We start from the raw sequence: 55,230 nt of genomic DNA on the forward strand, positions 1-55,230 counted from the left end.
CGCCAGCCTCGGATACCTGCCCCCGATCAGCAGAGCGCCGCTTCCACTGAACAACGTGCTGGGTTTACACAGCTAGCGCGATGCAACGAACCCCGGCCATGTGCCGGGGTTCGTCGTTTCAGGCCTGTTAATTTCAGCACTCAAACAAAAGCCCCGGCTTGCGGGGCTCTTGTAGAAGGCAGCGGCACTCAGATATCGAAGTCGTATTCGGCTAACTGCTTATGCAGGCGGCGTTCTTCGAGGAAGTTGTCGATGATGCGGCGTTTGGTCAGATTGGTCTTGGCGACTTCCACCGCAGGCTCGGCATCGTCCGCATCCTCTGCGACAAAGTCTTCGTCCAGTTCGAGGTCTTCTTTGTCAGTGCTCATCTATTCCACTCCAGGCCAGTGACTGGGGCCGTTTGCGCACCTTATAGCGGCAAAAATTGAGCGGGTAAAAAAGATTTTTTCAATCAGAGGATCGCCAGATTCTATGCCTGATCAATCGTCGGAGGTCTTGGCCTTGTACTCGCATAAATCTTCGATGCGACAGGCACCACAGCGCGGTTTGCGCGCGGTGCACACGTAGCGCCCGTGCAGGATCAGCCAGTGGTGCGCATCGAGCAGGTAATCCTTGGGCACGAACTTGAGCAGCTTCTTTTCCACCTCGACCACGTTCTTGCCCGGCGCAATGCCGGTGCGGTTGCTGACGCGGAAGATATGCGTATCCACGGCCATGGCCAACTGGCGAAACGCCGTGTTGAGCACCACGTTGGCGGTCTTGCGGCCGACACCGGGCAGGGCTTCGAGGTCTTCGCGGTTGTCCGGCACCACACTGCCGTGCTTCTCGATCAGGAGGCGGCAGGCCTCGATGACGTTCTTCGCCTTGCTGTTGTAAAGGCCGATGGTCTTGATGTATTCGGACAAACCCTCGACGCCAAGGGCATAGATGGCCTCCGGCGTGTTGGCCACGGGAAACAGCTTGGCCGTTGCCTTGTTGACGCTGACGTCGGTGGCCTGGGCCGAAAGCGTTACCGCCACCAGCAGCTCGAAGGGCGTGCTGTAGGCCAGCTCGGTCTTCGGCTCGGGGTTGTCCTCGTGCAGGCGACGAAAGATTTCCAGGCGTTTGGCAGCGTTCATTCGATGACTCCGGTAACGCGAACGCGGCGGCTTTGGGCGGGCAGCTCGGGCGCGGCGGCCTTGGCTCGCTCGGCGGCGATCTGGTCGATACGGTTCTTGCCGGCGATCAGCAGGCCGAGAACGATGAAGGCGCCCGGCGGCAGGATGGCCAGCAGAAAGCCACGGTAGTCGTGCACCAGGGTGAGTTTCCAGTCGGCGGCCATCGGGCCGAACAGCAGGTGCATGTTGGCGAACAATGCGCCGGTACCGAGCAGCTCGCGGATGGCGCCGATCAACACCAACACCGAGCCGAAGCCCAGGCCCATCATCAAGCCGTCATAGGCGGCGCGGGCCGGGTCGTGCTTGGCGGCGAAGCCGTCGGCGCGGCCGAGGATCACGCAGTTGGTGGTGATCAGCGGGATGAAGATGCCGAGGATTTGATACAGCTCGTAGGTGTAGGCCTGCATCAGCAGCTCGATGCAGGTGGTCAGTGCAGCGATGATCATGACGAAGGCCGGCAGGCGCACGGCAGTGTTGACTACACCGCGTACCAGCGATACGGCGGCGTTGGAGCAGATCAGCACCAGCGTGGTGGCCAGCGCCAGACCGAGGGCGTTGACCGTGGAGTTGCTTACCCCCAGCAGCGGGCAGAGGCCGAGCAGTTGCACCAGCGCCGGGTTGTTCTTCCACAGGCCGTTGAGGCTGATTTCGCGGTAACTGGTCATTGCTCGTCCTCCGCCAGGCCCAGCAACTGGGCGCGGTGCGTGTCGAAATAGCGCAGGGCGCCGTGCACGGCCTTGACCACAGCGCGTGGGGTGATGGTGGCGCCGGCGAACTGGTCGAAGTCGCCGCGATCCTTCTTCACCGCCCAGCCATCTTCGCCGGGGTCTGTCAGGGATTTACCCTCGAAGCTGCGTACCCAGTCGCTCTTGGCCAGTTCGATCTTGTCACCCAGCCCAGGGGTTTCCTTGTGGCTGAGCACGCGCACGCCGGCCAGGCGGCCATCGGCGAAGATGCCGACCAGCAGGTGGATGGCGCCGCTGTAGCCGTCCGGTGCGGTCACCGGCAGAATCAGTGCGCTGGGCTCGCCGCCCTTGAGTGCCAGATAGGCTGACTGTGGGCTGCGGTGGCCCAGCTCGGGGGCGTTGAGCTCGATGCGGTTATCCAGCAGGTGATTGTCGTAGCTGCCGGCCGGTAGGATTTCCGCCAGGGCACGCACCTGCGCTTCGCGCTCGGCGTTGGCGATGCGCTCGGCGGTTCCCTGTTGCAGCAAGGCGACGGCGCCGACGGTGCCGATGGCGAACAGGCCAAGCACCAGGGCGTTCTTCAGCATCGAGCGGCTGATTTCCGGCAGCATGCTCATTCTCCCAGCTTGAAGCCGCTGTTGGGCTTGCGATGGCCGTAGCTGCGCGGCCGGGTGTAGTAGTCGATGGTCGGCGCTGCCAGGTTCATCAGCAGCACGGCGAAAGCCACTGCATCCGGGTAACCGCCCCAGGTGCGGATCACGTAGACCAGCACGCCGACGCCGATGCCGAATACCAGGCGTCCGCGATTGCTGGTGGCGCCGGACACCGGGTCGGTGACGATGAAGAAGGCGCCGAGCATGGTGGCGCCGGTCAGCAGGTGGAACAGCGGTGAGCCGTTGGAGTCCGAGCCGCTGCCGTTCCAGAACAGCAGGCTCATGACGAACAGCGCGGCGAGCATGCCCACTGGCGCATGCCAGGTGATCAGGCGTTTGTGCAGCAGATACAGGCCGCCGGCGAGAAATGCCAGGTTGACCGCCTCGCTACCGGCGCCGCCGAAGCGACCGAAGGCCGGGTTGCTGGCGTGCAGCTCGTCGATGGTCAGGCTCTTGTTCACCTTCAGCGCGTCCAGCGCGGTGGCCTGGGCCCAGCCATCCGGGAGATTGGCGGTGCCGAGGATATGCTTGATGCCATCCAGTGCGGCGACGCCGTGTGGCGTGGGCCAACTGGTCATGTCGACGGGGAAGGAGATCAGCACCACCACGTAGCCGACCATGGCCGGGTTGAACGGGTTTTGCCCGAGACCGCCATAGAGTTGCTTGCCGAAGCCGATAGCGAAACCGCAGGCGACCAGCGTCAGCCACCAGGGCGAGTAGGGCGGCAGGGCGACGGCCAGCAGTACGGCGGTGACCAGGGCACTGTAGTCCTTGAGGAAGAACACCACCGGGCGCTTGCGCGCGGCCAGCAGCGCAGCCTCGAAGCCCAGGGCGCAGAGGCTGGCCCAGACCAGATTGAACAGGGTGCCGACGCCGAACAGCCAGGTCAGGGCGAGGATGCCCGGCACGCAGGCCAGCAGCACCTGCAGCATGACCTGCTGGGTACGGTTGCTGCCCGTGGCGTGGGGCGATGTGATACGGGGCAGGGCCATCGGCGCTCCGGTGGTTCTGGTGTTCATTCCCCGGATTGCATCCGGGCTACGGTGTCTTTGCCGCCCGGATGATCCGGCGCGACGGGTTATCTTTTGTAGCCCGGATGCAATCCGGGAAGGTTGTCAGGCCTGGTATTCCGCCAGCTTGCGTTCGGCTTCGCTCAAGCGTGTGCGCGCCTGCTCCAGCGCCTCGCCAGCGGCGTTGTCGTCACGCTCCAGCTTGCGCAGGTCGGCGCGGGCGAAGGCTACTTCGGTTTTCAGCGATTTCAGTTCGGCATCCACGCCAGGACGTTCGGTGCGCACCAGCTCCGGGGCTGGCTTGCCCGAGGCCGCCTCGGCGGCGTGCAGGGCTTGTTCCGCGGCAGCCAGGGCATCGCGCAGCGGTTGCAGTGAGGCTTCGTCGCTGCCGGCCTTTTCCGCCTTCTTCAGCTCGGCGCGTTTCATTGCCAGCTCGATCTTGGCCTTTTTCAGTCCATCGTCACCGGCGGGTTTGGCGGCCGGTGCCGGCGCTTGGCTCTGCAACTCGGCCAGGGCTTTCTCGGCGGCTTCGAGCTGCTGGCGTACACGGGCGATCTCAGCTTGTTGCTCGTCGTTCGGTGTTTCGATCTTCTCCAGCTTGCGCAGTTGCGCCTTGAGCATGGCCGCTTCGATCTTGGCCTTCTTCAGCGCTTCATCGCCTGCTGGCTTGGGCGCTGTGGCAGAAGTTGTCGCCTGGGCGTCGGCCAGGGCCTTCTGTACCGCTTCGGCAGCAGCACGCAGCTCTGTGACCTGTGCCTGCAGTTCGGGTGTGTCGTGGGCGGCCAGCTGTTTCTCGGCCTTCTTCAGCGCGACCTGGGCCATGCTGGCTTCGATCTTGAGCTTCTTCAGCGCTTCATCGGCCGGCGCCGCCGCCGCTGCAACAGGCGCTTCGGCTTGCGCGGCCTTGGCGCGGGCGGCTTTCTCAGCGCGGGCCTTGCGCTCGGCTTCCTTCTGCTCCTCGGCGCGGCGCAGGCGTTCCTGGCGTTGCTCGAAGCGCTGTTTGGAGTGTTCGGCCTTGAGCTGCTTCTGTTCCAGCTCGCGAATTTCCGCTTTGGCCACACGGTAGTACTGCACCAGCGGGATGCTCGACGGGCAGACGTAGGCGCAGGCGCCGCACTCGATGCAGTCGAACAGGTTGTGCACCTTGAGCTGCTCGTGCTCCTGACCGAGGGCGAAGAAGTGCAGTTGCTGTGGCAGCAGGCTGGCTGGGCACGCCTGCGCACATTCGCTGCAGCGGATGCAGGGCATGGCCGGTGGCGGTGGTGGCAGTTCGGCAGCTGTGCTGGCCAGCAGGCAGTTACTGGTCTTGATCACCGGCACGTCCAGCGATGGCAGGGTAAAGCCCATCATCGGGCCGCCCATGATCAAGCGGTTGATCTTGCTCGGGTTGAGCCCGGCGAAGGTCAGCAATTCGCCCACGGGCGTGCCGATCAACGCCTCGACATTGCCGGGGCGCGCCAGCGCTTCGCCGGTGAGCGTGGTGATGCGCGAGATCAGCGGTTTGCCCAGCAGCACGGCGTCGTGGATGGCCACACAGGTGCCGACGTTCTGGCAGAGGATGCCGATATCGGCCGGCAGGCCGCCGCTGGGCACCTCGACGCCGGTGAGAATCTGGATCAGCTGTTTCTCGCCGCCGGACGGGTACTTGGTGGGAAACACCCGCACCTGGTAGTCATGCCCGGCGCAGGCAGCACGTACGGCAGCGATGGCTTCGGGCTTGTTGTCTTCGATCCCGATCAATACCTGCTGCGGCTGGATCAGATGGGCGAGCACCTCGATACCGGCCACCAGCTCGGTGGCGCGCTCGCGCATCAGCACATCGTCGGCGGTGATATAGGGTTCGCACTCGGTGCCGTTGATGACCAGCGTGTGAATCTTCTGCGTTGGCCGTGCGGTGAGCTTGACCGCCGTGGGGAAGCCGGCGCCGCCGAGGCCGTTGATGCCGGCCTCGCGGATCAATGCCAGCAGTTCGGCTGGCTCCAGGCTGCGATAGTCGGCTGGCGGCGTCAGTTCGACCCACTCGTCCAGACCATCGCTGTCGATAACGATGGCCGGCGCCAGCATGCCGGAAGCATGCGGATAAGGCTGCTCACCGATAAAGGCGATGGTGCCGGAAGTCGGCGCATGCAGCGGCACACTGACGAAGCCGTTGGCGCTGGCGATCTTCTCGCCCTTGCGCACGCGTTGGCCGACGACCACGCAGGGCTCGGCGGCAGCGCCGATATGCTGGCCGAGCGGTAACAGCAGGTGCTTGGGTAGCGGCGCCTGCTGGATTGGCGTGCGGTTGGACAGCTCCTTGCGCTCGGCAGGATGGATGCCGCCAGGGATATCCCAGATACGTTCCTGTGCACTCATGCAGCCTGCTCCCGGTCACTGGCGATCAACTGGCCGGGTGCCAGCGGCTTTTCCCACTTCCAGCTCTGTACCGTGCTGCCGACTTCGATCATGTCGATGCAGTCCACCGGGCAGGGTTCGACGCACAGGTCGCAGCCGGTGCACTCGCTGACGATCACCGTATGCATCTGCCGCGCCGCGCCGACGATGGCATCCACCGGGCAGGCCTGGATGCATTTGGTGCAGCCAATGCATTCGGCTTCGCGGATGAAGGCGACCATCTGCGGCTTCTCGCCTTCCACCGCATCCAGTGGTTCGGGCTCCACATCCAGCAGGTCGGCCAGTGCGGCGATGGTCGCCTCGCCGCCGGGCGGGCACTTGTTGATCTTGTCGCCGCCGGCAATGGCCTCGGCGTAGGGTTTGCAGCCGGGGTAGCCGCACTGGCCGCATTGGGTCTGCGGCAGCAGGGCGTTGATCTGCTCGGCGATGGGGTCACCCTCGACCTTGAAGCGCACGGCAGCGAACCCGAGGATGGCGCCGGCGATCAGGCACAGCGCGAGCAGGGCAAGGACGGCGACCAAAACCAGGCTCATAGCTTGATCAGCCCGGAGAAGCCCATGAAGGCCAGCGACATCAGCCCGGCGGTGATCATGCCGATGGCCGCGCCCTGGAAGGACTTGGGCACGTCAGCGATGGCAATGCGTTCACGCATGGCGGCGAACAGCACCAATACCAGGGAAAAACCCAGCCCCGCAGCGAAGCCGTTGACGGTAGCGGTGACGAAGGTGAACTCGGCCTTGTTGGCGTTGAGCAGGGCCACGCCGAGGACGATGCAGTTGGTAGTGATCAGCGGCAGGAAGATACCCAGTACGCGATACAGCAGTGGGCTGGTCTTGTTCACCACCATTTCGGTGAACTGCACCACCACAGCGATCACCAGGATGAAGCTGATGGTGCGCAGGAATTCCAGATCCAGCGGTTTGAGCACGTACTGCTGCACCAGGTAGCTGCACATGGCGGCCAAGGTCAGCACGAAGGTGGTCGCCAGGGACAGGCCGATGGCGGTTTCGATCTTCTTCGACACGCCCATGAACGGGCACAGGCCGAGGAACTGCACCAGCACGAAGTTATTGACCAGGATGGCGCTGACCATGATCAGGACGAGTTCGGTCATCGGGTTGCCGTCGAGTGCGCAAAGGCCATAGGAAAAGGGCGCCTATTATCGGGAAGCGGCCCGGGCCATACAAGCCGAGTGCGGCGATTTGCCTGCGCTCGGCTGTGTTTCACGCTCAGCAGTCTGGCAGATTTCAGCGCTGGGTGAGGCGTCTCCACAACTTGCGCAGGCCGAGCGCCACCGGGAACAGCACGATCAGGAAGGGCAGGCTGTAGCCGACGAATTCGATGACGTTGGCGGTGCCTTCGATCAGGTTGTCCTGCAGGCGCGAGAAGGCGTCGCCGATGCGGTTGTGTTCGTAGCTGCTAGTGAAGGTCAGGGTCAGCAGGTTGGTTTCGAGGCGCCGCTGCTGCTGGGCGGCTTCCTGGGCGATGGTCTGCAACTGTACTTCCAGTGCGGCCTGCTCGCGGGCCAGGGCCAGCAGGTCGGCCACCGCCAGATCATTGCGTTGCTCGAACTGCTGCAGGGTGCGTTGCTGGTGCAGCAGTCGTTCGTGCTGGCGCTGGTTGTCGCTGACGGCCTGGGCCAGGTCTTCGGCATGGGTACTGCGGCTGACCAGCTCGCCGCCCGCGCTGGCTAGTTGGGTGAGCGGTTCGACGCCTTCCGGCACGATGCGCAAGGTCAGCTCGCCGCGAGGTGCGCGGCCACTGCTTTGTTGCGCACCCAGTAGGCTGCAGTTGCCGAAGCGGGCGGTCAGGCAGGCCTCACGGGTGCTGACGAGGTGCTCGCCAATCTGCTCGGCGGGCAGCTCGATTACCACCTGATGTTCGTAGGCCAGGTAGTTCCCGGCCTGGTTGCGCTCGCCCTGCAGCGCACCACCGCCCGGCGTATCGGGCGATGGCGAGCAGCCGGCGAGGGCAAGAAGGGGTAACACCATCCATGGTTTCATCGAGGCCTCCTGGCTCGTTCGTTACTTGACGCGCTGGCCAGGCTTTGCGCCGCTGTCCGGGCTGAGCAGGTAGATTTCCTCGCCACCTGGGCCGGCGGCCAGCACCATGCCTTCGCTGATACCGAACTTCATCTTGCGCGGCGCCAGGTTGGCGACGTACAGGGTCAGGCGGCCTTCCAGCTTGCTCGGATCCGGGTAGGCGGACTTGATGCCGGAGAACACGTTGCGTTTCTCGTCGCCGATATCCAGCGACAGGCGCAGCAGCTTGTCAGCACCTTCGACGAACTCGCATTTTTCGATCAGGGCGATGCGCAGGTCGACGGCGGCAAAGGCGTCGAAGTTGATCTCGGCGGCCAGCGGGTCTTTGGCCAGTTCGCCGTTACCAGCAGGTTTGCTGGCTTCGGCGGCCAGGTCTTCCTTGGAGGCTTCGGTCATGGCTTCGATCTTCGCCGGCTCGATGCGGGTCAGCAACGGGGTGAACGGATTGAGCTGGTGGTCGGCCAGCGGCGTGGTCAGGTCAGCCCAGGTCAGTGCCGGCACGTTGAGGAAGGCTTCGGCGTCGGCAGCCAGTTTCGGCAGCACTGGCTTGAGCATGATCACCAACTGGCGGAACAGGTTGATGCCCAAGGCGCAGATTTCCTGCACCTCGGCCTGCTTGCCTTCAACCTTGTTCAGCGCCCAGGGCGCCTTGTCGGCGATCCAGGCGTTGGCGCGGTCGGCCAGCGCCATGATCTCGCGCATGGCGCGGGAGAAGTCACGCGCCTCGTAGGCATCGGCGATGCTCGGTGCGGCGGCCTGGAAGGCATCCCACAGGGCGGGCTCGGGATTGGCCGTGACCAGCACGCCGGCATTGCCCTTGTGGATGAAGCCGGCACAGCGGCTGGCGATGTTGACCACCTTGCCGACCAGATCCGAGTTGACCTTCTGCACGAAGTCTTCGAGGTTCAGGTCGAGGTCATCGACGCCACGGCCCAGCTTGCTGGCGTAGTAGTAACGCAGGTATTCCGGGTTCAGGTGGTCGAGGTAGGTGCGTGCCTTGACGAAGGTGCCGCGCGACTTGGACATCTTCTGCCCGTTCACCGTCAGGTAGCCATGCACGTTGACTGCGGTCGGCTTGCGGTAGCCGGCGCCTTCGAGCATGGCCGGCCAGAACAGGGCGTGAAAGTTGACGATGTCCTTGCCGATGAAGTGGTACAGCTCGGCCGTGGAGTCCTTGCCCCAGAAGGCGTCGAAGTCCAGATCCGGGCGGCGTGTGCAGAGGTTCTTGAAGCTGGCCATGTAGCCGATCGGTGCGTCCAGCCAGACGTAGAAGTACTTGCCCGGCTCACCCGGAATCTCGAAGCCGAAGTAGGGCGCATCGCGGCTGATGTCCCACTCCTGCAGACCGCTATCGAGCCATTCAGCCAGCTTGTTGGCCACCGCCTCCTGCAGCGTGCCGGAGCGCGTCCACTGCTTGAGCATGGCCTCGAAGTCCGGCAGCTTGAAGAAGAAGTGCTGCGACTCCTTGAGCACCGGTACGGCGCCGGAGATGGCCGAGCGAGGGTTCTTCAGTTCGGTCGGCGCGTAGGTGGCGCCGCATTTCTCGCAGTTGTCGCCGTACTGGTCGTCAGTGCCACATTTCGGGCAAGTACCCTTGATGAAACGATCGGCGAGGAACATACCCTTCTCAGGGTCGAAATACTGGGTCACCGCACGGGTGGCAATATGGCCTTTGTCACGCAGCGCCAGGTAGATGGACGCCGACAGCTCGCGGTTCTCCTCCGAGTGGGTGGAGTGGTAGTTGTCGAAATCCACCAGAAAGTCGGCGAAGTCGGCCATGTGCTCGGCACGCACGCCGTCGATCAGTTGCTCGGGGGTGATGCCTTCCTTCTCGGCGCGCAACATGATCGCCGAGCCGTGGGCATCGTCGGCGCAAACGTAGACGGCCTGGTTGCCGCGCAGCTTCTGGTAGCGCACCCACATGTCGGTCTGGATGTACTCGAGCATGTGGCCGAGGTGGATCGAACCGTTGGCGTAGGGGAGAGCGCTGGTAACGAGAATCTTGCGGGCTTCGGTCATGGTGATCGGCTGCACTGGTAAAACGAGGGAAGTCGGCAACTATAAAGCAGCGGCAGGCTGCAAGCCACAAGCTGCAAGCAAGAGCGGATATATGCAGGGTCATGGTCGTGGTCAGACGTGTGCGGTGGGTCGCTGCTGTTAAGATGCGCATCTGATTTTTTGCCTGCCTTCTGGAGTTCTTGCATGAGTGCCGTCACCCGCGAAGCGGTCGAAGCCTGTCTGCGTCAGTTCACCGACCCCCATCTCGAGCTGGATCCGATCAGCGCCGGTTGCCTGCGCGAAGTCGACATCCAGGGCGCGCGCGTGGCCGTGCGCCTGGAGCTCGGCTACGCCGCCGGGCTGTTCAAGAACGGCTGGGCGCAGATGCTGCAGATGGCCCTGGAGAACCTCGAGGGTGTGGACAGTGCTCGCGTGCACGTCGACTGCGTGATCGATTCCCACCAGGGCCAGGCCCAGGTGCCGGCGTTGGTCGGGGTGAAGAATGTGATCGCCGTGGCCTCGGGCAAGGGCGGCGTGGGCAAGTCCACCACCGCCGCCAACCTGGCGCTGGCGCTGGCTCGCGAAGGTGCGCGGGTGGGCATGCTCGATGCCGATATCTACGGCCCCAGCCAGGGCATCATGTTCGGCATCGCCGAGGGTACGCGGCCGCAGGTCAAGGAGCAGAAGTGGTTCGTGCCGCTCGAAGCTCATGGCGTACAGGTGATGTCCATGGCCTTTCTCACCGACGACAACACGCCCATGGTCTGGCGCGGGCCGATGGTCAGTGGCGCCTTGTTGCAACTGATCACCCAGACCGCCTGGAGCGACCTCGACTACCTGGTGATCGACATGCCGCCAGGCACCGGCGACATCCAGCTGACCCTGGCGCAGAAGGTGCCGGTGGCCGGCAGTGTGATCGTCACCACCCCGCAGGATCTGGCTCTGCTGGACGCCAAGAAAGGCGTGGAAATGTTCCGCAAGGTGCATATCCCGGTGCTGGGTGTGGTGGAGAACATGGCGGTGCACATCTGCTCAAACTGTGGCCACACCGAACATCTGTTCGGCGAAGGTGGCGGCGAGAAGCTGGCCGCGCAGTATGGTGTCGAGCTGCTGGCATCGCTGCCGCTGTCGATGGCCATCCGCATGCAGGCCGATGAGGGCAAACCGACCGTGATTGCCGATCCGGAGAGCCAACTGGCGATGATCTATCAGGATCTGGCGCGAAAGGTGGGCGCGCGTATTGCCCAGGCGGGCAAGCCGGCCATGCCAAGCATCGAGATCAGCGAGGATTAAAAGCAGCCGCGTAGCGGCATCTGACTGCCCCTCTCCCATGAATGGGAGAGGGGAGACAGGCACCATCCAGGCCCCCATAAAAAAGCCCCGCACTGGGCGGGGCTCTTTATTGCAGCTTAAAAGCGCAGATCAACCAACGATCTGAACTTCTTCAGCTTGCATGCCTTTCTGGCCACGGGTAGCCACGAAGGAGACCTGCTGGCCTTCCTTCAGGGTCTTGAAGCCGTCAGCCTGGATGGCTTTGAAGTGTACGAAGAGGTCGTCACCGGATTGCGGGGTGATGAAGCCGTAGCCTTTCTCATCATTGAACCACTTGACGGTGCCGTTCTGACGATTGGACATGTGATGTCTCCTAAACAGAATTGATAACAGCCTCGGAAAAGCCCAGGCCGGGACTGAGTGCAACGAGTACTAGGAGTCGGACGATGTTTGGATCGAAATCTAGGCATCAAGTAGCGATTCGCGGTGACACATGCAGCACAGTGAACACACCATACGTGTTTTTATCGCCGAGTGCGAATGCTGGATGCAGCTTTTTTCGCAAATTATCCGCGAAGGTTCTGGCAGCGCTCTTTGAAGCCCGGCGCCAGCCTCGGTAAGATGCGTGCACTTTTTCGCAACGAACCATTCAGGACCTTCGCCATGAGCATCAAATCGGACAAGTGGATTCGCCGCATGGCCCAGGAACACGGGATGATCGAACCGTTCGTCGAGCGCCAGGTACGCGGTGCCGACGCCAGTCGCGTGATCTCCTACGGCGTGTCCAGTTACGGCTATGACGTGCGCTGCGCCGACGAATTCAAGGTGTTCACCAATATTCACTCTGCCATCGTCGACCCGAAGAACTTCGACGAGAAGAGCTTCGTCGACATCAAGAGCGACGTTTGCATCATTCCGCCGAACTCCTTCGCCTTGGCCCGTACCGTCGAGTACTTCCGTATTCCGCGTGACGTGCTGACCATCTGCCTGGGCAAAAGCACCTACGCGCGCTGCGGCATCATCGTCAACGTCACGCCGCTGGAGCCGGAGTGGGAAGGCCACGTGACCCTGGAGTTCTCCAACACCACCAACCTGCCGGCGAAGATCTACGCCAACGAGGGCGTGGCGCAGATGCTGTTCCTGCAGTCCGACGAGGCCTGCGAGGTGTCGTATCGTGATCGTGGTGGCAAGTACCAGGGGCAGAGAGGCGTCACCCTGCCGAAAGCTTGATCGACCAGGTCAGCAGCAGAAGCCGGGCAATGCCCGGCTTTTTCATGAGCAGCGTCATTGATCGAAAAGGCTGAATTTCCCGCGCGGGCAGCACTCAACTTGCCATAGCCCACGTTCAGGAGAACCTTCCATGTCCCTTGTCGATTTCAGCGCCGCTGCCATTCCCGGCCAGCCGGAACCCGATATTCCCGATCAGCCTGGTAAGCCCGTGCCCCCGCAGGAGCCGGGTGAGCCGACGGTGCCGGATCAGCCGCCACCGGTGCCGGTCGCCCTGTGCCGGCCTCGCGAGATTGTCGAGCGTTGTGTCGCACCGGCGGAGCGTGTCGCGGGCGAGTGGCATTAGCGCAGGTTTGCAAACGAAGAAGCCGGGCAATGCCCGGCTTCTTTTTCGGTCGGCGAGGATCAAGGAACCAGCGGTAGCTCGCGTTTGTGACGGCTGTTGTCGTACGTGCGCACGATGGTGGCATAGGCCTCGTCGCTGACCTTCTCGCCATGCAGGAAGGCGTCGATCTCGGCGTAGGTCACGCCGTGCGCTTCTTCGTCCGGTTTGCCTGGGCGCAGTTCTTCCAGGTCGGCGGTCGGGGTCTTCATCACCAGGTGCTGCGGTGCGCCCAGATGCGCGGCAATGGCGCGCACCTGTTTTTTCACCAGGCCGGACAGCGGGGCGAGGTCGCAGGCGCCGTCGCCGAACTTGGTGAAGAAGCCCATCACCGCTTCGGCGGCGTGGTCGGTGCCGATCACCAGGCCGTTGTTGGCGTTGGCGATGGCGAACTGGGCGACCATGCGGATGCGTGCCTTGATGTTGCCGACCACGAAGTCGCGACGGGCATCAGTGAGTTTCTGCAGGTGAGTGACCTGCTCGCCCAGACCCAGCACGCTGGCCGCGATATTGACGGTATCTTCCTCGTCGGCGCGGATGAATTTCAGCGAATCCTGGGCGTCGTGCTCGTCATGCTGGGCGTTGTGCGGCAGGCGCACGGCGATGAAACGGTAGGCGTTATCGCCGGTTTCCGTGCGCAGCTCTTCGACCGACAGCTGGGCCAGGCGCCCGGCGGTCAGCGAGTCGACGCCGCCGCTGATGCCGAGCACCAGTACCTTGAGGCCGGACTGCTTGAGGGTGTGCTTGATGAAGCGCTTGCGCCGCTCGATCTCCGCGATCAGCGCGGCGTCGTCGGCAAACGGCGGCACGACGTCGAGGGCGGCGGCAATTTCGGCTTGGCGGTTGCTCATGTCTGTGTCCTCACTGGGCGTCAGGGACGCGAAAGACGTGTTTCAGGTAGTGGACGAAGTTCTCGTCGCGGCATTGGGTCTTGCCGGGCGTATCGGAAATCTTGGCCACCGGCTGACCGTTGCAGGCGATCATCTTGATCACGATGTTCATCGGCTCGACGCCGGGGATGTCACAGGTCAGGTTGGTGCCGACCCCGAAGCTTACGTGGATTCGCCCGGAAAGTGCACGGTAGAGACGTAGCGACTTCTTCAGATCGAGCCCGTCGGAGAACACCAGAGTCTTGGTCATCGGGTCGATGCCGAGGCTCTCGTAGTGGGCAATGGCTTTTTCCGCCCACACCAATGGGTCGCCGGAGTCGTGGCGCAGACCATCGAAGAGCTTGGCGAAGTACAGGTCGAAGTCGGCTAGGAAGGCGTCCATGGTGATGCAGTCGGTCAGCGCGATACCCAACTGGCCACGGTACTCGCGTACCCAGCAGTCCAGTGCGGCGATCTGGCTGTCGATCAGGCGCGGGCCGAGTTGCTGGTGCGCCATCAGCCATTCGTGGGCCATGGTACCGATGGGTTTGACATCGAACTCGCGTGCCAGGTGCAGGTTGCTGGTGCCAACGAAACGGCCGGGAAAATCGCGTTTGAGGATGCGTACGGCCTGTTCCTGCACGCGATAGGAGAAACGCCGACGGGTGCCGAAGTCGGCCAGTTGGAAACCGGCCAGCTCGTCGTCGCTGGCCTCGCTGCGCAGCCAGTCGATCTTCTCGTAGAGACGCTCGGCCGCCTGCTCCAGCAGCACTTCGCGGTAGCGGTAGCGATTGCGCACCTCGCTGATGATCGCCAGCAGCGGCACTTCGAAGAGGATCACATGCAGCCAGGGGCCACGCAGACGAATGCTCAACTGGCCGTCTTCGATGCTGGTGTGGACGTAACGCAGGTTGAAGCGAAACAGGCTGAGGAAGCGGATGAAGTCCGGCTTGATGAACGGAATACGTTCGAGGAAAGCGAGCTGATCGACGGTCAGGCTCAGTTCGCTGAGGCGCTCGAACTGGTAGCGAATCTCGGCCAGGTAGGGCGTCAGATCCTCGCTGTTGCGGCAGCGGAACTCCCATTCCACTTCGGCGTTGGGGTAGTTGTGCAGCACCGCCTGCATCATGGTCAGTTTGTACAGGTCGGTATCGAGCAGGTTCTGCACGATGCGGTCGGCGAAGATGCTGTCGCTCATCCTTGTGTCTCCAGGGTCAGGGTCGCTTCCAGCTCTTCCTGGCTGGCGGCGAGAATGATGCCGGCGTCCACCATCGCTCGGCTGGCGATCGAGGCCGTATCTTCGGCGATGGCGCGGCAGGCGGGCAGATAGACGATTACCTCGAAACCTGTACGACGCAGTTGCAGGGCCGTGGTCTTGACGCAGTAATCCAGTGCCAGGCCGCCGACCACTACATGGTCGACGCCATTGTGCCGGAGAAATTCGATCACGCCCGTGCTGCGCTTCTCGGCCAGGTCGTGGTAGCAGGCGCCGTAGGGGTGCAGATCCGGCTCCACGCCTTTCCAGACGAAGTAGTCGTAGTCCAGCGGTGCGGGGAGGCCGTCGAGCAACTCGAAGCCTTGGGTGCCCGGTACGCAGTGGCTGACCCAGGTCAGATCGGCGTTGGCCAGGGGCAGGGCGCGGAGCATCTCGGCGTGGCTGTCGACCACCCAGGCGGCTTGCGGGCTGTGGGCATCCTTGCTGCCGACGCGCACCTGCGCGTAAGCGGCCATCTGATTCAGCGCCGGGACGATGGCATCGCCACCGGGCACGGGCAGCTCGCTCGGGCATAGCGGGGTGAAGCCTTTCTGGGCGTCTACATCGAAGCTGGCGATCTTCATGGTGCGCCTCCTTCCTGAGCATGGGGTGACTACATATTTCATCTGATGAAATATGTAGTCAAGCGTTTTTTATCATCCAGAGGTGAAAAGCGCGGGCTTATTGGTCAAGATGAAATAAGTGCGAGGAGACGTGAGGGGCGCGATGAGTGCAGTGGAGGTTTTGGCAGGCGTCGACATCGTGGCGTTGCGCCTGGGAGAGGCAGGTTTGCAGGTGCTGTTGCTGCGCCGTCAGCGTGAGCCCTATGCCGGGCAATGGGCGTTGCCGGGTGTGCTGGTCAACGGCCGTTGCGCCGATGCCAGCCTGGACGCCGCCGCCGTGCGGGCGCTGGCGGAAAAGGCGCGTTTGCAACCGCAGCATCTGGAGCAGGTGGCCACGGTGGGCAATGGTGTACGTGATCCGCGTGGCTGGTCGCTGAGTACCTGCTACCTGGCGCTGCTCGCGCCGGACGTCGAGCCTCAGGATGAAAATCTGCGTTTCGCCGACTTGCAGGCGGTGATAGGGGGGCAGCAGGCGCTGCCGTTCGATCATGCCCACCTGGTGCGCCTGGCTGCCGAGCGTCTGCAGGGCAAATCGGTTTACAGCTCGCTGCCGCTTTATCTGCTGGCGCCACGCTTCAGCGTCACCGAGGCGCTCGCGGCCTTCCAGGCCAGCCTGGGTGAGCCGGTGCAGCACACCACGTTGCGTGGACGCCTGGAGCGCATGAAGGCGCAAGGCTGGATCATCGATACCGGCGAGAAGAACTACCCGAAGATGGGGCGCCCGCAGATGCTGCTCGAGCACCGCCCGCAGGCCGGGGCAGCCTTCATTTTCGACCGCAGCCTGTTGGCCTGAGGTCGAGTGTAGAAAACGCAGGCAAAAAAATAGGCGCCAGAGGCGCCAGGGGAGCATTGCAATCGATGCATAGGTTCTGAGCCTGCGATCTCTGCGAAGTTCAATTCCGGCTGATTTTTCTGCAGGCAAAAGAAAAGGCGCCAAGGGCGCCTTAAAGATGATCTATGGAGTAAGTCGATTATTCAGAGCGTGGCGCTTAGCAAAAGGTTCAGCGCCTGCCGACGAACGGTCGCTACTTGCCCGGCATCAGCAACAGACGTTGGCTGCCGTAGACCTTGTCCAGATTCTGCGCCTTGAACGGGAAGCTCATGTAGCCGCCCTTGAGCCAGGACTCGATGCCATCGGCATAGTGCGGGCTGGCCGGGTTGCTGGACTGCCCCGAACTGTTGACGCCGATCAGCGGCTCGTCGGCAGAGAAGTCGACGACAATGCGCATCGCTGGAATCAGGAAGGTGTTGAAGTCCTGTCCCCAGGGGTAAGCCGAGACGTTCAGCGTGCTGTGGTCGCCACCGGCCGGGTAGGGGCCGCGATCCAGGTAGCCTTTGAACGCATTGATGCTGCTGCGCTGGCTGGCGCTCATGTAGGGCGCCATGCGGGTGGTGTCGGTGACCCACTCGTAGGTGTGCAGCTTGCCCCACTGCCAATTGCGCCGTTCGCTGCCCAGGCGGCTTTCCAGCAGGTCGATGCTGGCGGCCAGGCTGCGCGCCAGGATGGCCGGCTTGTCTTCTTTCTGCGCGGTGCGGACGTCATCCCAGAACGGGCTGTCAGGACGGCCGAGCAGGTGATCGGCCTGCGCCGAGTAGGAGGTATTGGCGGTTTCCAGCAGAGCCTTCCAGGCCGGGCTGCCTTCGGGGCCGAGTTCGTCGAGGAAGATCTGCCGCGCGCTTTCCTGCAGGAAGGCGCCGTAGACGGCCGCATCGGCAGAGGTGGCGGCAAGCTTGCCATCGAAGGCCAGCAGGCGCTTCAGTGCCTCCTCGGCGCGTTCGCGCTGGCCAGCTGGCAGGGCGGCGATGGCTTGGCGCAGCGAATCATGCATGGCCGGATCATTGAACATGGCCTGCAGTTTGGCGACGAAGGGTGAGGTCTGGTCGTACTGCATGGCGATCATGCTGCGCGCATCGTGGCGACCGTTGCCGGCCAGTTCGGCGATGCGCTCGGCGCGCTCCGGGTAATACCAGGAGCTGGACAACTGCATGCCGTAGCCCGGCGGCACGCTGCGTTCGTTGGCCGTGCCCAGCCAGCCCTGTGGCGGATCCTGGTCATAGGGATGCAGCATTGGGTCGGCGTAGCCATCCCAGGCATAGCGGTCGTCCCAGCCGGGCGATGGCATCAGGCCGCGACCTTCCCGACGGTTCGGGTAGCGCCCGGTGACCTGCCAGCCGATGTGCTGAGCATCGGCAAAGACGATGTTAAGCGGCATGGCGCGGATTTCCCGCGCGGCTTCGAAGGCTTCGTCCACCGATTGGGCGCGGGACAGGTCGAAGAAAGCATCGAGGCTCTTGTCGCGCTCGAACAGGGCGGTCTTCAGGGCCAGGCCATAACCACTCTGTACGGGTAGCGGTTGCAGCATGTTCTTGCGCTCGCCCAGCACGGTATTGAGCAGCGGGCCATTGCGGGTCTCGTACAGGGTTTCGCGGATCGGCCGTTGGCCCTTGATGAAGAAGGTTTCCTGGCGCTCGCTGACCGGCAGCCACTTGCCGTCGGCCTGGTACATCAGGCGACTGCCTTCACGCTTGATGCGTTCGAGGAAGATGTCCTGGTTGTCGCCCATGACCATGGTCATGCCCCAGGCCAGCTTGCCGTTGTAGCCGGCGACCACGGCCGGTACGCCGGCCAGGGAGATGCCGGCAGCCTGGTACTTGGGCGAGCGGATCTGCACGAAATTCCACAGCGACGGCATGCTCAGCGGCAGGTGCGTGTCGTTGGCCAGCAGGCTCTTGCCGCCACGGCTGCGCTCGGGGGCGATGGCCCAGTTGTTCGAGGCGGCGACGCCGAGCATGTGCTGGTCGGCGATCTGCGCAGCGGTGCGCGCCATCGCCTGCAGGCCGGGTAACTGGCCCTTGAGATCGAGGCCGGCGAGCTTCTCCGCTTCGGCGAAGGGCAGCGGCTCGTCCGGGTAGATCGGCAGCAGCCAGGGCAATTTGTCCACGCCCACTTGCTGGGCCATGGTCAGTGCGGCGATTTCTTCCTGCAGGTTCACCGACAGGCCGAAATTCAGCAGGCAGAACAGCAGCACCGAATCTTCGGGTTTCCAGTATTCGGGGCGATAGCCGGATTCGGCCAGATCCATCGGCAGGCGATCGCGGTAGCGGAACAGGTAGGCGTTGACGCCACGTGCGTACACCTCGAAGAAGCGCTTCAGGCGCGGCGAGGCGTCGGCGTAAAGGATCTCCGCGCTCTTCTTCAGGTTCACCGCGCGCATGAATCGATCCATCTCCAGCGCGCCTGGTCCGGTCATCTCAGCCAGGCGTCCCTGGGCCAGCAGGCGCATGCCGACCATCTGGCTGAGACGGTCGCCAGCATGCACGTAGCCGAGGGTGAACAGGGCGTCGTGGAAGGTGCTCGACTCGATCAGCGGCATACCCAGGGCGTTGCGCCGTACCGATGCGCTCTCGGCCACGCCCTTGACCCGCTCCACGCCACGGGTGGGCGGCACGCTGTCGGCGTAGCGGCTATTGAGCAGGGACTGGCAGCCGGCGAGGCTGATCAGGGAGGCGGCAAGCGTCAGGCGGGCCAGCGTGCGCATGGCGGATTTCCTTGGTATGCGTGGGCAAGGCCGATCCTGTGTCGATCGGCCACAAAGGCGCCAAGGTAAAGAGGCCGTCGCAGCCTGGCAAGAGGGACTCAGGCGTTCGTGCGTGCGCGCCTGAGCCCATCGTCGAGCAGCCAGCGCGCCGCCGTGCGGGCGGCGGCCTTGTGCTGCAGTTCCAGTTCGTTGAAGCGCTTCTCGAAGCGGCGCCGCTCGGTCTTGTCCAGCGCCTTCCAGGCGGCGTGGGTCGGAACGTCGGCAGTGGCGTCGAAGATCAGGTGGAACACCTGGCAGCGGCTGTCATTGCTCAGGGCACTGTCATAGTTGTCGAGCAGCACCTTGATGCGAATGGCGCCCTCGATCAGCGGCAACTGCTCGTCGAGCAGGCTGCTGGCGAGGATGTTCAGGTCGCCGCCGAGCCGATCCTGGCGTTCCTCGCGGGCTTCATCCTGGGCGCGTTGCTGGGCCCAGACGCGGCGCCAGAGGTGCCAGGCGTAGACAGCCAAAGCCGCGATCAGCAGCAGGCCGGCGAGCAGCAGGGACAAGGTCAGAGTGGTCATGCGCGGTTCAGGCGCCGTGGCACTTCTTGAATTTTTTCTGGCTGCCGCACGGGCAGGGATCGTTGCGGCCGACATCCTTCAGCGCGTTGCGTACCGGCTCCTGATGGCCGTGGTTGCAATGCGGGCCGTGCACATGGCCGTGATCGTGATGATCGTGGTCGTGGTTGCAGTCAGGGCCGTGGACGTGGGGTTGGTTGCTCATGGGGGTTACTCCGGGATGAAATCGCCGGGAATTATCTCGCCATTGCGCGACATGTGCACGCTGCGGCTGAACAGCATGCCTGTTTTCACCTCGCCCTTGAGGCTATAGCGGATCGGCTTGTTGGGTTTTTCCAGCATCTTCACCACCTGGCGTACATGACGCCAGAGGTTGGTGCGTACCGGAATCTCGAAGGTGTGGTGGCCGTGAGCTGGCACGGTAAACCACTCGCTGGAGGAACCTTCTGCCAGGGGAATGTCGTTGAGGGTGACGTCGTAGTCCAATCCACGCACCGGCAGGCTGACGCCGTTGGGGTTGTCGATGCGAAAGCGCAGGCGAAACTCCTGCTCGAGCAGCTTGGCCTTGATCACGTCTACCTTGATGAGTCGGACATCCGGGTCCTTGAAACCACCCGTCATCCAGGTGGAGCATCCTGCCAGGCCTGAAGTCAGGCCCAAAAACATCAATAGGCTGATAATTCTTATCGTTTGCGCCTGAGAAAACATTTCATACCCCCATTGCGCCCCAGTGTAACAAGCAACCGCTTGGCTGCAACCTGGGGGGCGTCAATTATTTTCCGGGTGCCCCGATTCGCCTGTTGGGTAGCCTAAGCCGCTGTTTGTAGTGCGTTCGACCGGTTTTGCCTGACGCTGTGGTCGGCGCTGAGACGGCGTCGTTGTGAGCCGGAAAAAACCTGCGCCATACTGAGTGCCGAATAGGACAGGAGTGTGACCATGAGCCGCTATGAGATCGCCTTTTCCGGACAACTGGTGCCGGGTGCCCAGCTGGAGCCGGTGAAGGCCAACCTGGCCAAGTTGTTCCAGGCCGATGCCCAACGCATCGCTCAGCTGTTCTCCGGGCGCCGCATCGTGATCAAGAACAATCTTGATGCCGCCGGTGCCGAGAAGTACCGGGTAACACTGGAGCGAGCCGGAGCGCTGGTCGAGGTGGTCGACATGGACATGCCGATCGAGGAAGTGGAGTTGGCGCCGCCGCCGCCGATGGAGCCGCCGAGTGTTCCTGTCGCCCAGGCCGGGCGTCCAGGGCGCTTGCAGGTTGCGCCGCGTGACGAGTACATGGCGGCTTTCAGCAATGTCGACGCGCCGGACTTCGGTATCGCGCCGGTCGGCAGCGACCTGCAGGATGCCAGGCCGGAGGCCGAGGCGCCGCAGGTCGACCTGTCGCAGTTCAGTCTGGCGCCGGTGGGCAGCGATATGGGCCAGGCACGGGCTGAGGCAACTGCACCACCGCCGGATACCTCGTACCTGAAGTTGCAGGATTGAGGTAACCGCACGGCTGCAACTCTCCAAAAAACGCCGCGCTGCCATGGCCGTGCGGCGTTTTTGCATCTAGCCCGCCTGGTTCGTGCACTTGGCTTCGGCTTCCTCGGGCTTGAGCTTGCGCACGCTGATGTAGAACAGCTCACAGGTCTGCAGTTTGCCGGTCACCTGCCATTTCTGCGTGCAGCCATCGAGAGTCTGCTGCGCATTGGCTGACGGCTGCTGACCCATGCCGGCTTGCCAGCAGGCCGCACTGAGATCCTGACCCATGACCTTGATGCCATTGGCGTCGGCCTTGGTCTGGTTGCCCCCATTATTGGCCGGGTCGGCTGCATACCAGATGTAGCTGGGGTGGTTGGCGCCCAGTACCGCGACCGTCTGACCGGGCGCGGCGGTGATCTGGCCCAGGCCCAGCACTGGCAGGGTCACCCCGTATTGCTGCTGGATCCAGCTGCGCACCGGGCTGCCGAAGGCAACCATGGGCAGACTGGTGCCCCCCTTGCCCGCACTGAGTTCGCTGACCATCCGTTGCTGGTAGCTGTTGAAATAGTCGTAAACGCCCTCCAGCGAGCTACCGGCGCTGGCTGGTGCGGCAATGGGCGCGATGTCGATGATGGTCTGGTAGGCCGGTGTCTGCGTCGCCGCAATGCCGTTGTAGGTGAGCAGCGCTGCCCAGCGGTCGGTGGTGCTGGAGCGCAGGTAATCCTGCGCCTGGGTCAGGGAGTAGTCCGGTGGGAAGTGCAGCAGCTCGACGCTCTTGCGATTCTCCAGGGCCATGCCCAGGGGCAGGAAGAAATACCAGTTGTACTGCCATTTGCCGTCGCGGTTCAGCCGGCTGGCACCGTCGTAGGCCAGGTCGCCGGCGTCGAGCAGTTCTTCGAGCGGTTTGCCGTAGTCGGCCGGCACACCCTTGAAATGGGCGTGAATGCGCTCGCCTTCGCGTTTCACCTCGACGCTGGCCTGGGCATAGCCATCGCGTTGCAGGCTCTGGTCGAGGTAGTGCTCGACCGTCTGTTCCAGCGTCCAGTCGCGATAGCAGATGACGTTGCAGTTGTTGGGGTAGGCGAACAGGCGTGTGACGCGCTGGCTATCGCCCAGGTCGATGAAGCCGCCCGAGTGTTCATGGGGCGTGCTGACGCAACCGGCCAGCAAGCTGGCCAGAAAGAGGGCGATACCACGTTGCTTGTGCATGTGCTTCTCCTTGTTGAGCGCGGGCGATTGGCTGGCCCGAAGTGATCAACTCAAGCAGAAGCCGGTGCGCTTGTCAGGGCATATTCAGCCCAGGTAAGCGCTGCAGCATTTCTTGAACTTCTGGCCGCTGCCGCAGGGGCAGGGATCGTTGCGGCCAGCCTTGAGCGGCGCGGTGGGGTCGATGAAGTACCAGTGGCCCTCGTGCTGCACGAAAGCCGAGCATTCGCGATGGCTGTGCTCGCCGTTCTCGTCATGCCAGCGTGCAGTGAAGGTGACCTGGGCATGTTCGGGCTTGCCACCGAAGACTTCGCTGCTTTCCACCTCGAGGCCGAGCCAGGTGCTCTGGGCGCTCCAGGCGGCGATGGCGGTGCGATCCAGAAGCGCTTGCTGAGCTGGCAAGGTGGTTGCCACCAGGTAGTCCACCAGGCCCAGTACATAGGCGCTGTAGCGCGAGCGCATGAGTTGCTCGGCGCAGGGCGCCGGGGTGCCGGCATGGTAGCGGCCACAGCACTGTGCGAGCGGGTTGCCACTGCCACATGGGCAGTTGGAAATAGCGGTCGTCATCGGCTCACCACCAGTATTTGCCGAAAAGTTCGGGGTTGGCCCAGAACTTTGCGTTCAACCAGTCGGGAACTTGCTTGTAATCGAGTAGATCATAGGTGAACAGATGTAGCACTTGGCCTTCACGCTGGAAGCATTCGCTGGCCTGCATGGCCAGGGCGTAGAAGTCGGTTTCCTGCCAGTCGCAGGCGTGCATGTCCACCAGGGTGGCGACGCGGCTGGCATTGAGGTTGCGAATGCCGCCGAGCAGCTCGAGGCCTTGCTTCTTGGACAGGTGCTCCAGGCAGTCGACCAGCAGGGCCAGGTCGTAGCGCTGGCTGCGCAGTTCGGTGGACAGCGGGGCCGCCGGGGCGATGTCGATGCGGCATTGTGGATGAGCCTCCTGGAAGGCGCTGACGGCCGGCAGGGCGCTGGCGCCTACCAGCAGCAGGTGCTGCGGGGCATAGCGATCGAGCAGGGCGGCCAGGGCCTGCTGAGGTGTACGGGAAGAAGGATGGCGGGTCATCTGGCGTCCTCTAGCTGGGAAGCAAAGGCTAACCCAGTGCGTCATTCACTGCCATTGCGGCAGGGAACGCGCCAATGCGGCGCATGCATCACCGTGGAAAAGGGCATAACTGGCGTATCACTCCATAGCCGTCTTTACTGGTTGAGGATCGGTTATGGGCCGATGAACATTGGAGACCTAAAATTATGAGTATCACAAGGAACGCAGTACCCCTGATTCTGGCCGGCACCCTGTTGACCGGCTGCGCTGGCGTGCAGAAAACCGACTGGCCGACCTGTGCCGCCGTCGGCGGTGTGGGTGGCGCGGCATTGGGGGCGATCGAAAGTTCTAGCTGGGCGGGCGGCGGCGCTCTGGTCGGTGCGGGTATGGGTGCAGCCTATTGCTGGGTGCACGGTGCCGATTCGCAGAAGGTTGCTCAAGTCGAGGAAGTGGTCGTCGAGCAGGAAGAAGTCGTGGTCGCCGAGCCGGCTGAAGCCGTGCGGGTCGAGCTGGACGTCAAGTTCGACTTCGACAAGGCCCAGGTCAAGCAGGAGAGCTACGGCGACATCAAGGCGCTCGCGGACTTCATGAAACAGTATCCGTCCACCAGCACCGTGGTCGAAGGTCACACCGACTCCGTGGGCAGCGATACCTACAACCAGGGCCTGTCCGAGCGTCGTGCCAAGGCCGTGCGTGACGTCCTGGTCAATCAGTACGGTGTCGAAGGCAACCGCGTCAATGCCGTGGGTTATGGCGAGTCCCGTCCGGTGGCTGACAACGCCACTGCCGAAGGCCGTGCCATCAACCGTCGTGTAGAGGCTGAGGTCGAAGCGCGTCCCTGACCCTCGCCTGTCAGCGCAAGCCCCGTCTGGCTCCGGCCAGGCGGGGCTTCGTCATTTCTGGCGTGCAGGCGCCTGGATATCGCGTGTTGCTCTGGTGGTTGCCCTCGCGACCGGTTAACGTGCTGCACCCAACTAGAAGAATGCTTACACGAGGGCGGCGATGAAGGTACTGATGATGCTTGGCAAGGCACTTGCGGGGGCGTTCTGGCTGGTTTTTGCGGCGGCACTCGGGCACTGGCTGGATAGCCCGTTCCAGCAGATGATCTACCTGCTCGCCGCCTGCCTGCTGGTACTGCATGCTCTGCAGCTGTGGCTGTTCGTCAAGGTGCCGGCAACCGGCGCCAGCCCCTGGCATGACCGTTTCCAGGTCATGCTGTTCGGTATCTTCCATCTCTATGCGCTAGCGAAGCCCGAAGCCCCAGCGGTTGCGAACGCGGAGGTGGCCCATGCGTAAACTTGCCTATGCACTGTGCTTTTGCGCGGCGACAGCCATGGCCAACTCGCAGGTCAGTGTCGCCAGCAACACCCTGATGCGTCTGCCGACTTCGGCAAGCGTGCTGCATCTCGACCGGCTCGAAGTGGCGGATCAGGCGACCCTGCTGATCCCGCCCTCGGTCACCGAGCTGCATATCGGCCAATTGCTGATGGGCCGTGACGCCCGTATTGGTGTCGCGCCGAGCGATCAGCCTCTGCGCATCGAGGTGCTCGATGCCGATGTCGCGGATGGCGCCTGGATCAGCGCCAAGGGCGCGGCAGGTACCTACAACCATCCGGCTACACCGGGCCGTGAGATCCGCGTGAAGATGCACAAACTGACGGTGGAGTCGCTGACCCTCGACGTGCGCGGCGGCCGTGGCAGGCCCGGCTATGCCGGCCTCGATGGCGCCCACGGTCAGCCCGGCGGCTGCACCTGGGGCAGTGCCAGCGCCGGTTACGACGGCCAGGATGGCAGCGACGGTCATCCGGGTGCTCCGGGCGGCAAGGTCATCCTGGAAGTGCCGAACGAAGTGGCGCAGGAGAAGTTGCAGGTGCTGCTCGACGGTGGTGCCGGTGGTGAAGCCGGCAGCGCTGGCAAGGCCGGGCGTGGCGGCGCAGCCAAGGATTGCTGGCTGTATGGCGTCAAGGGTGCGCCGGACGGCAGCCCAGGCAAGCCGGGGCGCCCGGGTAGCGCCGGCCCCGATGGCGACTTGCAGGTACTGCGTTTCTAAGAGCCCGTGCGCCGGGTGCGAGCCCGGCGCTTGTCCGCCGATTCAGAAGGAAGGGCGCATGGCCACCAGCGCGATCAGCGCCAGGCCGATCAGCAGGTTGCTGCCCACCACGCGGCGGATGCGCCCCAGCACTTCGCCGCCAGCCGGCCAGTTCTCCGCTTCCACCGCGCGGCGCAGCTCCGGCAGTTGCAGGGCTTGAATACGCAGGAACAGCGCCAGCATCACCAGATACAGCCCCATCATGATGTGCACGTAGCGTGGTGCGCCGTCGAAGCCGCCATAGCCCGCATGCAGCATGCCCATGCCGGTTACCGGCAGCACCAGCACCGCGACCCAGACCCAGACGAAGAAGCGCTTGAACACGTTCAGCCACAGGCGCAGGCGGGCAGGGGCTTCCAGCACCTCGACGGCGGCGGGACGCAGGATCATCCAGGCGAAGAACATGCCGCCGACCCAGATCAGGGCTGCCAGCAGGTGCAGGGTGTAGAGCGGTGCGTAGAAAGTCATCGGGCCTCTCCTGTCGATTCTTGTCATGCTCGTTCAGCACAGGGTTCTGCGCCGGATCGATTGGCGCGCTATGATAGCGGCCGCTCCGCGAATACTGAAAATTTATCCAGCCTTTTTCGTTTCAGAATCCATGCTCAGCACCGAACTCAAGTCCCAGATCCAGGGCGCCTATTCCCGCTTCCTCGAGGCCAAGTCGCTCAAGCCTCGCTACGGCCAGCGGTTGATGATCGCCGAGATCGCCAAGGTGCTCGGCACCATCAAGAGCGACGACGAGGGCAAGCGCCTGGGCGACCCCGCCGTGGTAGCTGTAGAGGCCGGCACTGGTACCGGCAAGACCGTCGCCTACAGCCTGGCCACCATCCCTACCGCCAAGGCGGCCGGCAAGCGTCTGGTGATCGCCACCGCCACCGTGGCCCTGCAGGAGCAGATCGTGCACAAGGATCTGCCCGATCTGTTGCGCAACAGCGGCCTGAACTTCAGCTTCGCCCTGGCCAAGGGGCGTGGCCGCTATCTGTGCCTGTCCAAGCTAGACAACCTGCTGCAGGACGGCGCCGCACAGAGCGCCACGGCCCAGCTGTTCGAGGATGAAGGCTTCAAGATCGACGTCGACGAGCAGGGCCAGAAGCTGTTCACCGCAATGATCGAGAAACTCGCCGGCAACAAGTGGGACGGCGACCGCGACAGTTGGCCCGAAGAGCTGGAAGACAGCCGCTGGGCACAACTGACCACCGACCACAGCCAGTGCACCAACCGCCATTGCCCGAACTTCCAGCAGTGCGCCTTCTACAAGGCGCGCGAGGGCATGGGTAAGGTCGACGTGATCGTCACCAACCATGACATGGTACTGGCCGACCTGGCGCTGGGCGGCGGTGCGGTGCTGCCGGATCCGCGCGAAACCCTCTACGTGTTCGACGAAGGTCACCACCTGCCGGACAAGGCCATCGGCCACTTCGCCCATTTCACCCGCCTGCGCAGTACCTCCGACTGGCTGACCCAGATCGACAAGAACCTGACCAAGCTGCTGGCGCAGAACCCGCTGCCCGGCGATCTTGGCCGTCTGATCGAACAGGTGCCGGAGCTGGCCCGTGAGCTGAAGACCCAGCAGCAGTTCATGTTCAACGCTTGCGAAGAGATTGCCGACTTCAAGGCCGGCGAGGACATGGAAGGGCGCGAACGCCCGCGTCATCGCTTCGTCGGCGGCGTGGTGCCGGAGCACCTGACCGAGCTGGGCTTGGAGCTGAAGAAGGGCTTCTCCAAGCTCAATGACCTGTTCACCGGCGTCACCGAACTGCTCAAGGAAGCGATGGACGGCGAGGGCGCCGTGGGCATCGCCAGCCACCAGGCCGAGGAGTGGTATCCGCTGTTCGGCAGCCTGATGGCGCGGGCCAAGGGCAACTGGGAGCTGTGGCTGGCCTTTACCGCCGAAGACCCGGAAGAAAGCCCGCCCATGGCGCGCTGGCTGACTCTGGCCGAGAGCGGTGCGCTGTACGACATCGAGGTCAACGCCAGCCCGATCCTCGCCGCTGAAACCCTGCGTCGCAACCTGTGGAACGTCGCTTATGGCTGTCTGGTGACCTCCGCGACGCTGACCGCGCTGGGCACCTTCGACCGTTACCGCATGCGTGCCGGGCTGCCCAAGGTGGCGGTCACCGCCATCGTGCCGAGCCCCTTCCACCACGCCGATGCCGGCGTGCTGCGAGTGCCCGACCTCAAGGCCGACCCGCGCGATGCCGCCGCACACACCGCTGCGATCATCCGCGAGCTGCCGACGCTGGTGGCTGGCAGCCGCGGGACGCTGGTGCTGTTCTCCTCGCGCCGGCAGATGCAGGACGTATTCGATGGCCTGGAGCGTGACTGGCGCAAGCGCGTGTTCATCCAGGGCAACCTGTCCAAGCAGGAAACCCTGAACAAGCACAAGGCGCGCGTCGACTCCGGCGAAGAGAGCGTGCTGTTCGGTCTGGCCAGCTTCGCCGAGGGCGTCGACCTGCCGGGCGCCTACTGCGAGCACGTGGTGATCGCCAAGATTCCCTTCGCCGTACCGGATGACCCGGTCGAGGCGGCGCTGGCCGAATGGATCGAGGCGCGCGGCGGCAACCCCTTCATGGAAATCGCCGTGCCCGACGCCTCGCTGCGCCTGGTGCAGGCGTGCGGGCGTTTGCTGCGTACCGAGGCCGATCGCGGCACCATCACCCTGCTGGATCGGCGCGTGGTCACCCAGCGCTACGGCAAGGCGATTCTCAATGCCTTGCCGCCCTTTCGTCGGGAAATCCACTGAAGCGCCCGTACCACGGGCCTTTGTGGGGTGCTGACGGTTCCCAACTGGCGCATTGGCTGGAACAATGCGCGCAATTTCGTTCAAGGAGTCAAACGTGCAGGTTCAGGGTTATTTCGACTTGCGCTTCGAGGCGGTGAAGGAAGCCTTCGCCAGCCTCTTCGACGATCCTCAGGAGCGCGGCGCCGCGCTGTGCATCCAGGTCGGCGGGGAAACCGTCATCGATATCTGGGCCGGGGTGATGGACAAGGACGGCCAGCAGGCCTGGCATAGCGACACCATCGCCAACCTGTTCTCTTGCACCAAACCTTTCGCCGCCGTGGTCGCCCTGCAACTGGTGGGCGAGGGTAAGCTCGAACTCGACGCCCCGGTCGCCCGCTACTGGCCCGAGTTCGCCGCCGCCGGCAAGGAGCGCATCACCCTGCGTCACCTGCTTTGCCATCAGGCCGGCCTGCCGGCACTGCGTGAGCTGCTGCCGGCGGAAGCCCTTTATGACTGGTCGACCATGACCGCCGCACTGGCTGCCGAGGCCCCTTGGTGGCCACTCGGCGACGGCCAGGGTTATGCACCGATCACCTATGGCTGGCTGATTGGTGAGCTGATTCGCCGCGTCGAGGGGCGTGGCCCCGGTGAGAGCATCGCCGCGCGCATCGCCAAGCCGCTGGGCCTGGATTTTCATGTCGGCCTGGCGGACAGCGAATTCGAGCGCGTGGCGCATATCGCCCGCGGCAAGGGCAACCTCGGCGATGCCGCCGCGCAACGTCTGCTCAAGGTGATGATGACTGACGCCAGTGCCATGAGCACGCGCTCGTTCACCAACCCGCCATCGATCATGACCAGCACCAACAAGCCCGAGTGGCGGCGCATGCAGCAGCCGGCGGCGAACGGCCACGGCAACGCGCGCAGCCTGGCCGGCTTCTATGCCGGTCTGCTCGACGGCAGCCTGCTGGAAAGCGAACTGCTCAATAAGATGACCCGTGAACACGGCGTCGGCGAAGACAAGACCCTGCTCACCCGCACCCGTTTCGGCCTTGGCTGCATGCTCGACCAAGCCGAGGTGGCCAACGCCACCTACGGCCTCGGCGGCAACGCCTTCGGCCATCCAGGCGCGGGTGGCTCAAGCGGCTTTGCCGACCCCGAACGGGATGTCGCGTTCGGCTTCGTCATCAACAATCTCGGGCCTTATGTCCTGATGGATCCGCGCGCGCAGAAGCTGGCGCGGGTATTGGCCCAATGCCTGTAACTGCCGGTCTACACTGCCCGGCAGTCGCGTTATGAATAATTCGAATCGATTGAGACCCTGGGGGGCTTCATGCGCAACAAGATCATCGCCTTCACCTGCTGCCTGCTGATCGCCGGCTGCTCCAGTGCGGACAAGAAAAAGGAAGAGGTCGCCAAGCCGGCCGTGATGCCGCCGCCGCAGGTCACCCGCGCCTGGCTTGACGAATACGAGCCGAAGCTGCGTGAAGCGGTCAAGGGCACCAACTTCGAACTCGAGCGCCGCGAGAACCTGCTGGTCGTCACCGCGCCGGTGCAGGGCTCGTTCAACCCGGATCGCCCGCAGATGCTGCTGCCGGCCAGCCTGGGGCCGATCACCCGTGTCGCCAAGCTGCTCGAAGCCGACAACGACGTTGCTGTGGTGGTACTCGGCCATGCCGACAGCAGTGGTAACGCCGCCGATAACCGCGAGCTGAGTCAGCAGCGTGCGCGTGCCGTCACCTCGATCTTCCGCCTCAGCGGCCTCAAGCAGAACCGTCTGCAGGTCATGGGTCTGGGTTCCGACGCACCGCGTGCGGCCAACGACACGGCTGCTGGCCGTGCCCTCAACCGCCGCGTGGAAATCCTCCTGACCTCGCGCGACACCATGCAGGGCCTCATCGCCAAGTACAGCCAGCCGGCCAAGGCCGAGTTGAAAGAGGCACCCAAGGTAGCTGCCGTAGATCAAGGAAAACAGGGTAAGTAGGAGTAAGCTTGGGGGCATTTCCAAAGGATTGAGGACGTGTCATGACCCAAACCCTGGCCGATATGCGCCGTGACTACACCCGCGACGGCCTGAGCGAAACTCAGGCCCCGCTGGAACCCCTCTCCCTGTTTCGCCAGTGGTTCGAGGATGCGGTAAAGACCGAGCAACCGCCGGTCGAACCGAACGCCATGACCCTGGCCACCGTCGACGACGACGGCCGTCCGCACTGCCGCGTGCTGTTGCTCAAGGGCCTCGACGAGCGCGGCTTCACCTTCTTCAGCAACTACGACAGCGCCAAGGGGCGTCAGCTTGCGGCGCGGCCGTTCGCTGCCATGACCTTCTTCTGGCCCAGCCTGGAGCGTCAGGTGCGTATCGAAGGCCGAGTCGAGCAGGTGACCCCGGCCGAATCCGACGGCTACTTCCAGGTGCGCCCGCTGGGCAGCCGCATCGGCGCCTGGGCCTCGCCGCAGAGCCGCGTGATCCGCGACCGTGCCGAGCTGGAGAGCCTGCTGGCGGAAACCGAAAAACGCTTCCTCAACCAGACCCCACACTGCCCGCCACACTGGGGCGGTTACCGCCTGCTGCCCGAGCGCATCGAGTTCTGGCAAGGCCGCACGAGCCGCCTGCACGACCGCCTCAACTACCGTCTCAAGGGCGAGGCCTGGATTCGCGAGCGGCTGGCGCCTTGAGTTCCAGCGCGTAGGACGGCGAAGCAGTGCGCCTATTTGGGCTGGCGGACTGTTCGCTTGCGCTCCTGAGCCCCCTACGCGCTGTCCAGCTCGCACGTAGCCCGGACAATCCACGCCAGTGGTGGATGAAAAAGGCGTCATCCACCCTACGCCGATATACCCGTCGCGTAGGGTGGGCAACGCGAAGCTTGCCCACCAGGGTTCAGGCCACGCCGCCGTTCAAGGGTGAGCCGTTATGCGCAATTGTCGGGCGCACTCCGAGCAGTAACCTCGCACCCCATTAGCCAGATCACTGCGTCCCGCGCTGACGTTCCAGTCGCTGCCAAGGCAACGGCAGTCGATAAGGCCCAGGGCCGGTCAGGGCCAGACTGACGAAAATCACCAGCATCCACCAGGCGAACTGGCCTTGTTCCAGGCTCCAGTCGGGGTGCACCACTGCCAATGCCACCAGCAGCACGGCGATGATCGGCAGGCAGGCCAGGCGCGCATAGAGCCCGGCGATCAGCAGCAGGGGGCAGAGCACTTCGGCGAAGATCGCCAGGCTCAGTGTGAGTGTCGCGCCCAGGCCGAAGGGATCTTCGATTTGCTGCAGGGCGTCTGGCCAGTGCAGCAGCTTGGGCAAACCGTGTATCTGCATTAGCAGGAGTGCAGCGGTCACGCGCAGGAACAGCAGACCCCAGGCGAGCGGGGCGGGCAGTGGTGGGGTAGCGGCGGTCATGAGTGGCTCCGATTGCTTGGATGAATGCCACCAGCTTGTGCGTCTCGCCGCGCCAACGCTTGCATGCCTGTGCTCGGCTTGTACCCGTGCGCGCTTGCTCGATCCCTGAGCCCCGCAATAAAGCCACACATCCTTTCAAAGCGAGCACGCCGCTTCAATTCTTCGCCGTTGCGCTGACGGAAGCTGATGGTTCCCTGATCCCATTTTTTGGAGAACCTCCATGGCTACCGCTATCGCTGCTCCCGGTAAAACCCTGCTCGATCCGCACAACCATACCCTGATCATGATCGACCACCAGTCGCAGATGGCCTTCGCCACCAAGTCCATCGACGCGGTGAGCCTGCGTAATAACGCTGCGCTGGTAGCCAAGGCCGCCTGCGAGTTCGGCGTGTCGACCATCCTCACCACCGTCGCCGAGAAGAGCTTCTCCGGTCCGATCTTCGACGAGATCAAGTCGGTATTCCCGGATCATCAGGTGATCGACCGCACCACCATGAACACCTGGGAAGACCCGCGCATCGCCGTGGAAGTGAACCGCATCGGCAAGCCGAAGATCGTCCTCGCCGGTCTGTGGACTTCCGTGTGCATCGTTGGCCCGGCGCTGTCGGCGCTGGATCAGGGCTTCGAGGTGTACATGATCACCGATGCCTGTGGCGACGTATCCACCGAGGCGCACGACATGGCCGTGCAGCGCATGATCCAGCTCGGCGCGCGCCCGATGACCTCGCTGCAATACCTGCTCGAACTGCAGCGCGACTGGGCCCGTGGCGAAACCTACAACCAGACCGTGAAGACTGCCATCGAGAACGGCGGCGCCTATGGCCTGGGCCTGATCTACGCCAAGACCATGTTCAACGCCTCGGAAGGCCACTGAGATGAGCATCGAAAAGGTTCTCTACCGCGCCTACGCCGAAGCCACGGGCGGGCGTGACGGCCGTGCCATCTCCAGCGATGGCGTGCTCGATGTGGCCCTGACCACGCCACGCGAGCTGGGTGGTGCCGGCGGCGCCGGTACCAACCCGGAGCAACTGTTCGCCGCCGGTTACTCGGCCTGCTTTCTCGGCGCGATGAAGTTCGTCGCGGCGCGCGACAAGCTGGCCATTCCGGCTGACGTGTCCATCGAAGGCGTGGTCGGCATCGGCGCCATCCCCACCGGTTTCGGCATCGAGGTGGAGCTGCGCATCAGCCTGCCCGGGCTCGATGCCGAGGCGGCGCAAACCCTGGTGGAGCGCGCGCACATCGTCTGCCCGTACTCCAACGCCACGCGCGACAACATCGACGTGACCCTCACTCTGGTTGCTTGAAAGGAGCAGACAACATGCCCCGCATTGCCTTGCTGAGTGCAGTAATCGCCCTGGCCATCGGCCAGGTGCACGCCGCTGATTACAGCGGTGTGGAAAGCAACACCCGCACCTTCCTCGAAGCACTGGAAAAGGGCGGCGGCAAGCCGCTGGAAAGCCTCAGCCCGCAGGACGCCCGCGCTGTGCTGGTGGGCGCGCAGAACTCGGTGAAGGTTGACCTCTCCGGCGTCAAGGTCGAGGACAAGACCATCCAGGTCGGTGGCCAGCCGCTGAAGCTGACCGTCGTGCGCCCGGAGGGCGTCAAGGGCACGCCGCCGGTGTTCATGTTCTTCCACGGCGGCGGCTGGGTGCTGGGGGACTACCCGACCCACGCCCGCCTGATCCGTGACCTGGTGGTGAACTCCGGGGCGGTGGCGGTCTACGTCGGCTATTCGCCGTCGCCGGAAGCGCACTATCCCACCGCCATCGACCAGGCCTACGCGGCGACTCGCTGGGTGGCCGAGCACGGCAAGGAACTCGGCGTGGACGCCAGTCGCCTGGCCGTGGCCGGCAATAGCGTTGGCGGCAACATGGCCGCCGTGGTCGCGCTCAAGGCCAAGGAAGCGGGCACGCCGAAGCTGCGTTTCCAGCTGCTGCTGTGGCCGGTGACCGACGCCAGCTTCGATAACGCGTCCTACAGCCAGTTCGCCCAGGGTTACTTCCTCACCAAGCCGATGATGGAGTGGTTCTGGGACAGCTACACCACCGATGCCGCCCAACGTGCCGAGATCCATGCCTCGCCACTGCGCGCCAGCAGCGAACAGCTCAAGGGCCTGCCGCCAGCACTGGTGCAGACCGCCGAGTTCGACGTGCTGCGTGACGAAGGCGAGGCCTATGCACGCAAGCTGGACGCAGCCGGCGTCGAGGTCACCGCCGTGCGCTACAACGGCATGATCCACGACTACGGCCTGCTCAACCCGCTTGCCCATGTGCCCACCGTGCATAGCGCGATGCGCCAGGCTGGCGTCGAGCTGAAGCGGCATCTGCAATGAGCGCCCTCCGGCCTGATGAAGGGCAGGGGGCCGACGATCCGGTCACCCTGCTGATCCGCCATCGCGTGCGGCCCGCTCAGGCGGCGCAGTACGAGGCCTGGTTGCGCCGCATCGTCGGCGTCGCGCAGGACTATCCGGGGCATCTCGGGGTGGACGTGATCCGCAGCCACGAACAGGGCGCGCCGCTGTTCACCAGCGTGCTGCGCTTCACCGGGCCGGAGCGCCTGCAACATTGGCTGGGCTCCGAGGTGCGTCGGCAACTGGTGGCAGAGGTCGCGCCGCTGTTGCTGGAGGACGAAGCGCTGGAGCTGCACCCGACGCGTGAGTTCTGGTTCGCCCCGGCCAGCCCGCAGCAGCCCCAGCCACCGCGCTGGAAGCAGGCCTGTGTCAGCTTCCTGGTGATCCTGCCGCTGAGCCTGCTGGTGCCGCAGTTGTGGCACCCGGCATTCGTCGCCTGGCCCTGGCTGGGCGGCTGGTTGCCGAGCAACGTGGTGATCACCCTGAGCATCGTCCTGCTGGTGGTCTACCTGTTCATGCCGCGCGTCACCCGCTGGCTCGCGCCCTGGCTGGAGGCTCCCGGCCCTGGAGACAACCATGAGCGATGAATCCACTTCCAACAGCCGGCGACGCTTTCTCGCCGCCTCGTCCATTCTCGGCGCCGCTGGTGCGCTATGGCCGACGCTGCCGATCTTCGGCGGCGAACGGCAAGGAGGTTCTTCCATGCATCCCGATCTGATTCTGTTCAACGGCCGTCTGCACACGGTCGACCGTGAAAACCCGCAGGCCACGGCAGTGGCCATTCAGGACGGCCGCTTCGTCGCCGTCGGCAGCGACGCCGAGGTCATGCCGCTGCGTGGCGCCGGCACCCAGGTCATCGACCTGCAGCGGCGCACCGTCATCCCCGGCCTCAACGACTCGCACCTGCACCTGATCCGTGGCGGCCTCAACTACAACCTGGAGCTGCGCTGGGAGGGCGTGCCGTCGCTGGCCGATGCCCTGCGCATGCTCAAGACCCAGGCCGAGCGCACCCCGGCGCCGCAGTGGGTGCGTGTGGTCGGCGGCTGGAACGAATTCCAGTTCGCCGAAAAGCGCATGCCCACCCTGGAAGAGATCAACCAGGCGGCGCCGGATACCCCGGTATTCATCCTCCACCTCTATGACCGCGCGCTGCTCAACCGCGCGGCGCTACGGGTGGTCGGCTACGACCGCAACACGCCCAATCCGCCCGGCGGCGAGATCGTCCGCGATGCCAACGGCGAGCCTACTGGCATGCTGGTGGCGCGGCCCAACGCGATGATCCTCTACGCCACCCTGGCCAAGGGACCTAAGCTGCCGCTGGAGTACCAGGTCAACTCCACCCGCCAGTTCATGCGCGAACTCAACCGCCTCGGCGTGACCAGCGCCATCGACGCGGGCGGTGGTTTCCAGAACTACCCGGACGACTATCAGGTGATCGAGCAACTGGCCAAGGAAGGTCAGCTCAGCGTACGCATCGCCTACAACCTGTTCACCCAGAAGCCCAAGGAAGAGCTGGCCGACTTCCAGAACTGGAGCAAGATCGTCAAACCGGGGCAGGGCAGCGACTTCTTCCGCCACAACGGCGCCGGCGAAATGCTGGTGTTCTCCGCCGCCGACTTCGAGGACTTCCTCGAACCGCGTCCGAATCTGGCTGCCAGCATGGAAGCCGAACTGGAGCCGGTGGTGCGCCACCTGGTCGAGCAGCGCTGGCCGTTCCGCCTGCACGCCACCTATGACGAATCCATCTCGCGCATGCTCGACGTGTTCGAGAAGGTCGACCGCGACATTCCCTTCAATGGCCTGCCGTGGTTCTTCGACCACGCCGAAACCATCAGCCCGCGCAATATCGAGCGCGTGCGCGCCCTCGGCGGCGGCATCGCGATTCAGGATCGCATGGCCTTCCAGGGCGAATACTTCGTCGACCGCTACGGCGCCAAGGCCGCCGAACAGACCCCGCCAATCCAGCGCATGCTGGCCGAAGGCGTGCCGGTCGGCGCCGGCACCGATGCCACCCGCGTCTCCAGCTACAACCCCTGGACGTCGCTGTACTGGCTGGTCAGCGGCAAGACCGTCGGCGGCCTGGAGCTGTACCCACAGGGCCTGCCGCGCGCCACCGCACTGCAACTGTTTACCCACGGCAGCGCCTGGTTCTCCAGCGAGCAGGGCAAGAAGGGGCAGATCAAGGTTGGCCAACTGGCAGATCTGGTGGCCCTGTCGGCGGACTTCTTCGCCATCGAGGACGAGCAGATCAAGTGGCTGGAATCGGTGCTTACCGTGGTCGACGGCAAGGTGGTCTACGCTGCCGCCGAATTCGACAAACTCGGCCCGCCCGCGCTACCGGTGATGCCCGACTGGTCACCAGTGGCCCTGGTGCCCGGCCACTGGCGGCAGAACGCACCGCTAGTGGCCCAGGTACACCAGTGCGTCGGCTCCTGCGCCGTCCACGCCCACAGCCACGAACGCGCCCGCCTCTCCAACGCCCCGGTCAGCGACTTCCAGGGCTTCTGGGGCGCCTTCGGTTGCTCTTGCTTTGCCTTCTAAAGCAGTACCTCGCATCGTCTTTTGGGCGATGCGGGGAATTTTTGTTTGGGCTGTGGGGATTTGTATTTAGAGGGATTGGCTGCTTTCGGCCTGGAGCAGACGATCACAACCCGCTAGCAACTCATAGCCTGTTTGTCTCAAGTCGAAAGAAAAAGCTTAGCCAAGCACGATTGGATCTGGCCCCAGACGCTGCTCTCTGTCGATAGCGGCAATTGCTCCCATATCATCGGTAGTCAATTCGAAGTCGAACACGCAGTAGTTCTCTCGGATACGAGCTTCCGTGACTGACTTGGGAATGACCACCAGGCCAAGCTGCAGATGCCAGCGGATGATTACCTGAGAGCACGTACGGTCATGCTTAGCCGCAATTTTGCGTACTAGCGGATCGGCGAGTGCTTTCCCCTGCGCCAATGGGCTCCAGGACTCGGTACGAATTCCAAGCTCGGCGTTGCTCTTGCGTAGGTCAGCCCGCTGGAAGTATGGGTGCAGCTCGATCTGGTTCAGGACTGGGGCAACTCCTGTTTCCTCAATCAGGCGCTGCAGGTTATCTGGGTTGAAGTTTGAGACGCCAATGGAGCGGGCCTTGCCTAGCTTCTTGGCCTCGATCATCGCCCTCCAGGTATCAACGAATAGTCCTTTCGCCGGCGCCGGCCAGTGAATGAGTAGCAAGTCAACGTAATCCAGCTTGAGCCTAGCCAGGCTCTTATCCAGAGCTTGGCAAGAAGCTTCAAACCCCTGGTCGGCGTTCCAGATCTTGGTGGTTACGAAGACCTTCTCACGGTCGATACCGGAGTCACGCAGGCCTGCTCCGACACCTTCCTCGTTTTCATAGATCGAGGCGGTATCAATGTGACGGTATCCGATCTTCAGCGCTTGGCTGACGGAGGTGCGGGCTTGCTCTTGGCTTGCTTGCCAAACCCCCAAGCCCAGTTGGGGAATCACATTCCCGTCGGATAGCTCGATCATAGGTTGGTGGTTCGTCATGGTTACCTCACCAGGGATTAACAAAACAGTTCGGAAGCAGTGGAGTGCTCTTTCATCGATGGGATCACTTTGACGGCGATGTGGTTCTTGCCGCTCTTTCCAGCATCACGGAAATGACCATCGCCACGATGCCCAGGAGCGCAAGCAGGGCTCCAACCCACCCCGTTGATGCCCAGCCTAAACCCATAGCGATAGACATCCCGCCGAGGCCCGCTCCCACCGCGTTCGAGATGTTGAAGGCGCTGTGATTGAGTGCGGCAGCAAGTGTCTGTGCGTCTCCGGCGACATTCATCAAGCGCACCTGAAGAGCGGGTACCAGTGCGAAACCACAACCGACCAGGAACAGAACCGCGAGCGTCCCAACCTTCGACGGAGCAAGCAGAGAGAACAACGTCAGGAAAATCACGTTCCACACCATGATGGCGAAGATGGCTCGGATGAGCCCGCGATCCGCTAACCAGCCACCAATCAGGTTGCCAGCGATCATGCCGACGCCCCAGAAGGCCAGCACCATCGGTACCTGGTTGATAGAGAAGCCTGTCACCTCGGTCAGCGTTGGAGTGATGTAGCTGTACACCGCGAACATGCCACCGAAACCGATCGAAGCAGTCGCTAACGTCAGCCATATCAATGGGCGCTTGAGCCCACTCAGCTCGGCCCTAGGACTGGCGTTTGGATCACACGGTACCGACGGGACGTACAGCCAGAACAAGAGCATTGTGGCGATACCAGCTACAGCGAGTGATCCAAAAGCTGCTCTCCAGCCGAACGTTTGACCTATCCAGGTCGCCGCGGGCACACCTATCACGTTGGCGGCCGCAAGACCGGCCATTACATATCCAGCCGCTTGCGCCTTTCGCCCTTCACCCACCATGGCGGTAGCAACCAGGCAGGCAACGCCGTAGTAAGCACCATGAGGTAGTCCTGCCAGAAAGCGTGCGCCCAGCAGACTGAAGTGGTCCCATGCGACAGCACTGGCGGCGTAGCCGATGGCGAATAGTGCGATGAGGGCAATCAAAAGTGCTTTTCGAGACGAGCGTGCTGCCAGGATCGCGATCAGCGGAGCACCAATCACAACACCCAGCGCATACGCGCTGATGTAGCTGCCTGCCGTTGGTATAGACACCCCGGTGCTTTCGGCCAGGCCGGGCAAGAGGCTCATCGAAGCGAACTCACCGGTACCGATGAAAAGGCCTCCAAGCCCGAGGGTGACTATCGCAGTTGCTACGCCATGCGGGGCGTGAATTTCTGAACTGTCTGAGAGGCGCGGTGAAGCGCTTGATATCGAGGCCATGGAAGTTCTCGGAAAAAAGATGCCCGCCCCTTCATAGGTAGGACATTGCAAAGGAGCAGTAAGAGGTTGCTGCGCTGCAGCGCACTTCGATGGGGTTACTGCGGCGGGGCCACATCAGCGATGTACGCGTTGAACTGCTCGCGGAACACGGGATGCCAACGAGACAAGGCAGGCCGGTTTTGGATAAGGTCGTCTGCGCTCCACTGCATGCGTCGCTGATCTAGCTCGCGACTGACTTCGTTGTCCTCGCAGAAGATGTAGAAGTCGCTACGAGCCAAGCCCTCCAACAAGCGATCAACGACCTGATCGGCTGTCCATGGCGCGTTGGGTTTTGCGGAGCCGGCCGCCATGCCCGGAAAATTCATCGGTGTGAATGTGTAGCCGGGAATCAGTAGATGGGCCGATACGCGGCCATTGGTACGCTCGCGCAGCTCATGCTCAAGGTGCTCGGTCAGCACCTTCACTGCGACCTTCGAAACGGAGTAGGCGGTGTTTCCTGGAGGGGTGGTAATTCCTTCCTTGGAGCCAACATTCACAATTGCGGCAGGGTAGCCATGGGTAAGCAGGTAATCGACGAACAGCTGCTGGACTGCAAGAACCGCCCAGAAGTTGACCTCCATCGTCGTACGCCACTGTTCCTGATCGTTCCAGGGGCCCGCCCCTTTGAGGATGGCGGCATTGTTGACCACGAAAGACACTTCGCCGAACTCTCGGGCTACAGCAAACAGTTCCTGCAATGCGCTGGGAGACGTTACATCCCCTGTGACGGCGGTCACCTGAGCATTCGCGTTCTCGCCATACAGCGAGAGTACTGCTGCGTCGAGTGTGGTCTGGTCCTTATCGAATAGAACAACCTTCATCCCCAATCGGGACAGGCGACTAGCAATTGCATAGCCGATTCCGACTGCAGCGCCGGTGATGACTGCAACTCTGTTCTGGCGAATAGCTGGATGATCCATGAGTAATCTCCTGGATTGGGATTAGGTGGACGAATCCACGCGAAGAATGACTTCGGTGATCTCAGCGGGCACGCCGATACGAATGGGGAATCCATTCCAGAGGCCAGTTCCATTGCTCGTGTAGAGCGTCATCGCACCGACCTGGTAGGCGCCGGAGATGAAACCTTCGTTGGCGTAGCGGCCCACCTGATCCAGTCCCTTGATCATTCCGCCGTGGGTGTGGCCAGAGAGCTGCAGGGATACGCCTGCTTGGGCGGAGCGATCTGCACCGGCTGGTCGGTGCTTGAGGAGAATGATGGGAGCAGTTTCTGGCACTCCCATGAGCGCAGCATTCAGGTTAGGCCCAGCCATCCCGAATTGAGCGGCAGCTTCGTCGGTAACACCGGCTACGACCAGCGACTCGGTGCCTGCTCCAATCACTACGTGCTCGTTCAGCAGCATCTGTATGCCGAGGCGCTCGAACTCGGTGCGCCACTGTGGCTCGTTGAAGTAGTACTCGTGATTGCCAGGAATGCCGATGATGCCGAGGCTAGCAGTCAGCCCTGCCAGGGGAGCCACATCGAGCTGTCGATCAGTGGTTGTCCCATCCATCAGATCGCCTGTGATCAGAATCAGGTCGGGATTGAGTGCATTGGTACGGGCGACAACCGCTTCTACCCAGGGCGTCTGGAAGAGCTTGCTGATGTGCAGATCTGTCAGCTGCACTACTCGCAGGCCATCCATCGCTTGCGGCAGATTCTTGATCCTGACTTCCACAGTGCGAACGCCTGGAACCTGCGCCGCTTGGTACACGCCAAATGCCGACAGAAGAAGGGCGAAAGATGCGGCCAGGTACCGATTGCTGGGTCCTACCAGCTTTTTGGCTGCACGTATCCGCAGGACTGACAGAATGCCGTTGGCCAGATCTGCCAGCACCACGAATACGAACAGCAGAACGAACGAGCAGAAAGCCCAGCCTGCGACCAACACTGCCCAGCGTGGCATTTCGGGCGAGAACATACTTCCGAACACCCAGATCTGAATCAGGTGGTACTTCGATACCACGAGCAGGACGGCAGCCAGGGCAATACGTCCGCCCTTCGAGATAGGTAAAGGAAAAACGAAACGCCACAGGACGTATAAGTAAGCAAAGCCAAGATAAAGGTGGAACACGGGAAGAACTCGTCTTGGGGCGATGGAGTCAGATCAACTATTGTTGAATTTATTTAATGTTAATCTGTAATTGGAGCAGCTTTGTTTAGGCTTTCTCCATGAGCTATTGAGAAATTCTCAACATTAAAGGCGCCCCGATGCCAGTACTCCCGACCACAAAGCTGTCACGAGCCGACTTAGCCGATCTGAATTCCTTTCTTGCGGTGGAGAGTCATCGCAGCTTCTCCAAAGCGGCCGTTGAACTGGGTATCACCACGTCCGCGCTTAGCCATTCCATTCGAAATCTGGAGACCCGCCTGGGAGTAAGGCTGCTTAACAGAACCAGCCGAACAGTTTCCCCGACAGACGCTGGCGCAACCTTGGCGAAGCGTCTGGCTGTTGGTTTTCAGGAAATTGGAGGGGCGCTGGCGGAAGTAGATCGGCATCGCGACCGTCCTGCAGGTCGCCTGCGTATCAACGTCCTCAGTGACGGGGCTCGACTGCTCTTCAATCGGTGGCTGCCGAAGTACCTGGAAGCCTATCCGGATGTGTCAGTCGAGGTTGCAGTGGATGATCGGATGGTGGACATCCTGGCTGCCGGTTTTGATGCGGGTATCAGGTATGGCGGGACGATCGCTGAAGACTTCATTGCTGTCCCCATCAGCGAACAGCTGCGCTGGGTTGCTGCGGCATCGCCTCGTTACCTCAACCGGACATCGCGGATCCTGGTGCCGGAGGATCTGAAGAACCATAACTGCATTCAGATTCGTACCGGTCAAGGCATTATCTATCGCTGGGACTTCGAGAAGGAAGGCGATCACCGAGTGATTGAGGTACCCGGCCAGCTTTGTGTGAACGAAACCGAGTTTGGTATTCAGATGGCGCTATCGGGCAGAGGCATTACGTACTGCCTTGAGGAGCGCATTGCAGATTACATCTCGCGAGGAGAGCTCCAGGTCGTACTACCTGACTGGGCACCCATTGAGCCGGCATTCCACATCTACTACCCAGGCCGCCGGCAAATGCCTCCAGGTTTGCGTGAGTTAATAGACCTGCTTCGCACCGACTCAGCCACCTGGTAGCTAGTCGTAGAGCTCGCTGCTCGCCAATAGGTGGGTGGTTGATCGATACCTGAGAGTCCCTGAGGACTTTGCCTACGTTTGCTTTTTGGCGAAAGCAGTCGCAGCCAAGATTTGCTGCCATTCTTCTTGGTCAAACCCGGCCCGTCGAATCGCTTTCCCTTGGCCACAGACCAGGCTACTGAGCCTGCCAATCCCTACCGCCGAGCATTCCGACCATCGATAAGGCTGTATGAAAGCTGCGTATCGGATACCCTTGCGCGACGAATCAACCAGGATGCTGTGAACTGAACCATGGGTTTCGAACAACTAGCTGAGCTACGTGACCGCCTGCGGGCTGAAAAAGGCCAGGCCAAGGCCGAGAGTGCGAAAGAGCAGGTCAAGACCGAGAGCGTGAAGGCGCCAGTCAAGACCGAGGGTGCTAAGCCGCAGAAGCGCAAGCCGCAGCCTAAAGCCAAGCAACGTGAGCAGGATCCTGCCGTTGAGGCGATCTGGCGTTTGCAGAAGCATTTCCCCTTGGCCTTCCCGGTCAATCCAGCGCCCAAGGTGCCGCTCAAGGAGGGCATCCTCAAGGATGCCGAGCAGCATCTGGAGCTGCTGGGCATCACCCTGGAGCAGCTCAAGCTGGGCATCGCGGCCTGGTGCCGGGGCGGGCGTTACTGGGCGGCGATGACCGAGAATGCGCCGCGTCTGGATCTGCAGGGCCAGCCCGTTGGTGTGGTGACGGCGCCGCAGGCGCTGCATGCCAAGCAGCAGGCCCGGCGTCAGCGCATGGAGGCGCGGCGTCAGGCCAAGCCGAAAGCGGATGCTGAAGCCAAGGCTGTCGAGAACGCCGAGCCGCAGAGCGCGGAGTAAGGTTTAGCGCGTTGCCATGGCGCTATCGCCTGGCAACGCTAGACTTCGCTGTCATGACAGACGTAGCTATCCTGCTGTTTCCTCAGGTGCTGCTCTTGGATGTAGCCGGGCCGGTCGAGGCGTTTTCCATCGCCAACCGCTACCTGCCCACCGAGCAGCACTACCGCATCCGTACCCTTGCTCTGGGCGAACGCCTGGTGCGCGCTTCCTGTGGCCTGCAGATGGTCGCCGACGAGCTGATCGGTGAGGCGCCTGTGGCTGCCCATGATCTGCTGCTGGTGCCCGGCGGGCCGGGGGCCTACAACGATGATCATAGTGCCTTTCGTCCCTGGCTGATGGCGGCGGCGGCTGCGGCCAGGCGCTTTGGGTCGATCTGCACCGGGGCCTTCGTTCTCGGCGATGCCGGGTTGCTCGACGGGCGCCGGGTGACCACCCACTGGAACTACACCGAGCGTCTCGCCCGGCGCTACCCGCAGGCGCAGGTACTGAGCGAGCAGATCTACCTGGCCGACGGCAATCTCTACACCTCGGGCGGTATCACCGCCGGCATCGACATGGCACTGGGCATCATCGCCGAGGATCACGGCAAGGCGGTCGCCGTTGCCGTGGCCAAGGTGCTGCTGGTGGCGAAGACGCGCCAGGGCGGGCAGGCTCAGTTCAGCCCGCTGCTGGCCGAGGTGGCGCGCGAGGAAACCCCTGTGGCACGCGCCCAGCGGCATGTGCTGGAGCACCTGGCCGAAGACCTCGGTGTCGAGGCGCTGGCGGCTGTGGTAGGGCTCAGCGCTCGGCACTTCACCCGGCTGTTCAGCCGGGAGGTGGGCATGACCCCGACCGAGTTCGTCCATGACGCGCGTATCGATCATGCCCGGCAACTGCTGGAGACCACCGACCTGCCGCTGAAGACCATCGCCTTTCGCAGCGGCTTTGGCAGCGTGCGCTGCATGCGTACGCTGTTCACCGACCGTCTGGGCCTGACGCCTGCGCAGTACCGTCACCAGTTCAGTTGATGTCCGAATTTCGCCCCTCGATGTCCGCTAGGCTCCCCACGCTGCGGTTCTAGCCTGGCGCGGGCGGCGGCATCATCCCTCCCATGATTCAGCACGTATATGCCTCCGCCTCACGCGGAGGCTGCGGCGTTGCTGCAACCGGGAGGGAGGAAAGCCGATGGATGCCGGTAACGCGCAGGGCGATCTACCTGCGATTCGCCTGTCGGCCTGGCAATTGCGCCGGGCCAAGCAATTGATCGAGGCGCACCTCGACGAGCCGCTGAGCATCGCCTGGCTGGCGCGCGAGTGCAGCCTGTCACGCTGTCATTTTTCCTGCGCCTTTCATGGCAGCACGGGGATGTCGCCGCATCAGTGGCTGACCCGTGCGCGGCTGGCGCGGGCGCGTAACCTGCTGCTTGCGGGCAATAGCGTGGCGGCGGTGGCCTGTGCCTGCGGCTTCAACGATCAGGCACACTTCGCCCGCGTATTCTCGCGCTGGCAGGGCCTGGCGCCGAGTCGCTGGCGCTCTGCGCAGCAGCTCGACGGCTGAGCACCTGTTAATGATCTTTCGGCCCGGTTTAGCCGCTAATTGGCGAAAGCAGCCGCTCGCGATGTTGTAGGAGCGGCTTTAGCCGCGAACTCTTAATAAAGCTCGGGGCTGAAGCCGCTCCTACATGTTCACCGAGCTCCTTCAGGGTGAACAGGTTCTGAGAACTCTGCAGCGGGACAGGCCCGCTGCAGAGCGTGGGCGGGTTCTTACTTGGCCTGCAGGGCGAAGTAGCTGGTCATCAGGTTGCGGTAGTTGGGAATGTGCTCGGAGAGCAGGCTGCCGAGGCCTTCGATGTCGTTGCGCCAGTCGCGGTGCAGTTCGCAGGCGACGCTGAACCAGTTCATCAATTTCACGCCGGCGGCGTTCATGCGCGCCCAGGCGGCCTGCTGCACGGTCTTGTCGAAGGTGCCCGAGGCATCGGTGACGACGAACACATCGAAACCCTCGGCGATGGCCGACAGCGCCGGGAAGGTCACGCACACGTCGGTGACCACGCCGGCGATGATCAGTTGCTTGCGCCCGGTCTTCTTCACTGCCGCGACGAAGTCGTCGTTGTCCCAGGCGTTGATCTGGCCGGGGCGAGCGATATAGGGCGCGTCTGGGAACTGCGCCTTCAGCTCCGGCACCAGCGGGCCGTTGGGGCCTTGTTCGAAGCTGGTGGTGAGGATGGTCGGCAGGCCGAAGAACTTGGCGACATCGCCCAGGGCGAGCACGTTGTTCTTGAAGTCGCTGGGGGTGAAGTCCTGCACCAGCGAGATCAGGCCGGACTGGTGGTCGATCAGCAGGACGGCGGCGTCGTCTTTGTTCAGGCGGTTGTAGGGCTTGCTCATGGTGTGGCTCCTCGTGGGGTGAGTGTCTCAGTGCCGCGGCGCGGCAAGCAGATGGCGGATGCGAATCGGCTCGTCGGGCATCTGGTAGCGCCGCGCGCGCGCTTCGATGCGCTGCTCGGCACGGGTGACGCGGTCGTGGTGGCGCATGTGCTCCAGCCACGATTCGTCGAAGAAGAATTCCTGCCAGCGACTGGGATCCTCGGCGTCCTGCACCAGGCCCCAGGAGAAGGCGCCGTTACGTCGGCGCATGTGCCGCACGTCCTGCATGGCGGCGCGGAAGGCGTCGCTGTCGGCGGCGGCGATGCGGTAATCGAGGGTCACCAGCAGCGGCCCGCGTTCGCGATCCAGTGCGTCGTCGAGAATCGGCGCTGGCCAGTGCAGCGAGGGCGCCAGGTCATCGGCCTCGCTCACCGGCAGGGCGAAGCGCCAGCCGACCAGCAGGCCAAGCGCCAGTAACGCAGCGCTGCCGGCGAAGGCGGCGCTCAGTGAAATAGCGCTGGCCAGCGCACCCCAGGCCAGACCGCCGACCGCCGAGCAGCCGAAGAACGCCAGGATGTACAGCGACAGCGCGCGTGCCCGCACCCAGGCCGGCACGGCGGTCTGCGCTGACAGCTGCAGGCTGGACAATGCCGCGATCCAGGCCATGCCGCTGAGCAGCATCACCGGCACCAGCGCGGGCATGCTGCGCAGCACGGCGAGCCCGGCCAGCACCAGGGCGTAGACCAGGCTGGCGCCGGCCAACAGGCGGTCATTGCCGTAGCGGTTGCGCAGGCGTGGCAGCAGGGTGGCGCCGAACACTGCGCCGATCCCGACGCAGCCGAGCAGGATGCCGTAGTCCAGCGCGCTGCCGCCGATCTCGCGGCGCACCAGCACCGGCAGCAGCGACATGCCGGCCGAGGCACCGATGAAGAAAGCGGCAGTGCGTACCAGTACCGCCTGCAGCGAGCGGCTGCTGCGGGCGTAGCGCAGGCCCACGCGCAGCGCGCCGAACAGGCGTTCAGCCGGCAGCACGCTCTGGCTTGGTGTGCGCTTCCAGCTCGCCAGGGCGACGATCACAGCGAGGAACGAGGCGGCGTTGAGGGCGAAGGTCAGCCAGGGGCCGCTGAGGCTGACGAGGATGCCGGCCAGCGCCGGGCCGATGGCGCGTGCGACGTTCACGCCGAGGCTCGACAGCGCCACCGCCGCCGGCAGCTCGGCGCGCCCGACCACCTCGGGCAGCATGGCCGACCAGGCCGGCATCATCAGCGCCGTGCCGATGCCCATGGCGAAGGTCAGGCTGAGCAGCAGCTCGACGCTCATCCTGTCGGCAGCCGTGAGCAGGGCCAGGGTCATGGCCACGGCTGCCATCCAGCACTGCACGATGAGCAGCGAGCGGCGCTTGTCGACGATATCGGCCAGGGCGCCAGCCGGCAGGGCGAGAAGGAAGATCGGCAGGGCGCCGGCTACCTGCACGGCAGCCACGGCCAAGGGGCTGGCCGACAGCGAGGTCATCAGCCAACCGGCGCCGACCTCGTGCATCCAGGTGCCGATGTTGGAGGCGATGCTGGCCAGCCATAGCGCCAGGAACAGCCGGCTGCGCAGCGGCTGCCAGGGCGAGCTGGTGCCCGTAGGCGCGGCTTGGGTGGCGGGGCGCGGCATCGATGAAGCTCCTGGGCGGCAGGCCGGAATGGCAGGGGCACTATCGGTTGCACCCCGGCGCCTGGCTTGTATCGATGTGCTCGATTGGCGCGTGCGGCCATCCGTTCGGATGAGCGGCAGAAGGGGCAAACAGGCTGAAAAAGGAGGGAATGGAGCCAGTGGCGCACCCATTGAAACAGGCGTTGGCGAGCCTCGGCTTGTACGTTTGTTCGAGTTCTTGCCGGGGCGGTTTTGTCCTTGAGATGCGAATTTCTTTCAACTAGCTTGAAAAAACGCTACCTGGGTAGCGCTACCGATCGAACCTGTTGGAAAGCGAACTGAATCATGATCCGCCTGGGTGATGCCTGGATTTCACTGGAGCGCAGGGAGGCCTTTCTCGACGGCACTCCGGTGCGTCTGGGCAGCCGTGCCTTCGATGTGCTGGCTGCGCTCTTGGCTGCGCCCGGGCGGCTGCTGACCAAGGCCGAGCTGCTGCAGGCGGCCTGGCCCGATGTGGTGGTCGAGGAGAACAATCTGCAGGTGCAGATATCCACCCTGCGTCGACAACTGGCGCTGGATGCGCGCCTGCTGGAAACCGTGCCGCGCCGGGGTTATCGCCTCAATCTCGAGGTGCCGGTACAGGCCGAGCGCCTCAGCCTGGTGGCCAATACGCCGGCGCCCGCCGTCGAGGTGCATGTGATCGACGACGAGCCGGCCGTGCGTACGGCGCTGGTGCGCCAGTTGCGTGCCGCCGGTATCGAGGCGCGCGGCTATGCCTCGGCCGCGGAGTTTCTTGATCACGCCCCCTGTGATCGGCCCGGCTGTCTGCTGCTCGATGTGCGCCTAAGCGAAGGCACTGGCTTCGACCTACAAGCGCACCTGGCGCGCTGCGGCGCTCCCTTGCCGATCGTGTTCATGAGCGGGGTCGGCACCATCGATATGTCGGTGCAGGCGATGAAGGCGGGCGCCGAGAGTTTTCTGACCAAGCCGGTCGAGGAGGCGCAACTGCTGGCTGCCGTTGGCGAGGCCATGGCCCGCGCCGCCTTGCAGCACCGCCAGAGCAGTGCACGTCAGGCGATCCAGGCGCGCTACGCCAGCCTCACGCCGCGTGAGCGCGATGTCTTCGCCTTGCTGCTGGAGGGCCAGCAGAACCGGCAGATCGCCCAGTTGCTCGGTCTGCAGGACGTGACGGTGAAGATGCACAAAAAGCACGTGATGACAAAACTCGGGGCCAGCAACCTGATACATCTGTTCGTGGCTGGACGTGCGTTGGGCATGCTCCCCCAGCTCGATGCGGTTGCCGAACCGGCCTGAGCCCGCATGCGCCATTTACCTTCTGCCCAACCGTTGCCAAGGGCTTGCCATGAAGGTCGTGTGCGTCGTCGACGACGAACCCCAGGTTCGCAAGAGCCTCGCCAATCTGCTGCGTTCCGCCGGGTATCAGGCTGTGTGCTTCGCCTCGGGTGAAGGCTTTCTCGCCTCGGAGTGGCGCACGCGCGCCATGGCGCTGGTGCTCGATATGCACATGCCGGGGCTGCAGGGCGCGGACGTGCAGTGCCGCCTGAAGGAGGCTGGGGTTTCCCTGCCGGTGATCTGCATGTCCGCTGACAACAGCCGGGACGTTGCCCGTCAGGCGCTCGACGATGGTGCCCGCGCCTTTCTGGCCAAGCCGTTCAGCGCCGAAGCCCTGCTGACCCTGTTGGCCGACCTGTCCGGAGCCGATGGATGAGCGCCCAACCTTTCGCCTTGCCGCTGCAAGCAGCCGAGTCCTTGGCGCAATGTTTCGACGCGCACTGGATGGCAAATCTGGCCTGGCAACCGCTGGATCATTGCGGCGGCGTCAGCCGCTGGCGGGTCGACGATGCACGCGCCGGGCGCAAGTGGCTGGTGGTGCGAGCCGACGCTCAGGCCACGCACTGGGAGCAGGCCGGGCTGGATCACGAATATGCCCTGGCGCCGCGCCTTGCGCCTGACTGGGCGCTGTTGCCGGTGGCGCGCCTGGGCTGTGCCGAGGGCACTTTGCTGGTGCTCGATGACGAAGCCGGTGTGCCACTGTCGACGCTGAGCCAGGCGCCCCTGTCGGTACTACGCTTCCTGCAACTGGCGCTGACCAGCACGCGGGCGTTGGCCGGCCTGCACCGAGCCGGCTTGGTGCACCGCAACCTGTGCCCGGAAAACCTCATTCTCGATCCGCAGGGTGGAGTGCGCCTGACCGGCTTCTGCCGTGCGGCAGTGGGTGATGAGGCAAGCGTGACACTGCCGCCCGTGGCCTGCCTGGCCTATCTGCCGCCGGATCAGGCAGGCAAGCCCAGTGCCGATCTCTATGCGCTGGGTGTGTGCTTCTTCCTCTGGCTGACCGGACGCCATCCCTTCGAGGCGCAGGACGCCGTCGAATGGCAGCACCGTCACGCCGCCGTTGCTGCGCCGCTGCCGTCTTCGCTGCGGCCGGGATTGCCGAGCTACCTGGATACCCTGATGAGCTGGATGCTGGCCAAGCAGGGCGAGGCCAGGCCGCAACAGGCCGAGCAGGTGGAGGCGGCCTTGCAGCGTTGCCTGCAGGCCTGGCGCGAGGGTGGCAGCCTGCATCGTGCGGCGCAGACGGCCCCGCGCCTGATCGGCCGAGAAGCGGAGCTGGGCGTACTGCGTCAGGCTCGCCACGAACTGCTGCTGGGGCAGGGCGGTGTGCTGCTGTTGCAGGGCGAGGCCGGCATCGGCAAGACCTCGCTGGTGCGGCGTCTGCGCCAGGATGAAGACGAAGAGCCGCTGCTGTTCGCCAGCGCCAAGTGCGAATTGGCCCGCCGTGGTCAGCCCTATGAAACCCTGGCCGCGCTGTTTGTCGGGATTGGCGAGCGCCTGCTGGCCGAGCCGCCCGAGCAGGTCGAGCATTGGCGCCGCTTGTTGCAGGCCCAGGTGGAGGGCCATGGCGCCCACCTGGTGCGCCTGATTCCGGCCCTGGCGCCGCTGCTCGATGGCGCGCCTGTGACCGCTGGCGAGCTGCGCCCGAGCGAGGCGCGCCGCTACCTGCGCGGCGTCTTGCAGCGCCTGCTGCTGGCACTGGCCCAGCCGGGCCAGCCACTGCTGCTGTTCATCGATGACATGCAGTGGATCGACCGCGAAAGCAGTGAGTTTCTCGCCGAGCTGCCGCGCACGGCATTTGCTCATCTGCTACTGCTTTTGACCAGTCGACCCAACCCCTCGGCGCAGGCTGCGCGCAGCCTGCTGGAGGCCTTTCAGGCTGTGCCAACGAGGTTTCGCACCCTGAGCCTGCAGCCGCTCGACAGCAGCGGCTTCAGCCAGTGGTTGGTGCTGGAAGGGGAGCCGCCGAGTGCGCTGGCAGCCGAGCTGTCCATGCACCTGCAGGAGTTGGGTGCGGTCAGCCCGTTGTTCTTGCAACAGTTCGGCGCGCTCTGGCGGGAGCTGGGCGCTGTTTCTTCACTGACGCTCGGCAGCGATGTCGATGCCCTGCTGGCTGCGCGCCTGCAGCGCCTGCCTGCGGCTACCCGCGAGGTGCTGCAGGTGTTGGCGCTGCTGGGCAACCAGACACGCCAGCAGGAGCTGGTCGCGGCCAGTGGCCTGCCTGCTGCCGAGGTCAGCGCCTGCCTGGGGCCGGCACTGGGTGCCGGGTTGATCGTCGAATACGGCGAGGAGCTGGGGTTCGTCCATGATCGGGTGCAGGAGAGCGTGCGTGCCGGCCTGACGCCGGAGCAGTCGGCCAGCCTGCAGGTGCGCCTGGTCGCCAATCTGATGAGTAGCGCATCCGATACGACCCGCCATGACGTGCTGGCGCGGGTGGCCGAGCAACTGCTGCGCCTGGCTCCTGACGCGCTGACGCGGGCACAGCGCCTGGCAGGGGCCGACCTGCTGTTGCGCTTATCCAGTCAGGCTCTCGATGTGGCGGCAGCAGGGCCGACACTGGCCTATCTGCGTCAGGCGCAGGTGCTGCTCGGCGAGCTTGACGAGCCGGCCCGGCTGGATCGACTCAGCCTGCTGATGGTGCGTGGGCTGATCCTCGATGCCGATTACGTGGGTGCCGAGCGCAGCATCGCATACTGCCTGGAACGTGCTTTGCCGGCCGAGCAGCGGGTCGAACTGCAATGCCTGCAGGTGGATGCGCTGTCCCTGCAGGGCCGTTACCGCGCGGCGGCGCTGTGCGCCATCGAGGCGTTGGCCGAACTGGGCATTGATTTCCCGGCCGAGCCGGATGCGCAGCAGGCCGAAGAGGCCTGGCGGGCTTTGCTCGAGGAATTGGGTGAACGTCCGCCTTGCCTGTTCGTGAGCCTGCCACGCGCCGAGGATGCCAGGATGCTGGCCGTCATGAGTCTGCTGGCTGCACTGATGATTCCCGGCTCGTTCGTCCAGCCGCACCTGTTGTTGCTGGCGAATGCCCGGATTGCGCAGTTGGCGCTGCGCCATGGTCTCAGCGCCACGGCAGTGCAGGCTTTGGCCTGGCTCGGCGTGGCGGCGGCCGAGCGTTTCGAGTGCCACGGCCCGGGCTTTGCCTTCACGGCGGTGGCACGGCAGTTGACCGAGCGGCCCGAGTATGCCGCCAGTCGCATGTCGGTATTGCTGGCGCTGGACCAGGTCAGCGTCTGGTCGCAGTCGCTGCCTTACGCGCTGGACTGCGCCGAACAGGCTTATCGCGCCAGCCTGGCACAGGGGGCGTTGAGCTTTGCCTGCTATGCCAGCAATCACATCGTCTCGGATCTGCTGGTACTCGGTGCGCCCATCGAGCGCATGTTGCAGCAGATCGACACCGGCCTGGCCATCGCGCACAACCTGGAGTTCCTCGACGCGCAGAGCCGGCTGCATATCCAGGCACGCTACATCCGTCGCCTGGCCGGTGACTGCGGCAGCGCCTGGGCGATTCCCGACAAGGCTGTCCTGCGGGCGCGGGTCGACGCCAGCGAGATGATGCAATTGCACTTCTGGTGGTGGCTGTTCGAGGGCTTGCTGGCGTTCCTGGAAGGTAGCTTCGTCGAGGCCGAGGTCTGTCTACAGCGTGCCTGGCAACTGACCTGGTCGGCTCCCGTACATATCCACCAGATCGATCTGGCGATGTTCAGCGTGCTCAACCGTGCCGCGCTGCAGAGCAGCACCGGCCAGGTGCAGGATTACGCCGAGCCGTTGCGCCGCCTGCGCTTGTGGGCCGAGCTCAATCCGCGTTACTTCAAGGATCGCCTGGCCCTGGCCGAGGCCGAGGTGGCGCGGGTCGAGGGGGATTTGCTCGGTGCGCTGCGCCTCTACGAACAAGCCATCGAGTATGCCGAGAGCGCAGGGGCCGTGCATATCAAGGGCCTTGGCCACGAGCTGGCTGCCCGTTGCCATGGCGAGCTGCACCTGCAGGTCAGTGCTCGTGAACACCTGCGCTGTGCCCATGCGGCGTGGCGGCGTTGGGGCGCGCACACCCTGGCCAGACAACTGGAACAGGCCCATGGCTTTCTCACCGTGCAGGACGGCGACTCGCAGGGAGCGCTGTCGATGGCGCAGCAGGTGGAGCGGCTGTCGATCACTCGCGCCTGCCAGGCCCTGTCGCGCGAGATCGAGCCCGACACGCTGATCGAAAGCCTGCTGGCCAACGCCGCCATGTATGCCAACGCCGGTTACGTGGTGCTGGCCCTGGCCGAGCAACAGCACCTGCGTGTGGCCGCCTGCGGCCAGTCGGACAGTGCCGGCGTGCGCGTACGCCTGAACCCGCAGGAGCCGGTCGAACAGTTGTTGCCGCTGGTGCTGGTGCGCCAGGCGATGGCCGGTGGCGGGCCGCTGCTGGTGGAGGGGCGCTATGCCTTGCGCCGTTACACCGACGATCCCTACCTGCGCCAACTGGATACGGGGGCGGTGCTCTGTCTGCCGCTGATCAAACAGCGCGAAGTGATTGGTGCGCTGTATCTGGAGAATCGCCTGACCACCGGCGTCATCGATCCCGCGCGGATCGATCTGCTGACCTTGCTGGCGTCGCAGGCGGCGATTTCCCTCAGCCATGCGCGTCTGTACAGCGATCTGCTGGCCGAAAACCAGCGTCGCCGGGAAAGCCAGGACACGCTGCGGCGTACCCAGGCGCTGCTGGCGCTGGGGCAGGCGGTGAGTCGCTACGGTACCTTCGTCTGGCGCCTGGGCGCCGATCCTTCGTTCTGGTCGGCCACGCTGCTGGCAGAGCTGGGGCTGAACCCGGCGGCGGGCGAGGATTATCTGCAGCATCCGGCGGCGCTGGTGCATGAGGATGATCGCGCACGTTTCGAGCAGGCGCTGTCGGCCGCGCTGGATGAGCGGCGCGGCATGCGTCTGGAGTTTCGCTGCATCTCGGCACTGCCATCGCCGCGCTACCTGGAGTTGCTGCTGGAGCCGACCGACCTCTACACCCTGATCGGCGTGGTCAGCGATGTCAGCGAGCGGCGCCGTACCGAGGCCGAACTGCATGCCGCGCGCAGCGAACTGGAGCGTACCGCGCAGGCGGCGATTCTTGGCGAACTGACGGCGTCCATCTCCCACGAGATCAATCAACCGCTGGCCTCCATCCTCTCCAACGCTGCGGCCAGCGTGCGCTGGCTGCAGCGCGAGCAGCCCTCGGTGGGCGACGCGCTGGAAGGCTTGCAGGACATTCTTTCGGAGTGCCGTCGTGCAGCCGAAATCATCCGCGCGACCCGTGCGCTCGCCTGCCAGGCACCGAGCGAGCGCCTGCCACTCGATCCGGCACAGATGATCCGCCAGGTACTGGCCATCATCCAGGCGGAAATCGACGACAAGCACATCGAGCTGAGCCTGCAACTGCAGAGCGGCCTGCTGGTGGCGGGGGATGCCGTACAACTGCAGCAGGTGGTGCGCAACCTGCTGCAGAACGCCATCGAGGCGATCAGTGGCCTGCCGCCCAGCAATCGCCGCCTGCGCCTGCAATGCCTTCGCCAGGGCGCAGAACTGCTGGTACTGATCGAGGACAGCGGGCCGGGCGTACCCGAGGCCTTGCAGGAGCAGGTGTTCCAGGCCTTCTTCAGCACCAAGTCCAGCGGCATGGGCATGGGCCTGGCCATCTGTCGCTCGATCATTTCCGCCCACGCTGGCGTGCTCGGTGCGACCCAGGGGCGCAATGGCGAGAGCCTGTTCTTCTTCACCTTGCCCTTGTATCGCCGGTGAAGGGCTTTCAGGGTTTTTCAGCCTTGTTCAAGGACTCCTGAAGCCCCTGGCCGCGACGCTTGCCTCATTGTCGAGGAGAGCGATCATGAGCACATTGGGACTGGCCGGGCAGGTGACGCTGGATGCCGAAGCCTATCGATTGACGCAGGGGCTGCAGGCGCTTCTGCAGTCGTCGGCTGCGGCTGACGAGCCGCTGTTCTCCCTGAGTCGGCAGCTGTGCGACTACCTGTTGGGGCGCGATCAGGGCGAGCCTGAACGTCCGCAGCATAATGCACGCCTGGCGCCCTGGCAGGAGCGTCGCGCCAAGGAGCTGTTGGCCGGCAGCCTGTGCGGGCGCCTGTACATCGCCGAGGTGGCTCGGCAGTGCGCGATGTCGCGCAGCCATTTTTCCCGTGCGTTCAAGCAGAGTACCGGGCTGTCGCCGCAGGACTGGGTGCTGAACCTGCGCATCGAGACGGCGCAGCGCATGCTCAGCCAGAGCAACCGTTCACTGACCGAGATCGGCCAGGACTGCGGCTTCTGCGACCAAGCGCACTTCACCCGCACCTTCAATCGTCTGGTGGGTGTGTCACCCAATCGCTGGCGCCAGGCCAGACGAACCGAGCGTGCTTCAGGGATATCCCCCTAGGGATAGGTCCGCTCGCCGGTGCATCGTGAATTGCAGCCGATGCTCCTACAATGGCGGCCTCACCCGCGAGGCCGCACTCCATGCTCGAACTCGATTCCACCCTGGCGCAGCACATCGTCGACCGCGCCATGGCCATCCTGCCGCACAACATCAACGTGATGGATGCGCAGGGCATGATCATCGGCAGTGGTGACCCCAGTCGCCTGCACACTCGCCACGAGGGGGCGCAACTGGTGCTGGCCAACCGCCGTGTGGTGGAGATCGATGCCCAGGCCGCAGCCTGTCTGCGCGGGGTGAAGCCCGGAGTGAACCTGCCGCTGCTGCATGCCGATCAACTGATCGGCGTGCTCGGCATCACCGGCGATCCGGAAACGGTGCGGCCTTATGCCGAGCTGGTGCGCATGGCTGCCGAGATGCTCGTCGAGCATCGCGTGCTACAGGCCGAGCGACACTGGCAGCGGCATCAGCAGGAGGCCTGGTTGCGCCATCTGCTCGATCCGCAGCAGGGCCTGGCGGGCTTGGCGTCCGAAGCCGAACGCCTGGGGCTGAACCTGAGCTGGCCGAGGCAGATGTGTCTGTTGCAACTGAGCCAGGAGGGCGATCCCTTGCCGCGTCAGGCGCGCCTGCTGGCTGCACTGACCAAGAGCGAGCATCTGGTGGCGCCACTGGGGCGTTTCGAACTGCTCTGGTGTCGTCCTTACAGCGCCACGCGTGACG

General features: G+C 63.9%; 54 protein-coding genes and 1 pseudogene (1 of these 55 only partly in view). 26 read left to right on the top strand and 29 right to left on the bottom strand.

Annotation, left to right across the window (positions count from 1 at the left end):
- Nucleotides 1-188 precede the first annotated feature (188 nt).
- The 10 genes from VC352_RS21300 to metG form a co-directional block, all read right to left on the bottom strand.
- Nucleotides 189-368, bottom strand: a complete 180-nt coding sequence (locus VC352_RS21300; RefSeq protein WP_159970462.1) for a PA3496 family putative envelope integrity protein — start codon at nt 366-368, stop codon at nt 189-191.
- Nucleotides 369-479: 111 nt separating this feature from the next.
- Nucleotides 480-1,118, bottom strand: coding sequence for an endonuclease III (gene nth, locus VC352_RS21305; RefSeq protein ID WP_322981508.1), 639 nt, complete (start codon nt 1,116-1,118; stop codon nt 480-482).
- Nucleotides 1,115-1,822: an electron transport complex subunit E gene (locus VC352_RS21310; protein ID WP_322981509.1), complete on the bottom strand. Its 708-nt coding sequence runs from the start codon at nt 1,820-1,822 to the stop codon at nt 1,115-1,117. Before VC352_RS21310 ends, nth begins: the two co-directional genes overlap by 4 nt.
- Nucleotides 1,819-2,454 (bottom strand): electron transport complex subunit RsxG, encoded by a 636-nt coding sequence (rsxG, locus tag VC352_RS21315; protein WP_322981510.1) that lies wholly within the window; start codon nt 2,452-2,454, stop codon nt 1,819-1,821. The genes VC352_RS21310 and rsxG overlap by 4 nt, the downstream gene beginning before the upstream one ends.
- A 2-nt stretch (nt 2,455-2,456) precedes the next feature.
- Nucleotides 2,457-3,488: an RnfABCDGE type electron transport complex subunit D gene (locus VC352_RS21320; RefSeq protein WP_322981511.1), complete on the bottom strand. Its 1,032-nt coding sequence runs from the start codon at nt 3,486-3,488 to the stop codon at nt 2,457-2,459.
- Between the two features lie 123 nt (nt 3,489-3,611).
- On the bottom strand, nt 3,612-5,861 hold the full coding sequence (rsxC, locus tag VC352_RS21325; protein WP_322981512.1) for an electron transport complex subunit RsxC: 2,250 nt from the start codon (nt 5,859-5,861) through the stop codon (nt 3,612-3,614).
- The gene (gene rsxB, locus VC352_RS21330; RefSeq protein ID WP_322981513.1) at nt 5,858-6,433 is read right to left on the bottom strand and encodes an electron transport complex subunit RsxB; all 576 of its coding nucleotides are present in this window, start codon (nt 6,431-6,433) and stop codon (nt 5,858-5,860) included. The genes rsxC and rsxB overlap by 4 nt, the downstream gene beginning before the upstream one ends.
- Entirely contained in the window at nt 6,430-7,014 is a 585-nt protein-coding gene (gene rsxA / locus VC352_RS21335) for an electron transport complex subunit RsxA (RefSeq protein WP_277374313.1), read from the bottom strand. Before rsxA ends, rsxB begins: the two co-directional genes overlap by 4 nt.
- Before the next feature lie 133 nt (nt 7,015-7,147).
- The gene (locus tag VC352_RS21340; protein ID WP_322981514.1) at nt 7,148-7,903 is read right to left on the bottom strand and encodes a DUF4349 domain-containing protein; all 756 of its coding nucleotides are present in this window, start codon (nt 7,901-7,903) and stop codon (nt 7,148-7,150) included.
- 21 nt (nt 7,904-7,924) lie between these two features.
- Nucleotides 7,925-9,961 (bottom strand): methionine--tRNA ligase, encoded by a 2,037-nt coding sequence (gene metG, locus VC352_RS21345; protein ID WP_322981515.1) that lies wholly within the window; start codon nt 9,959-9,961, stop codon nt 7,925-7,927.
- Nucleotides 9,962-10,144: 183 nt separating this feature from the next.
- Between metG and apbC the strand changes: the two genes are divergently transcribed.
- Nucleotides 10,145-11,233 (top strand): iron-sulfur cluster carrier protein ApbC, encoded by a 1,089-nt coding sequence (apbC, locus tag VC352_RS21350; protein ID WP_322981516.1) that lies wholly within the window; start codon nt 10,145-10,147, stop codon nt 11,231-11,233.
- 129 nt (nt 11,234-11,362) lie between these two features.
- Here apbC and VC352_RS21355 read toward each other — a convergent pair whose 3' ends face one another.
- Nucleotides 11,363-11,575: a cold-shock protein gene (locus VC352_RS21355; protein WP_268178504.1), complete on the bottom strand. Its 213-nt coding sequence runs from the start codon at nt 11,573-11,575 to the stop codon at nt 11,363-11,365.
- 300 nt (nt 11,576-11,875) lie between these two features.
- Here VC352_RS21355 and dcd point away from each other — a divergent pair, with 300 nt between their 5' ends.
- Together dcd and VC352_RS21365 are read left to right on the top strand one after the other, a co-directional pair.
- Nucleotides 11,876-12,442: a dCTP deaminase gene (gene dcd / locus VC352_RS21360; protein WP_322981517.1), complete on the top strand. Its 567-nt coding sequence runs from the start codon at nt 11,876-11,878 to the stop codon at nt 12,440-12,442.
- Between the two features lie 130 nt (nt 12,443-12,572).
- Entirely contained in the window at nt 12,573-12,785 is a 213-nt protein-coding gene (locus VC352_RS21365; protein WP_322981617.1) for a hypothetical protein, read from the top strand.
- 59 nt (nt 12,786-12,844) lie between these two features.
- On the opposite strand, the gene nadE is transcribed toward VC352_RS21365, so the two are convergent.
- The 3 genes from nadE to VC352_RS21380 are packed head-to-tail and all read right to left on the bottom strand — an operon-like array spanning nt 12,845 to nt 15,571.
- Nucleotides 12,845-13,672, bottom strand: coding sequence for an ammonia-dependent NAD(+) synthetase (gene nadE / locus VC352_RS21370; RefSeq protein ID WP_322981518.1), 828 nt, complete (start codon nt 13,670-13,672; stop codon nt 12,845-12,847).
- Between the two features lie 10 nt (nt 13,673-13,682).
- Nucleotides 13,683-14,888, bottom strand: a complete 1,206-nt coding sequence (gene pncB / locus VC352_RS21375; RefSeq protein WP_322981519.1) for a nicotinate phosphoribosyltransferase — start codon at nt 14,886-14,888, stop codon at nt 13,683-13,685.
- A complete protein-coding gene (locus VC352_RS21380) occupies nt 14,885-15,571 on the bottom strand; it encodes a nicotinamidase (RefSeq protein ID WP_416340223.1) in 687 nt (228 codons plus the stop codon). The genes pncB and VC352_RS21380 overlap by 4 nt, the downstream gene beginning before the upstream one ends.
- 100 nt (nt 15,572-15,671) lie before the next feature.
- On the opposite strand from VC352_RS21380, the gene VC352_RS21385 reads away from it, so the two are divergent.
- Nucleotides 15,672-16,361, top strand: coding sequence for an NUDIX hydrolase (locus tag VC352_RS21385; RefSeq protein ID WP_322981521.1), 690 nt, complete (start codon nt 15,672-15,674; stop codon nt 16,359-16,361).
- 232 nt (nt 16,362-16,593) lie between these two features.
- Here VC352_RS21385 and VC352_RS21390 read toward each other — a convergent pair whose 3' ends face one another.
- The 4 genes from VC352_RS21390 to VC352_RS21405 all read right to left on the bottom strand — a co-directional run bounded on the left by VC352_RS21390 (nt 16,594) and on the right by VC352_RS21405 (nt 20,375).
- On the bottom strand, nt 16,594-19,107 hold the full coding sequence (locus VC352_RS21390) for a penicillin acylase family protein (RefSeq protein WP_322981522.1): 2,514 nt from the start codon (nt 19,105-19,107) through the stop codon (nt 16,594-16,596).
- 98 nt (nt 19,108-19,205) lie between these two features.
- On the bottom strand, nt 19,206-19,670 hold the full coding sequence (locus VC352_RS21395; protein WP_322981523.1) for a DUF2489 domain-containing protein: 465 nt from the start codon (nt 19,668-19,670) through the stop codon (nt 19,206-19,208).
- Between the two features lie 7 nt (nt 19,671-19,677).
- Nucleotides 19,678-19,872, bottom strand: coding sequence for an SEC-C metal-binding domain-containing protein (locus tag VC352_RS21400; RefSeq protein WP_037049080.1), 195 nt, complete (start codon nt 19,870-19,872; stop codon nt 19,678-19,680).
- Nucleotides 19,873-19,877: 5 nt separating this feature from the next.
- Complete coding sequence (locus VC352_RS21405) at nt 19,878-20,375, bottom strand: LEA type 2 family protein (protein ID WP_322981524.1); 498 nt, start codon at nt 20,373-20,375, stop codon at nt 19,878-19,880.
- A 228-nt stretch (nt 20,376-20,603) separates the two neighbouring features.
- Here VC352_RS21405 and VC352_RS21410 point away from each other — a divergent pair, with 228 nt between their 5' ends.
- Nucleotides 20,604-21,152 carry a hypothetical protein gene (locus VC352_RS21410; RefSeq protein ID WP_322981525.1) on the top strand — a complete coding sequence of 183 codons (549 nt, stop codon included), beginning with the start codon at nt 20,604-20,606 and terminating at the stop codon, nt 21,150-21,152.
- A 66-nt stretch (nt 21,153-21,218) separates the two neighbouring features.
- Here the strand turns inward: VC352_RS21410 and VC352_RS21415 are convergent, their stop codons facing one another.
- The 3 genes from VC352_RS21415 to VC352_RS21425 form a co-directional block, all read right to left on the bottom strand.
- Complete coding sequence (locus VC352_RS21415) at nt 21,219-22,340, bottom strand: hypothetical protein (RefSeq protein ID WP_322981526.1); 1,122 nt, start codon at nt 22,338-22,340, stop codon at nt 21,219-21,221.
- A gap of 84 nt (nt 22,341-22,424) precedes the next feature.
- Nucleotides 22,425-22,904, bottom strand: a complete 480-nt coding sequence (locus VC352_RS21420) for a YchJ family protein (protein WP_322981527.1) — start codon at nt 22,902-22,904, stop codon at nt 22,425-22,427.
- A gap of 4 nt (nt 22,905-22,908) precedes the next feature.
- Nucleotides 22,909-23,406 carry a DUF6231 family protein gene (locus VC352_RS21425; protein WP_322981528.1) on the bottom strand — a complete coding sequence of 166 codons (498 nt, stop codon included), beginning with the start codon at nt 23,404-23,406 and terminating at the stop codon, nt 22,909-22,911.
- Nucleotides 23,407-23,873: 467 nt separating this feature from the next.
- On the opposite strand from VC352_RS21425, the pseudogene VC352_RS21430 reads away from it, so the two are divergent.
- From VC352_RS21430 to VC352_RS21440, 3 genes and pseudogenes are all read left to right on the top strand, one after another.
- Nucleotides 23,874-24,227: pseudogene (locus VC352_RS21430) on the top strand (OmpA family protein); the annotation flags it as partial.
- Nucleotides 24,228-24,387: 160 nt separating this feature from the next.
- Nucleotides 24,388-24,681: a DUF1145 domain-containing protein gene (locus VC352_RS21435; protein WP_322981529.1), complete on the top strand. Its 294-nt coding sequence runs from the start codon at nt 24,388-24,390 to the stop codon at nt 24,679-24,681.
- Nucleotides 24,674-25,435, top strand: a complete 762-nt coding sequence (locus VC352_RS21440; RefSeq protein WP_322981530.1) for a collagen-like protein — start codon at nt 24,674-24,676, stop codon at nt 25,433-25,435. Before VC352_RS21435 ends, VC352_RS21440 begins: the two co-directional genes overlap by 8 nt.
- 42 nt (nt 25,436-25,477) lie before the next feature.
- Here the strand turns inward: VC352_RS21440 and VC352_RS21445 are convergent, their stop codons facing one another.
- Nucleotides 25,478-25,942 carry a CopD family protein gene (locus tag VC352_RS21445; RefSeq protein ID WP_322981531.1) on the bottom strand — a complete coding sequence of 155 codons (465 nt, stop codon included), beginning with the start codon at nt 25,940-25,942 and terminating at the stop codon, nt 25,478-25,480.
- A 130-nt stretch (nt 25,943-26,072) separates the two neighbouring features.
- Here VC352_RS21445 and dinG point away from each other — a divergent pair, with 130 nt between their 5' ends.
- From dinG to pdxH, 4 genes are all read left to right on the top strand, one after another.
- Nucleotides 26,073-28,217, top strand: a complete 2,145-nt coding sequence (gene dinG, locus VC352_RS21450; protein ID WP_322981532.1) for an ATP-dependent DNA helicase DinG — start codon at nt 26,073-26,075, stop codon at nt 28,215-28,217.
- A 94-nt stretch (nt 28,218-28,311) separates the two neighbouring features.
- Nucleotides 28,312-29,457: a serine hydrolase domain-containing protein gene (locus VC352_RS21455; RefSeq protein ID WP_322981533.1), complete on the top strand. Its 1,146-nt coding sequence runs from the start codon at nt 28,312-28,314 to the stop codon at nt 29,455-29,457.
- Between the two features lie 69 nt (nt 29,458-29,526).
- On the top strand, nt 29,527-30,177 hold the full coding sequence (locus tag VC352_RS21460) for an OmpA family protein (RefSeq protein ID WP_322981534.1): 651 nt from the start codon (nt 29,527-29,529) through the stop codon (nt 30,175-30,177).
- A 41-nt stretch (nt 30,178-30,218) separates the two neighbouring features.
- On the top strand, nt 30,219-30,866 hold the full coding sequence (gene pdxH / locus VC352_RS21465) for a pyridoxamine 5'-phosphate oxidase (RefSeq protein ID WP_322981535.1): 648 nt from the start codon (nt 30,219-30,221) through the stop codon (nt 30,864-30,866).
- Nucleotides 30,867-31,155: 289 nt separating this feature from the next.
- Here pdxH and VC352_RS21470 read toward each other — a convergent pair whose 3' ends face one another.
- Nucleotides 31,156-31,584 (bottom strand): DoxX family protein, encoded by a 429-nt coding sequence (locus VC352_RS21470; protein ID WP_322981536.1) that lies wholly within the window; start codon nt 31,582-31,584, stop codon nt 31,156-31,158.
- A gap of 220 nt (nt 31,585-31,804) precedes the next feature.
- Between VC352_RS21470 and VC352_RS21475 the strand changes: the two genes are divergently transcribed.
- The 5 genes from VC352_RS21475 to VC352_RS21495 are packed head-to-tail and all read left to right on the top strand — an operon-like array spanning nt 31,805 to nt 36,475.
- A complete protein-coding gene (locus VC352_RS21475) occupies nt 31,805-32,458 on the top strand; it encodes a hydrolase (RefSeq protein WP_322981537.1) in 654 nt (217 codons plus the stop codon).
- A gap of 1 nt (nt 32,459) precedes the next feature.
- Nucleotides 32,460-32,888: an organic hydroperoxide resistance protein gene (locus VC352_RS21480; RefSeq protein WP_322981538.1), complete on the top strand. Its 429-nt coding sequence runs from the start codon at nt 32,460-32,462 to the stop codon at nt 32,886-32,888.
- Nucleotides 32,889-32,902: 14 nt separating this feature from the next.
- The gene (locus tag VC352_RS21485) at nt 32,903-33,916 is read left to right on the top strand and encodes an alpha/beta hydrolase (RefSeq protein ID WP_322981539.1); all 1,014 of its coding nucleotides are present in this window, start codon (nt 32,903-32,905) and stop codon (nt 33,914-33,916) included.
- Entirely contained in the window at nt 33,913-34,521 is a 609-nt protein-coding gene (locus VC352_RS21490) for an antibiotic biosynthesis monooxygenase (protein ID WP_322981540.1), read from the top strand. Before VC352_RS21485 ends, VC352_RS21490 begins: the two co-directional genes overlap by 4 nt.
- The gene (locus VC352_RS21495) at nt 34,511-36,475 is read left to right on the top strand and encodes an amidohydrolase (RefSeq protein ID WP_322981541.1); all 1,965 of its coding nucleotides are present in this window, start codon (nt 34,511-34,513) and stop codon (nt 36,473-36,475) included. The genes VC352_RS21490 and VC352_RS21495 overlap by 11 nt, the downstream gene beginning before the upstream one ends.
- A gap of 156 nt (nt 36,476-36,631) precedes the next feature.
- On the opposite strand, the gene VC352_RS21500 is transcribed toward VC352_RS21495, so the two are convergent.
- The 4 genes from VC352_RS21500 to VC352_RS21515 form a co-directional block, all read right to left on the bottom strand.
- Nucleotides 36,632-37,459 carry an aldo/keto reductase gene (locus tag VC352_RS21500; protein WP_159970425.1) on the bottom strand — a complete coding sequence of 276 codons (828 nt, stop codon included), beginning with the start codon at nt 37,457-37,459 and terminating at the stop codon, nt 36,632-36,634.
- 64 nt (nt 37,460-37,523) lie between these two features.
- Nucleotides 37,524-38,753: an MFS transporter gene (locus tag VC352_RS21505; RefSeq protein ID WP_322981542.1), complete on the bottom strand. Its 1,230-nt coding sequence runs from the start codon at nt 38,751-38,753 to the stop codon at nt 37,524-37,526.
- Nucleotides 38,754-38,848: 95 nt separating this feature from the next.
- Entirely contained in the window at nt 38,849-39,712 is an 864-nt protein-coding gene (locus tag VC352_RS21510; RefSeq protein WP_322981543.1) for an SDR family NAD(P)-dependent oxidoreductase, read from the bottom strand.
- Between the two features lie 21 nt (nt 39,713-39,733).
- A complete protein-coding gene (locus VC352_RS21515) occupies nt 39,734-40,864 on the bottom strand; it encodes a metallophosphoesterase (protein ID WP_322981544.1) in 1,131 nt (376 codons plus the stop codon).
- Nucleotides 40,865-41,001: 137 nt separating this feature from the next.
- Between VC352_RS21515 and VC352_RS21520 the strand changes: the two genes are divergently transcribed.
- From VC352_RS21520 to VC352_RS21535, 4 genes are all read left to right on the top strand, one after another.
- Nucleotides 41,002-41,925 carry a LysR family transcriptional regulator gene (locus VC352_RS21520; RefSeq protein ID WP_159970421.1) on the top strand — a complete coding sequence of 308 codons (924 nt, stop codon included), beginning with the start codon at nt 41,002-41,004 and terminating at the stop codon, nt 41,923-41,925.
- A gap of 291 nt (nt 41,926-42,216) precedes the next feature.
- Nucleotides 42,217-42,777: a ProQ/FinO family protein gene (locus VC352_RS21525; RefSeq protein ID WP_322981545.1), complete on the top strand. Its 561-nt coding sequence runs from the start codon at nt 42,217-42,219 to the stop codon at nt 42,775-42,777.
- Between the two features lie 53 nt (nt 42,778-42,830).
- Nucleotides 42,831-43,784, top strand: a complete 954-nt coding sequence (locus tag VC352_RS21530; protein WP_322981546.1) for a GlxA family transcriptional regulator — start codon at nt 42,831-42,833, stop codon at nt 43,782-43,784.
- 157 nt (nt 43,785-43,941) lie between these two features.
- Nucleotides 43,942-44,313, top strand: coding sequence for an AraC family transcriptional regulator (locus tag VC352_RS21535; protein WP_322981547.1), 372 nt, complete (start codon nt 43,942-43,944; stop codon nt 44,311-44,313).
- A gap of 206 nt (nt 44,314-44,519) precedes the next feature.
- Here the strand turns inward: VC352_RS21535 and ycaC are convergent, their stop codons facing one another.
- The gene (ycaC, locus tag VC352_RS21540) at nt 44,520-45,143 is read right to left on the bottom strand and encodes an isochorismate family cysteine hydrolase YcaC (RefSeq protein ID WP_322981548.1); all 624 of its coding nucleotides are present in this window, start codon (nt 45,141-45,143) and stop codon (nt 44,520-44,522) included.
- Between the two features lie 27 nt (nt 45,144-45,170).
- Nucleotides 45,171-46,781, bottom strand: coding sequence for an MFS transporter (locus VC352_RS21545; RefSeq protein WP_322981549.1), 1,611 nt, complete (start codon nt 46,779-46,781; stop codon nt 45,171-45,173).
- 324 nt (nt 46,782-47,105) lie between these two features.
- Between VC352_RS21545 and VC352_RS21550 the strand changes: the two genes are divergently transcribed.
- From VC352_RS21550 to VC352_RS21570, 5 genes are all read left to right on the top strand, one after another.
- On the top strand, nt 47,106-48,074 hold the full coding sequence (locus VC352_RS21550; RefSeq protein WP_322981550.1) for a response regulator: 969 nt from the start codon (nt 47,106-47,108) through the stop codon (nt 48,072-48,074).
- Between the two features lie 49 nt (nt 48,075-48,123).
- Entirely contained in the window at nt 48,124-48,489 is a 366-nt protein-coding gene (locus VC352_RS21555; RefSeq protein WP_322981551.1) for a response regulator transcription factor, read from the top strand.
- Nucleotides 48,486-53,885, top strand: a complete 5,400-nt coding sequence (locus tag VC352_RS21560; protein WP_322981552.1) for an AAA family ATPase — start codon at nt 48,486-48,488, stop codon at nt 53,883-53,885. The genes VC352_RS21555 and VC352_RS21560 overlap by 4 nt, the downstream gene beginning before the upstream one ends.
- Nucleotides 53,886-53,970: 85 nt before the next feature.
- Nucleotides 53,971-54,513, top strand: a complete 543-nt coding sequence (locus tag VC352_RS21565) for an AraC family transcriptional regulator (protein WP_322981553.1) — start codon at nt 53,971-53,973, stop codon at nt 54,511-54,513.
- Between the two features lie 80 nt (nt 54,514-54,593).
- On the top strand, nt 54,594-55,230 hold the 5' portion of the coding sequence (locus VC352_RS21570) for a sugar diacid recognition domain-containing protein (protein WP_322981554.1). The gene runs 476 nt beyond the window's last position; the window shows 637 of its 1,113 coding nt (coding positions 1-637); its start codon is at nt 54,594-54,596; its stop codon lies off the right edge, out of view.

Origin of the sequence: Pseudomonas sp. C11 (genome assembly GCF_034683865.1) — a bacterium.
In the GTDB taxonomy this organism is placed as follows: Bacteria; Pseudomonadota; Gammaproteobacteria; order Pseudomonadales; family Pseudomonadaceae; genus Aquipseudomonas.

Bases quoted from the DNA above. Each gene is read 5' to 3' on its own strand.
- VC352_RS21300 (WP_159970462.1), bottom strand. From the start codon at position 368: ATGAGCACTGACAAAGAAGACCTCGAACTGGACGAAGACTTTGTCGCA.
- nth (WP_322981508.1), bottom strand. From the start codon at position 1,118: ATGAACGCTGCCAAACGCCTGGAAATCTTTCGTCGCCTGCACGAGGAC.
- VC352_RS21310 (WP_322981509.1), bottom strand. From the start codon at position 1,822: ATGACCAGTTACCGCGAAATCAGCCTCAACGGCCTGTGGAAGAACAAC.
- rsxG (WP_322981510.1), bottom strand. From the start codon at position 2,454: ATGCTGCCGGAAATCAGCCGCTCGATGCTGAAGAACGCCCTGGTGCTT.
- VC352_RS21320 (WP_322981511.1), bottom strand. From the start codon at position 3,488: ATGGCCCTGCCCCGTATCACATCGCCCCACGCCACGGGCAGCAACCGT.
- rsxC (WP_322981512.1), bottom strand. From the start codon at position 5,861: ATGAGTGCACAGGAACGTATCTGGGATATCCCTGGCGGCATCCATCCT.
- rsxB (WP_322981513.1), bottom strand. From the start codon at position 6,433: ATGAGCCTGGTTTTGGTCGCCGTCCTTGCCCTGCTCGCGCTGTGCCTG.
- rsxA (WP_277374313.1), bottom strand. From the start codon at position 7,014: ATGACCGAACTCGTCCTGATCATGGTCAGCGCCATCCTGGTCAATAAC.
- VC352_RS21340 (WP_322981514.1), bottom strand. From the start codon at position 7,903: ATGAAACCATGGATGGTGTTACCCCTTCTTGCCCTCGCCGGCTGCTCG.
- metG (WP_322981515.1), bottom strand. From the start codon at position 9,961: ATGACCGAAGCCCGCAAGATTCTCGTTACCAGCGCTCTCCCCTACGCC.
- apbC (WP_322981516.1), top strand. From the start codon at position 10,145: ATGAGTGCCGTCACCCGCGAAGCGGTCGAAGCCTGTCTGCGTCAGTTC.
- VC352_RS21355 (WP_268178504.1), bottom strand. From the start codon at position 11,575: ATGTCCAATCGTCAGAACGGCACCGTCAAGTGGTTCAATGATGAGAAA.
- dcd (WP_322981517.1), top strand. From the start codon at position 11,876: ATGAGCATCAAATCGGACAAGTGGATTCGCCGCATGGCCCAGGAACAC.
- VC352_RS21365 (WP_322981617.1), top strand. From the start codon at position 12,573: ATGTCCCTTGTCGATTTCAGCGCCGCTGCCATTCCCGGCCAGCCGGAA.
- nadE (WP_322981518.1), bottom strand. From the start codon at position 13,672: ATGAGCAACCGCCAAGCCGAAATTGCCGCCGCCCTCGACGTCGTGCCG.
- pncB (WP_322981519.1), bottom strand. From the start codon at position 14,888: ATGAGCGACAGCATCTTCGCCGACCGCATCGTGCAGAACCTGCTCGAT.
- VC352_RS21380 (WP_416340223.1), bottom strand. From the start codon at position 15,571: ATGAAATATGTAGTCACCCCATGCTCAGGAAGGAGGCGCACCATGAAG.
- VC352_RS21385 (WP_322981521.1), top strand. From the start codon at position 15,672: ATGAGTGCAGTGGAGGTTTTGGCAGGCGTCGACATCGTGGCGTTGCGC.
- VC352_RS21390 (WP_322981522.1), bottom strand. From the start codon at position 19,107: ATGCGCACGCTGGCCCGCCTGACGCTTGCCGCCTCCCTGATCAGCCTC.
- VC352_RS21395 (WP_322981523.1), bottom strand. From the start codon at position 19,670: ATGACCACTCTGACCTTGTCCCTGCTGCTCGCCGGCCTGCTGCTGATC.
- VC352_RS21400 (WP_037049080.1), bottom strand. From the start codon at position 19,872: ATGAGCAACCAACCCCACGTCCACGGCCCTGACTGCAACCACGACCAC.
- VC352_RS21405 (WP_322981524.1), bottom strand. From the start codon at position 20,375: ATGTTTTCTCAGGCGCAAACGATAAGAATTATCAGCCTATTGATGTTT.
- VC352_RS21410 (WP_322981525.1), top strand. From the start codon at position 20,604: ATGAGCCGCTATGAGATCGCCTTTTCCGGACAACTGGTGCCGGGTGCC.
- VC352_RS21415 (WP_322981526.1), bottom strand. From the start codon at position 22,340: ATGCACAAGCAACGTGGTATCGCCCTCTTTCTGGCCAGCTTGCTGGCC.
- VC352_RS21420 (WP_322981527.1), bottom strand. From the start codon at position 22,904: ATGACGACCGCTATTTCCAACTGCCCATGTGGCAGTGGCAACCCGCTC.
- VC352_RS21425 (WP_322981528.1), bottom strand. From the start codon at position 23,406: ATGACCCGCCATCCTTCTTCCCGTACACCTCAGCAGGCCCTGGCCGCC.
- VC352_RS21435 (WP_322981529.1), top strand. From the start codon at position 24,388: ATGAAGGTACTGATGATGCTTGGCAAGGCACTTGCGGGGGCGTTCTGG.
- VC352_RS21440 (WP_322981530.1), top strand. From the start codon at position 24,674: ATGCGTAAACTTGCCTATGCACTGTGCTTTTGCGCGGCGACAGCCATG.
- VC352_RS21445 (WP_322981531.1), bottom strand. From the start codon at position 25,942: ATGACTTTCTACGCACCGCTCTACACCCTGCACCTGCTGGCAGCCCTG.
- dinG (WP_322981532.1), top strand. From the start codon at position 26,073: ATGCTCAGCACCGAACTCAAGTCCCAGATCCAGGGCGCCTATTCCCGC.
- VC352_RS21460 (WP_322981534.1), top strand. From the start codon at position 29,527: ATGCGCAACAAGATCATCGCCTTCACCTGCTGCCTGCTGATCGCCGGC.
- pdxH (WP_322981535.1), top strand. From the start codon at position 30,219: ATGACCCAAACCCTGGCCGATATGCGCCGTGACTACACCCGCGACGGC.
- VC352_RS21470 (WP_322981536.1), bottom strand. From the start codon at position 31,584: ATGACCGCCGCTACCCCACCACTGCCCGCCCCGCTCGCCTGGGGTCTG.
- VC352_RS21475 (WP_322981537.1), top strand. From the start codon at position 31,805: ATGGCTACCGCTATCGCTGCTCCCGGTAAAACCCTGCTCGATCCGCAC.
- VC352_RS21480 (WP_322981538.1), top strand. From the start codon at position 32,460: ATGAGCATCGAAAAGGTTCTCTACCGCGCCTACGCCGAAGCCACGGGC.
- VC352_RS21485 (WP_322981539.1), top strand. From the start codon at position 32,903: ATGCCCCGCATTGCCTTGCTGAGTGCAGTAATCGCCCTGGCCATCGGC.
- VC352_RS21490 (WP_322981540.1), top strand. From the start codon at position 33,913: ATGAGCGCCCTCCGGCCTGATGAAGGGCAGGGGGCCGACGATCCGGTC.
- VC352_RS21495 (WP_322981541.1), top strand. From the start codon at position 34,511: ATGAGCGATGAATCCACTTCCAACAGCCGGCGACGCTTTCTCGCCGCC.
- VC352_RS21500 (WP_159970425.1), bottom strand. From the start codon at position 37,459: ATGACGAACCACCAACCTATGATCGAGCTATCCGACGGGAATGTGATT.
- VC352_RS21505 (WP_322981542.1), bottom strand. From the start codon at position 38,753: ATGGCCTCGATATCAAGCGCTTCACCGCGCCTCTCAGACAGTTCAGAA.
- VC352_RS21510 (WP_322981543.1), bottom strand. From the start codon at position 39,712: ATGGATCATCCAGCTATTCGCCAGAACAGAGTTGCAGTCATCACCGGC.
- VC352_RS21520 (WP_159970421.1), top strand. From the start codon at position 41,002: ATGCCAGTACTCCCGACCACAAAGCTGTCACGAGCCGACTTAGCCGAT.
- VC352_RS21525 (WP_322981545.1), top strand. From the start codon at position 42,217: ATGGGTTTCGAACAACTAGCTGAGCTACGTGACCGCCTGCGGGCTGAA.
- VC352_RS21530 (WP_322981546.1), top strand. From the start codon at position 42,831: ATGACAGACGTAGCTATCCTGCTGTTTCCTCAGGTGCTGCTCTTGGAT.
- VC352_RS21535 (WP_322981547.1), top strand. From the start codon at position 43,942: ATGGATGCCGGTAACGCGCAGGGCGATCTACCTGCGATTCGCCTGTCG.
- ycaC (WP_322981548.1), bottom strand. From the start codon at position 45,143: ATGAGCAAGCCCTACAACCGCCTGAACAAAGACGACGCCGCCGTCCTG.
- VC352_RS21545 (WP_322981549.1), bottom strand. From the start codon at position 46,781: ATGCCGCGCCCCGCCACCCAAGCCGCGCCTACGGGCACCAGCTCGCCC.
- VC352_RS21550 (WP_322981550.1), top strand. From the start codon at position 47,106: ATGATCCGCCTGGGTGATGCCTGGATTTCACTGGAGCGCAGGGAGGCC.
- VC352_RS21555 (WP_322981551.1), top strand. From the start codon at position 48,124: ATGAAGGTCGTGTGCGTCGTCGACGACGAACCCCAGGTTCGCAAGAGC.
- VC352_RS21560 (WP_322981552.1), top strand. From the start codon at position 48,486: ATGAGCGCCCAACCTTTCGCCTTGCCGCTGCAAGCAGCCGAGTCCTTG.
- VC352_RS21565 (WP_322981553.1), top strand. From the start codon at position 53,971: ATGAGCACATTGGGACTGGCCGGGCAGGTGACGCTGGATGCCGAAGCC.